The organism is Caballeronia sp. ATUFL_F1_KS4A, from assembly GCF_023630905.1.
GTDB classification, from domain to species: Bacteria; Pseudomonadota; Gammaproteobacteria; order Burkholderiales; family Burkholderiaceae; genus Caballeronia; species Caballeronia zhejiangensis.
The window spans coordinates 110,557-160,294 of the sequence record NZ_JALQEB010000047.1; the positions used below are offsets into that span (position 1 = coordinate 110,557).

At 63.0% G+C, this 49,738-nt stretch carries 28 protein-coding genes and 6 pseudogenes (1 of these 34 cut by a window edge); 10 read left to right on the top strand and 24 right to left on the bottom strand.

Features of this window, described 5'->3' with window-relative positions:
* Both NCS03_RS30680 and NCS03_RS30685 read left to right on the top strand, forming a co-directional pair.
* Positions 1-1,472: the 3' portion of an ATPase domain-containing protein gene (locus NCS03_RS30680; RefSeq protein WP_033535654.1), read on the top strand. The gene continues 37 nt to the left of window position 1, outside the view; only the last 1,472 of its 1,509 coding nucleotides appear in the window; its start codon lies off the left edge, out of view; the stop codon is at positions 1,470-1,472.
* A gap of 7 nt (positions 1,473-1,479) precedes the next feature.
* Positions 1,480-3,549 carry a hybrid sensor histidine kinase/response regulator gene (locus NCS03_RS30685; protein ID WP_008345540.1) on the top strand — a complete coding sequence of 690 codons (2,070 nt, stop codon included), beginning with the start codon at positions 1,480-1,482 and terminating at the stop codon, positions 3,547-3,549.
* Positions 3,550-3,870: 321 nt separating this feature from the next.
* On the opposite strand, the gene NCS03_RS30690 is transcribed toward NCS03_RS30685, so the two are convergent.
* The 13 genes and pseudogenes from NCS03_RS30690 to NCS03_RS30750 all read right to left on the bottom strand — a co-directional run bounded on the left by NCS03_RS30690 (position 3,871) and on the right by NCS03_RS30750 (position 17,159).
* On the bottom strand, positions 3,871-5,028 hold the full coding sequence (locus tag NCS03_RS30690) for a lipase family protein (protein WP_008345539.1): 1,158 nt from the start codon (positions 5,026-5,028) through the stop codon (positions 3,871-3,873).
* On the bottom strand, positions 5,015-6,268 hold the full coding sequence (locus tag NCS03_RS30695; protein ID WP_250530470.1) for an LssY C-terminal domain-containing protein: 1,254 nt from the start codon (positions 6,266-6,268) through the stop codon (positions 5,015-5,017). The genes NCS03_RS30690 and NCS03_RS30695 overlap by 14 nt, the downstream gene beginning before the upstream one ends.
* A complete protein-coding gene (locus NCS03_RS30700) occupies positions 6,265-7,554 on the bottom strand; it encodes an LssY C-terminal domain-containing protein (protein ID WP_250530471.1) in 1,290 nt (429 codons plus the stop codon). The genes NCS03_RS30695 and NCS03_RS30700 overlap by 4 nt, the downstream gene beginning before the upstream one ends.
* Positions 7,555-8,036: 482 nt before the next feature.
* Positions 8,037-8,711, bottom strand: a complete 675-nt coding sequence (locus NCS03_RS30705; RefSeq protein ID WP_250530473.1) for an alpha/beta hydrolase family protein — start codon at positions 8,709-8,711, stop codon at positions 8,037-8,039.
* Positions 8,712-9,145: 434 nt separating this feature from the next.
* Positions 9,146-10,099, bottom strand: coding sequence for an agmatinase (gene speB, locus NCS03_RS30710; protein ID WP_175982113.1), 954 nt, complete (start codon positions 10,097-10,099; stop codon positions 9,146-9,148).
* A 16-nt stretch (positions 10,100-10,115) separates the two neighbouring features.
* Positions 10,116-10,667: a cupin domain-containing protein gene (locus tag NCS03_RS30715; protein WP_008345534.1), complete on the bottom strand. Its 552-nt coding sequence runs from the start codon at positions 10,665-10,667 to the stop codon at positions 10,116-10,118.
* Positions 10,668-10,808: 141 nt separating this feature from the next.
* Positions 10,809-11,507 carry a DUF1989 domain-containing protein gene (locus NCS03_RS30720; protein ID WP_008345533.1) on the bottom strand — a complete coding sequence of 233 codons (699 nt, stop codon included), beginning with the start codon at positions 11,505-11,507 and terminating at the stop codon, positions 10,809-10,811.
* A 10-nt stretch (positions 11,508-11,517) separates the two neighbouring features.
* On the bottom strand, positions 11,518-12,753 hold the full coding sequence (locus NCS03_RS30725; protein ID WP_250530474.1) for a M20 family metallo-hydrolase: 1,236 nt from the start codon (positions 12,751-12,753) through the stop codon (positions 11,518-11,520).
* On the bottom strand, positions 12,750-13,559 hold the full coding sequence (locus NCS03_RS30730; protein WP_008345531.1) for an amino acid ABC transporter ATP-binding protein: 810 nt from the start codon (positions 13,557-13,559) through the stop codon (positions 12,750-12,752). The genes NCS03_RS30725 and NCS03_RS30730 overlap by 4 nt, the downstream gene beginning before the upstream one ends.
* Positions 13,556-14,209 (bottom strand): amino acid ABC transporter permease, encoded by a 654-nt coding sequence (locus NCS03_RS30735; RefSeq protein WP_250530475.1) that lies wholly within the window; start codon positions 14,207-14,209, stop codon positions 13,556-13,558. Before NCS03_RS30735 ends, NCS03_RS30730 begins: the two co-directional genes overlap by 4 nt.
* Before the next feature lie 9 nt (positions 14,210-14,218).
* A complete protein-coding gene (locus tag NCS03_RS30740) occupies positions 14,219-14,881 on the bottom strand; it encodes an amino acid ABC transporter permease (RefSeq protein ID WP_008345528.1) in 663 nt (220 codons plus the stop codon).
* Positions 14,882-14,888: 7 nt separating this feature from the next.
* Positions 14,889-15,743: a transporter substrate-binding domain-containing protein gene (locus tag NCS03_RS30745; protein WP_008345520.1), complete on the bottom strand. Its 855-nt coding sequence runs from the start codon at positions 15,741-15,743 to the stop codon at positions 14,889-14,891.
* Positions 15,744-16,086: 343 nt separating this feature from the next.
* Positions 16,087-17,159, bottom strand: a pseudogene (locus NCS03_RS30750) (hypothetical protein).
* A gap of 187 nt (positions 17,160-17,346) precedes the next feature.
* On the opposite strand from NCS03_RS30750, the pseudogene NCS03_RS30755 reads away from it, so the two are divergent.
* Together NCS03_RS30755 and hpxZ are read left to right on the top strand one after the other, a co-directional pair.
* A pseudogene (locus NCS03_RS30755) lies at positions 17,347-17,628 on the top strand (helix-turn-helix domain-containing protein); the annotation flags it as partial.
* Positions 17,607-17,980 (top strand): annotated as a pseudogene (hpxZ, locus tag NCS03_RS30760) (oxalurate catabolism protein HpxZ). The pseudogenes NCS03_RS30755 and hpxZ, both read left to right, overlap by 22 nt.
* Before the next feature lie 219 nt (positions 17,981-18,199).
* On the opposite strand, the gene NCS03_RS30765 reads toward hpxZ, so the two are convergent.
* Positions 18,200-18,754, bottom strand: coding sequence for an N-formylglutamate amidohydrolase (locus tag NCS03_RS30765; protein WP_350029382.1), 555 nt, complete (start codon positions 18,752-18,754; stop codon positions 18,200-18,202).
* A 93-nt stretch (positions 18,755-18,847) separates the two neighbouring features.
* Positions 18,848-19,957 (bottom strand): porin, encoded by a 1,110-nt coding sequence (locus NCS03_RS30770; protein WP_284504535.1) that lies wholly within the window; start codon positions 19,955-19,957, stop codon positions 18,848-18,850.
* Between the two features lie 352 nt (positions 19,958-20,309).
* Between NCS03_RS30770 and NCS03_RS30775 the strand changes: the two are divergent.
* Positions 20,310-20,501 (top strand): annotated as a pseudogene (locus tag NCS03_RS30775) (RND transporter); the annotation flags it as partial.
* 315 nt (positions 20,502-20,816) lie between these two features.
* Here the strand turns inward: NCS03_RS30775 and NCS03_RS30780 are convergent.
* Positions 20,817-21,776 (bottom strand): annotated as a pseudogene (locus NCS03_RS30780) (MFS transporter); the annotation flags it as partial.
* 395 nt (positions 21,777-22,171) lie between these two features.
* Complete coding sequence (locus NCS03_RS30785; protein ID WP_250530477.1) at positions 22,172-23,068, bottom strand: LysR family transcriptional regulator; 897 nt, start codon at positions 23,066-23,068, stop codon at positions 22,172-22,174.
* A 93-nt stretch (positions 23,069-23,161) separates the two neighbouring features.
* Between NCS03_RS30785 and NCS03_RS30790 the strand changes: the two genes are divergently transcribed.
* Positions 23,162-24,160, top strand: a complete 999-nt coding sequence (locus NCS03_RS30790; RefSeq protein ID WP_008345511.1) for an NAD-dependent epimerase/dehydratase family protein — start codon at positions 23,162-23,164, stop codon at positions 24,158-24,160.
* Positions 24,161-24,676: 516 nt separating this feature from the next.
* Here NCS03_RS30790 and NCS03_RS30795 read toward each other — a convergent pair.
* Positions 24,677-24,847, bottom strand: a pseudogene (locus NCS03_RS30795) (cupin domain-containing protein); the annotation flags it as partial.
* Between the two features lie 42 nt (positions 24,848-24,889).
* On the opposite strand from NCS03_RS30795, the gene NCS03_RS30800 reads away from it, so the two are divergent.
* On the top strand, positions 24,890-25,282 hold the full coding sequence (locus NCS03_RS30800; protein WP_008345508.1) for an N-formylglutamate amidohydrolase: 393 nt from the start codon (positions 24,890-24,892) through the stop codon (positions 25,280-25,282).
* 202 nt (positions 25,283-25,484) lie between these two features.
* On the opposite strand, the gene NCS03_RS30805 is transcribed toward NCS03_RS30800, so the two are convergent.
* Genes NCS03_RS30805 through NCS03_RS30830 form a run of 6 tightly spaced genes read right to left on the bottom strand, consistent with a single transcriptional unit; the run spans position 25,485 to position 31,943 of the window.
* Positions 25,485-26,504 carry an ABC transporter substrate-binding protein gene (locus NCS03_RS30805; protein ID WP_008345505.1) on the bottom strand — a complete coding sequence of 340 codons (1,020 nt, stop codon included), beginning with the start codon at positions 26,502-26,504 and terminating at the stop codon, positions 25,485-25,487.
* Positions 26,505-26,527: 23 nt separating this feature from the next.
* Positions 26,528-27,436 (bottom strand): SMP-30/gluconolactonase/LRE family protein, encoded by a 909-nt coding sequence (locus NCS03_RS30810; RefSeq protein WP_008345503.1) that lies wholly within the window; start codon positions 27,434-27,436, stop codon positions 26,528-26,530.
* A gap of 27 nt (positions 27,437-27,463) precedes the next feature.
* Complete coding sequence (locus NCS03_RS30815; protein WP_250530478.1) at positions 27,464-28,450, bottom strand: ABC transporter permease; 987 nt, start codon at positions 28,448-28,450, stop codon at positions 27,464-27,466.
* A complete protein-coding gene (locus tag NCS03_RS30820) occupies positions 28,447-29,397 on the bottom strand; it encodes an ABC transporter permease (protein WP_008345494.1) in 951 nt (316 codons plus the stop codon). The genes NCS03_RS30815 and NCS03_RS30820 overlap by 4 nt, the downstream gene beginning before the upstream one ends.
* Positions 29,394-30,875 (bottom strand): ATP-binding cassette domain-containing protein, encoded by a 1,482-nt coding sequence (locus tag NCS03_RS30825; protein ID WP_250530479.1) that lies wholly within the window; start codon positions 30,873-30,875, stop codon positions 29,394-29,396. Before NCS03_RS30825 ends, NCS03_RS30820 begins: the two co-directional genes overlap by 4 nt.
* 33 nt (positions 30,876-30,908) lie before the next feature.
* Entirely contained in the window at positions 30,909-31,943 is a 1,035-nt protein-coding gene (locus NCS03_RS30830) for a substrate-binding domain-containing protein (RefSeq protein ID WP_008345492.1), read from the bottom strand.
* 1,189 nt (positions 31,944-33,132) lie between these two features.
* On the opposite strand from NCS03_RS30830, the gene NCS03_RS31325 reads away from it, so the two are divergent.
* The 3 genes from NCS03_RS31325 to NCS03_RS30845 all read left to right on the top strand — a co-directional run.
* Positions 33,133-33,312, top strand: a complete 180-nt coding sequence (locus NCS03_RS31325; RefSeq protein WP_008345490.1) for an MbtH family protein — start codon at positions 33,133-33,135, stop codon at positions 33,310-33,312.
* 24 nt (positions 33,313-33,336) lie between these two features.
* Positions 33,337-34,233, top strand: a complete 897-nt coding sequence (locus NCS03_RS30840) for a cupin-like domain-containing protein (RefSeq protein ID WP_250530480.1) — start codon at positions 33,337-33,339, stop codon at positions 34,231-34,233.
* 200 nt (positions 34,234-34,433) lie between these two features.
* A partial coding sequence (locus tag NCS03_RS30845) for a non-ribosomal peptide synthetase (protein ID WP_250530483.1) occupies positions 34,434-49,738 on the top strand: 15,305 nt, incomplete at its 3' end.

Sequence of the window (49,738 nt, forward strand, 5' to 3'; positions counted from 1 at the left end):
CGGGCGTCCCGGGGCTCGACGACATTCTCGTTGGCGGACTGAGCCGGGGCAACTTGTTCCTTCTCGAGGGAAGTCCGGGCACGGGCAAGACAACCATCGCGCTGAGTTTCCTGCAGGCTGGCGCCGAACTGGGGGAGCCATGCCTTTACATCACGCTCTCCGAGACGATGGAGGAACTGCGCAACGGCGCTTTGTCGCACGGATGGCGGCTCGGTCCACAGATCAGCATCTTCGAAGTCAGCCCGTCCGAAAATCTGCTTGACGCCGATCAGCAGCAGACGCTGCTCTATTCCTCCGACCTCGAGCTGGGCGAGACGACGCGGCTCATCCTCGGCGAGTTCGAGCGCGTGAAACCGAAGCGCGTGGTCATCGATAGTCTTTCGGAGATTCGCTTGCTTGCGCAAAGCTCGCTGCGCTACCGCCGGCAGATCCTGGCATTCAAGCATTACTTCGCGGGCCGCGACGCCACGGTGCTCATGCTGGACGATCTCACCTCCGATGCGGCGGACAAGACCGTGCATAGCGTGGCGCACGGCGTCATCAAACTGGAGGAGTTATCGCCGCAATATGGCGCCGAGCGCCGGCGCCTAAGGGTGCTCAAATACCGCGGTCAGCATTTTCGTGGCGGCTATCACGATTTTGCTATCCGACACGGCGGGGTGGCGGTGTTCCCGCGACTTGTCGCCGGTGAGCACCGAACCAGTTACGCGCGCACGCAAATGACAAGCGACGTTGCGGAACTCGACGCTTTGCTCGGCGGGGGTGTCGAGCAAGGATCCAGCACGCTTATCCTTGGCCCCGCAGGGACCGGCAAGAGCCTCTTCGCGATCCAATTCGTCACGGCGGCCGTGCGGCGGGGCGAAAAGGCTGCGCTCTTCGTCTTCGATGAAGAGCTCGGCCTACTGTTCGACCGTGTGCGCCCAATGGGCATCGACCTCGAAGCCATGAGAGATGCCGGTGATCTGCACGTCGAACAACTGGACGCGGCAGAGCTGTCGCCGGGCGAGTTCGCGCATCGCGTGCGTGCGAGCGTCGACCGCGCGCGTGTAAAGACGGTTGTCATCGATAGTCTGAACGGGTATCAGGCCGCCATGCCTGAGGAAAACGCGCTCGTACTGCACGTGCACGAGTTGTTGCAGTATCTGAATCGGCAGGGCGCGAACACCTTTTTGACTGTCGCCCAGCACGGCCTCGTCGGCGACATGAAGGCGCCGGTCGACGTGACCTATCTTGCTGACACGGTCATCCTGCTTCGTTACTTCGAAGCGATCGGGCGCGTTCGACGTGCGGTGTCGGTCATCAAGAAGCGCACCGGGGCTCATGAGGAATCGATCCGCGAGTTCCGTATCGGTTCGGAGGGGCTCACGCTCGGAGAGCCGCTGGAAGATTTCCAGGGGGTGCTTCGAGGCGTGCCGACGTTCGTCGGAAAGTCGGCGCCTCTGCTGACGCCGAAGACTGCAACCAAGGACTGACGATCGCATGGCCGAAACCGAGCGATGTCCCGTGCTGCTCCTCACCCCGTCGGGACGCGACTGCGTCGTTGCGCAGGCGCTGTTGGGGGCGGCCGGGATCGACGCAGAGCCGTGCAAGAACGTAGCGCAACTCGGCGAGACGTTGAGAGACGACGTCTGCTGCGTTATCGTCGCCGACGAAGCGTTGAACGGCGCCGACCTCGCCACGCTGGCGGGATGGGTGTCGTCGCAGCCGCCGTGGTCGGACCTTCCATTTGTCGTACTCACACAGCGCAGCGGTCCCGTTCGCAGACCGATGGCCGAGCGGTTGATTACGGCACTCGGCAACGTCACGTTCATCGAGCGTCCGTTTCATCCGACGACGTTCGTAAGCGTCGTCGAAACAGCGGTGCGGGGCCGGAATCGCCAGTTCGAGGCTCGGGCTCGAATCCGAGAACTCGATGAGGGCGAAGCGCATCTTCGCATAGCACTCACGGCCGGACACCTCGGCTCCTGGAGCCTCGATCTTTCCAGCAACACGCTGACAGCATCGACGACTTGCAAAGCGATATTCGGCCGCTTGGAGACCGACAACTTTACTTATGAAGAACTGATTGCAAGCACTCATCCCGAGGATCGCGAGCGGGTGCAGGCAGCCATCGCGGTCAGCGCGGAAACCGGCTGCGACTACGCGATCGAGTATCGCAACGTCTGGCGGAACGGGACCGTGCACTGGGTTGAAGTCAGGGCGCGTGTCGTGCGCGACGACCGGATCGTTCGGCTCGTCGGCGTTTGCTCCGACGTGACGCTGCGCAAAACGTCGGAAGATCAGCTGCGCCGGGTGAACGAATCGCTCGAAGTCAAGGTGCTGGAGCGCACCGCGCAACTGGAAGACGCGCATCGAACGGTGCTCGAGGAAATACGGCAGCGCGAGCACACAGAGAAGCTGCTGCGGCAGGTCCAGAAGCTCGAGATGATCGGCCAGTTGACGGGCGGCATCGCGCACGACTTCAACAATTTGCTGATGGCGATCATGGCGAATCTCGAACTCGTGCGAAAGGAAGTGCCGCCCGAAGAGCGAGTGGGTCGGTTGGTCGATGGCGCGCTGAAAGGCGCTCAACGCGGCGCCGCGCTCACTCAACGGCTGCTCGCGTTCGCGCGACAGCAGGTCCTTAAGGTCGAGCCTGTCCAGATGTCTGCGCTGGTTCACGGCATGGCCGACCTTCTGGACCGGTCGATTGGCTCGATGATCGAACTGGTCATCGATACGCCCGAAGAAGTGCCGTTTACTCGCGTCGATACAAATCAGATTGAACTGGCGATACTGAACCTGGTAGTCAATGCGCGCGATGCGATGCCCGATGGCGGCGCAATCCAAATCAGCGTCGATACCGCGCATTCTGCGGGCGATGGCGACCTGCGAGCCGGCGACTACGTGCGGGTGACAGTGAGGGACACAGGCACTGGCATGGACGCCGCGACACTCGCCAAAGCGACGGAACCCTTCTTCACGACCAAGGAAGTGGGGAAGGGCACGGGGCTTGGCCTTTCGATGATTCACGGTCTCGCGCGTCAGCTACAAGGCGCGCTTCGTCTAGAAAGCACGTATGGAAAGGGCACGCGTGCATCGCTCTGGCTTCCTGTCACGGGTCGCCCGGCTGCCGAGGAGCGTATCGCCGATGACCCGAAGGACGACGGTCCGGCCGACGCCAGCGAGCTGCGCGCCACCGTACTAGTCGTCGATGATGACCCACTTATTTTGTCAAGCACATCTTATCTCCTGCAGGACCTTGGACATGAGGTGATCGAGGCCGCATCAGGGGACGCCGCGCTCCAAGTCCTTCGCGCCGGCCAGAAAGTTGACGTTCTGCTAACTGATTTCTCAATGCCCAAGATGACCGGCGTTGAATTAGCCAATGCGGCGCGGGCACTCAGGCCCGTCCTGCCTGTCATACTCGCAACCGGCTACGCGGAACTGCCGGAGGGCACCGGAGCGGATCTACCGAGACTACGCAAGCCGTATCAACAGAGCCGGCTTCTGCAAGAGATCAGGAACGCCGTGAAAAGCTTGGAATCGCCGCAATCCGGGGCGCAGTAAGCTGTCCATCGCACGAGCCAGCGAACGGGCCGCCTTCCGGACACGTAACAGCCTTGACGGACGAACGACGTCTGCAGAGATGGTTGCCGCTTAACGCATATGGCTGCACGGATTTACTTCCTCACCCTTTCGTTAGCTGGTTGGCCGTTGTGCTAAATTCCGCAGCCGGCCGGTTTCTGCCGTTCGACCAAGTCGCAGTGTGACCGCTCCAGCGGCCGGTTCAGGTCGAGACCGGACCGACGCCGGACCGGTGTACATGGGGCTGCATCAACCGGTTGAAACGGCCCCGAACGCGTTCGTTGACAGACGACTGCCAGCTAATCAGCGGATCGGCACGCCAAGATCCTCCTCCAGGAAGCGCAGAATCGCCTCTGCCAGCGCCTCGCGAGGATACGCATTCTGTGTAACGAAGAGCGCCCCGATCGTAGGGTGGGTCCGCGCAACAGGCACCGCGAGCGCCCAGTGATCCGCATTGACGTAGGCGAGAAGCGTGCTGCCGGGGACAACCTGATCGTAAAAGATGACCTGACTGTCGTTCCGCGAGTCGACGCGCGCGAGCTTGTCATAGCTCGACTTCAGGATCGAGGAGATTCGCTCGGGCTGCGGGAACGTCACGACCGAGTAGTAATGCAGATCAGCCGGAAGCGGATGCTGCGCGAGCCACGCTTTGCGAGTCGCAGGTCTCAAACTCTCTACGGCACCACCATCGCCCGATGTGCAGGTTGCGCCCGGGACATATCGCAACAAGTCGGCCTGATATTGGTCGGCGTCGTTGGCGAGCGGGGAGCCGCCGATTGCACCGGCGGCACTCACCACCGCTGCCACGCGGCTTCGTATCTCAGGATAGGCGACCAGTGCTTCCAAAATGTCGGGCGCCCCCTTCGAATAACCAATCAACACGAGCCGCGGCGCGTCCTCCGATGCCGGCATAGCCATGATCGCGTCGCGAATTTGCCGTGCATTGTTAGTGGAACTCGACAGCGCGTCGACGTTGATGAGCGCTGCATCGAAGCCATACTCGCGAAGATGCGTCACGACGGTATCCGGCGTATCCAGCCAGGGATCGAAGCAATCGTAGCCGACGCCATGCACCACCGCCCCAATCAGGTGCCGCCTAGACTGGCCAAGTTCGACGGGCTCGCCGGTGCCAGGGGACTCTGCGCCGACCCGCGTCAGCGCTTGCTCACACGGGCGGTAGTCGGGTAGCGCTGCACCGCGTGCTTCGAGGACCGCGCAATATATTTCCCGAAAGCGCCCTCGCTTATCCATGACGCCAGCCTGAGACGCGGGCATGAGAACCATCGGGGGTGTATCGGCCGAGTACGGGATAAGCGGCTTCGCCGCGCATGCGCCGAAGAGAACGCACGACGTGATCGTCGCTAACCAAGCGCTGATCTGGCGGCACGCATCGAAGGCAGCGGCAACCTGACGCTTGAATTGAATGAGCGCCCATCTCGATCTCGAGTCACTGACTCGCATTGCCGGTTGCTCCAGTTTGACGAGTATCTGGCTCTTCCAGATAGGGGACCCACTCAAGAAAATCGACATCCGACAGACTCCGCGGCCGGGTGGCGAAGAACACGACCGCGCGCAATCCGTCCGTATAGTAAGTCGCACCGTCAAGGGTTATACGAGGACGAGTCGGCGGTGCGGGGCCAACACCGTTCACAAATCCGAGCTTTTCGAGGCCGCTCGAATACATCAGGTCCTGCATCAGAAAGTTGCGTGCCTCGTCGACGTTCTCGTGGAGAGTGAGGCGTTTTTTATCGCGGGGCGCAAAGCGCCCGCCGACAGGGCGGCCGACCTGCGCGACGTAGACCAGTTGTCCCTGAAAGCGGATCGGAGCGAGCCATCCCCGGATCCAGTTTGCGGGCGCCCCGGCCTGCGCCTGCTTGCGCATGACAAAGTCCGGTTCCCGACCGAAGACGCGCTGCGCGAGGTCAAACTCCCGCGCATCGCGCCGATAGTCGCGCCGCACCAGCGCTGCCCCGATGTCGGTGAGCTGGCCAATGCCAATGGCATTTAGCGGATCGGCCTGAATAGTCCCGCTCGGGTCGGTGGCACAGCATGGTAGGCGCTCGAGCGCCGCGCGCAGCGACGCCAGGTCCTGGTAGTCCGTGATTCCAGTGGCAGAGGGTGGCAGAGGGATCTGCGACAGCCGTGGATCCATCGTGCCGCCTGGCACACGCAGAAAGATCGAGAAGGGCATCAGCGTCTGGTTTCCCAGCAGATCGACATTGACGAGCTTGATGCCTTGATCGGGGTTGGTGAACAAAATGCCCGATCGTGTCTCCCCCGACGGGATGGGGTTGTTGAACCTGAGATCACGGAAATAGTCGTCCATGCGCTTGTTGCTTGCGCCGCCAAACAGCGTATGCATTGACCATGCGACTTCATGAGGTGAAAAGTAGTCCGGGTCCGTGCCCGAGCGTAAAAGCCACAGCGCCTGCGACGTCCCATTCTGCACTTCGAGCCAAAGCGGCTGCACTCCCGTTCTGTTGACGTCGGCACCATACATCCGCTTGCTGTCTTCTTCGCTAAGCACCGTTGCGCTCACGCGTACGCCGCGACTGGAGGCGCTGACCTCGCGCTGACGCAACGGCTCAGCGTCCGCCTCGGGCGGAATTTGCCATGTCGAGCAGCCGGCCAGCGCGAGCGCCAGGCATAGCGCGAGTCCTGCATTAGACCGTCGCCTGCGCAAGGTCTGCTGGATGGTCATGGCCTCGCTCCTGGCGTCACCCGCAGTACCTTGTACGGAGTGATCCACGGGAAGATTTCGATCTGCGATAACGGCCTCGGCGTGCGATCGAACACCAGCACGACGCGGAAGCCGTCGGTGTAATACGGGTCGGTCGTCAAATTCCTTCGCGGCGCAGCTTCCAACACGGCACCCACCCCCGTCACTAGTCCCATCTTGAACAGGTTCTGGGAATACGCCATGTCTTCGGTCAGCGCAGTGCGTGCCTCATCCACCTCCGGGTCGATCTTGTGTGTCGTGAACGTTGACGAGTGCCACGTCAGGCGAATCCCGATATCGCGGCTGATCTGTCCAACCCACACAGGCTTGTCGTGATAGCGCATCGTGCTGAGCCAGAGCCGCATATGGTTGCGCTGGTGAATGTCGCCCCGCGCCTTTTGAAGCGCGAGGTCTTGGGCGCGTCCGAACAGATGAAGGTCGCTCACCGGCGCGTTGACGTACGCTTGGCCCGACAACGCGGCGCTGATCATCCGCTCGATTGCCCCCGACCACTTTCGTTCCGTGAGGCTCCAGCCCCGCCGCACCAGTGCGGGAAAGGCGTCGTCGAGGCTGCCGACGATCACCAGGTTGAGCGGGTCGCCCTTCTTTGAGCCGTCCTCGTCAGTTGCGCAACAGGGCAGTGCTTCGAGCGCTTCTCGAAAGCTCGCGTCGTCCGTGTAATTTGCAGTGGGCTCCTGCGGATCGGTCGCCCGTCTGAAGACCTGACTACGCTTGTAGTCGGCTTCAAACCCAGGTACGGATACGAAAACGGAGAACGTCCGAGCGTGTCCGCTCGCGACGAGATCCAGTTGCACCAGCTTCGCGCCCGCGTTGAAATTCGTCAGCACAAACCCCGCGACCGTCTCTCCGGGACGCACGGGGTTATGAAAAGCGAGACTACGGAAGCGGCGCGCGAGCTCGGAACGCTGGTCGGGCGAAGCATCGCTGCTGAAAGCCTCTGCCGCCTCCGATGCGGGAAAGAAGTTTGGATCCAGGCCGGGTGACAGGAGAAAGTAGTTGTGGTCCTCGCGATTGCGGACCTCGATCCAGACGGGCTGAATTCTTCTTTCGGCAAGCGGGACACCGTACACCGCCGCGCTTTCCTCTGAGGACAGCACGGCTGTTGAAACCTCGATGCCGGCCTCGTCGCGTGTCACGGCCCGGTTTTGGTAAGCCGGTATTGCGGCTTCTGGCGGAACCGCAGCGCAACCGACCACTAGATAGCCGACGGAAATCGCAATCAGCATCCTGGTAACGACGCTGTTCATCAAGTCAACTCCGGGGTTGACACCGTGGCGTTCGGTCGCGCGGATCAGCTAGCTAACTGCGCGCCGCCCTCACTGAGCTTGCAGGAGTACGCTACCCAGTTTAGTAGAGGTTGGGGCGCCGATGGGGTAGCGACCGTGGATCGCATCCGTGCAGCACGGAGTTGATGATCGCAAAGTCTTGATTGCTTTCCGGCCGCGTCCCTAAGCGGCTTGCACGGATCGGCGCCGGCCAAATCAAAGCAGATGGCCCGCCGCGATTTCCGGGGGCGGAAGCACCGCGAAAAGATCGATCTGACAAATTCACTCACTAAGCACTGGCAAAACGCCGTCGACGCGACAGGCGTCGGTTGTCGTGGCTAGGCGACAGACCGTCTGCGGATAGCAAAGCGTTGAGAGGGCGAGTGCAGGACGGCGAGTTCGCCGGCTTCTCGTCCCGACTCTGCTACAAGCATTCCTGCGCTTGCTCAGGTAACGCGCACGAACTACCCTTCGGCGAAGAACCACTCCGACATCGTCCGCGCTAGTTCGCGCACGACCTCCGCGTCGGTCCGGCCGGAGGATGCGCGCACGTGAAACGAATGATCTGCGTCGTCCACCACATGCAGCGTGGCGCGCGGCCCCAGCGTCTCGACGACCGACCTCAGCAGGTGAAGCTCGGCCAGCTTGTCGCGCGTGCCCTGCAGGAAGAGAATCGGCACCGTGACGTCCGCCAAGTGCCGCGCCCGCTCGACGCCGGGCGCCCCAGCCGGGTGCAGCGGGAACGCGACGAAAGCGAGGCCACGCACGCCATCGAGCGCGGAGATGGCTTGGGCCTGGGACGTCATGCGGCCGCCGAACGACCTGCCGCCCGCGAAGAGCGGCAGGGCTGGCAGCCGCCGGCGGGCCTCTGCGACGGCTGCCTGCACGGCAACATGTGCCACGGCCGGCGAGTCCACCCGCCTGGAGCCCCGCTCCATGTACGGAAACTGGTAGCGCAATGTGGCGACGTTCGCCGCGGCAAGCGCGTCGGCCAAAGACGACATGCCGGCGTGCTGCATGCCCGCCCCAGCGCCGTGCGCGAAGACATATAGCGCTCGCGCGTGCTCTGGCACTTGAAGGAGCGCAGAGACCTTAGAGCCGTCGGGTAGTGCGAGGGAAAGCGATTCTGCGTCGTCCATGGTATTCAGGTCGTGTCGGTGTGGTCTTTGCGCCGATTCTGCATCAATGAGGCATCGGGAGACGCTTGTGGCAGCTTCCGGCAAGGCATTGCTCGGGCGGACTTTGCCGGCCGATCCATGGAGCGCGCCCATTGCGAAGGGCGCCGCAGTCGCGATGTGTCGGTTGACGACCGAAAGCCCGACAGCAATGTGATCTGCGCTTCGAGACATTCGCGTAATAGCACGCCTGCATCATTGTTAGCGAGCTGTTACGACACTGCAAGCAGCGTCAAAGGAAGTTCTCGGAGGGCGGTTCATCTATCGGGCTCCCTGAAAGAGCAGGTCCGGCAGCAAGAAGCTCTTAGTCGACGCATAGTTGGCCGCGTATGGCCGCGACGCGGGTACGTCGCTCGCTAACGCCGGGACCATCGAGCGGCAGCGCGTTCGACGCTGCGCTAGCGTCGGCTCGATCCCGCCTGATGTGCCGCGAACAGACACAGCATCTCGTACATCATCGTTGCGGCGACGAGCGCGGTGTTGCCGCTCGGATCATACGGCGGCGACACTTCAACCACATCGCCGCCGACCCAGTTCAACCCGTCGAGTCCGCGCAGCAACGCAAGCGTTTCGCGCGTCGTCAATCCGCCGATTTCCGGCGTGCCGGTGCCAGGTGTGAACACCGGATCGAGCCCATCGACATCGAGCGAAAGATACACGGGCGCATCGCCGACCACGCGCCGCGCTTCTTCGACGATCGCCGCCGGGCCGCGTTCCTCGAACTCTTCGATGAACACCACGCGCATGCCGTGATCCAACGAATAACGCCAGCCTTCGTCGGTATTCTGCGCGCCGCGTATGCCGATCTGAATCGTGCGCGTGGGCTCGAGAAGACCCGCTTCGACCGCGCGTCGGAACGGCGCGCCGTGCGTGAATTTCGAGCCCTTGAACGCGTCCCACGTGTCCGTGTGCGCGTCGATATGCACGAGCGCGAGCGGCTGCTTCGGCGCGATCGCCTGAAAGACCGGATAGGTGATCGAGTGATCGCCGCCCGCGATCAGCGCTATCTTCCCCGCGCGGAATACCGGCTCGAAAAAGCGGCGGATATCGGCGTGCGCGGCTTCTAGATCGTAGAGATGCTCAAAGGGCACATCGCCGATATCGGCGACGCGGCACGCTTCGAACGGATTGAATCGCGTGACGTGATGAATCGCGCGCATCATCGTGGACATGTTGCGGATCTCGCGCGGCCCGAAGCGTGCGCCAGGACGCGCGGTGACACCGCCATCGAAGGGCACGCCCGCCAGCGCGATATCGAGCGCCGCGAGGTCGCGCTCGAACGGCACGCGCATGAAAGTGGGAATGCCGGCGAAGCGCGGCAACTGCATCTGCGAAAGATCGGTGCTGGCCATGATGAGTTCCCGCTGATCAGAACGTGGGCGGCGTGTTGACCCAGAGTATGCGCGTCACCGCATCGCCCGGATTGCGATAGCTGTGCGGCTCGGTGCTCGGAAAATAGAACGAATCGCCCGCCTTGAGCGAATAGCTCTGATCGCCGAGCGTGAGTTCCAGCTCGCCTTCGAGCACATAACCCAACTCTTCGCCGACGTGATGAATCTGCTCGTCGCTGCGGGCAAGCGGCTCCAGTACGTGGATGTCGCCCTGAAGCAACTGGCCCGGACTCGGCACGACAAGGCGTTCGAGCATGATGGAGCCCTCGGCACGTCTGCGTTTGCCGGCCGCCGGAGCGGCCCGCGCGCCCGGAAAGCGCACCGAGGGCCGCTCGCTCGCACGCTGAACGGGCGAAGCCGTGAGGGTCGGCGCGGACAGCAGTGCCGCGATGTTGGTGTCGAGCGCAATGGCGAGCTTGTGCAGCATGGCGAGCGAAGGCGTCGCGTGGCCGCCTTCGACCTTCGACAGAAGACTTTCCGAGCAACCCGCCGCTCCCGCGAGCACCTTGAGCGTCATCTGTCGCACCATGCGCGCATGACGCAGACGCGTGCCGAGGCCATCGGCGGCGGACGCCGGCGCGGCGTTGGCTTTAGGTGAAGTACGCGCTGCAGTTGAGGAAGGTCGTTTGCTGGCCACGAATGAACACCATCGAAAAGAAGAAGGGCGCGCTTATGCGAGCACCGTGAACTCGACTTCGAGCGGGTTGAGCGCGTTGATCGGAATGATATCCTGCGGGCACGCCGACATGACCACGACGCAGTCCATCGCGGCCCTGATATCCACGTAATCGCCGGACTTCGACACGGGCGGCAGCCAGTCAATCGAATAATCCGGCTTGACGGGAATGTTCATCCAAAGATTGAACGGCTGGGGCACTTCCTTCGTGCGCAAGCCAATAGCCTTCAGCGCAAGCCGCAGGTTGTCCGCGCAGTTGTCGTGATAGTGCTCGACGCCGAGATTGCGATAGCGGTACAGATCGCACGCGGCGATGAGCGTATCGTGCACGCCCGGCGACGTATCCGTGACGAGTTCGGCAATCGGGCGGCGCTGGTTGGTCACGAGCGGATCGCCCGGCTGCGGAATGATCTTGTCGATGAACGCGCGCGTATGTTCGAACGACAGAAACTCGTTCAGATGCTGCGCGTTGAAGATCCACGTATCGCACACTTGCGTGCCGTGCGGATTGGCGATGCGGATGGTCTGCCCGGCCTTCACGCGCACCGCGCGGCCGCAGCGCGCGGGCACCGTATACGTCATGCCGATTTCAGGCGTGCCGTCCGGCGAGATGGGTTCGTTGAGCGTGGCGTTGACGCCGGTTTCCTGGCCGTTGTCTTCGGTGCTTGCAAGAGTCGTTGCGGATGCGTTCATGTGGGCTCCTTCAGTCGTTGCAGAGTGTGGTGAGGCAATGAGCGAGCGCGCGTGCGCCGAGCACGAGATGTCCGGCGTCCGTCGCTTCGGCGGGGTTGTGGCTGATGCCGTCTATGCTGGGCACAAAGATCATTCCGCTCGGGCAATGTTTCGCGAGATACATGGCGTCGTGGAATGCGCCCGAGGTCAGATGCAGCGCGCGGGTATCGAGCGCGCGGCAGGCTTCGTCGATGCGCGACAACACGGACGGATTGAACGCGACGGGCGCATGGGCGAATAGCGCTTCGATGCGCGCGCCATGAGATTGCGCGATGGCCTGCGCGTGTTCATCGAACGCGCCGAGCACGCGCGCGTCCGGATGGCGGAAGTCGACGGTGAAACTCACCGCCGACGGAATCGTGTTGATCGAATTCGGCGCGATGTTCCAGCGGCCGAACGTGACGCGCGTATCGGCGCGGCCGAGTTCATGGGCGATGGCATCGAGTTCCCGATGCAGCGCGATGGCGAGCGTCATCGCGTCGCGGCGCAGTGGCATCGGCGTGGTGCCCGCGTGGGCGGCGATGCCCTGCACATGGAACGCGTACCAGCGCACGCCCTGAATGCCGCTGACGACAGCGAGCGGCACCTCGGCCTTTTCGAGTTGCGGACCTTGTTCGATATGCAGTTCGACGAAGGCATGCGCGGCGTCTTGCTGCGCGCGCGGCGGCAGTTCGGGGAACGCGCTGACGTGGCGTTGCAGCGCCGCGCTCAGGGTTGTGCCTTCGGCGTCCTGCACGTGCGCATAACGCGCCATCCGCGACGGCTCCACGAAGGCGCTCGATCCCATCGCGCCCGGCGAGAAGCGCGTGCCTTCCTCGTTGGTCCAGATCGCGACTTCGAGCGGGCGGCGCGTGGGCACGTTCGCATCGTTCAACGCGGCGAGCACTTCGAAGCCCGCAAGCACGCCGTAACATCCGTCGAGCTTGCCGCCGGCAGGTTGCGTGTCGATGTGGCTGCCGGTCATCACCGGCGCACGTGCTGCGTCGCCCTCGCGGCGGAAAAACAGATTCGCGCACGCATCCACATGCACGCTGCAGCCGAGCGCACGCGCGCGGTCGATCAGAAAGCGCCGCGCTTCGATATCGCGTTCGCCGAGCGCGGGGCGGTCCACGCCGCCGTCATCGCGCGCGCCGAATGCAGCGAGGGCTTCGATCGATTCGAGCAGGCGCGCCGCGTTCACGGCATCCGCCACTTGTCTTGCGCTCACGATGTCACTCCTTCGCTCACGAAATCGAGGCTGCGTTCCAGCCACGGTTTAAGAAACTGCTGCAAGCGCGGTGTGCGCGTATTGCCGAACAGTTGCGCGGGCGGTCCGGCTTCGACGATTTTCCCGGCTTCCATGAACACGACCTTGTCGGAGATCTTCGCGGCGAAGCTCATCTCGTGCGTGACCATCACCATCGTCATGCCTTCCTGCGCGAGCGAACGGATCACGTTGAGTACTTCCTCGACGAGTTCGGGATCGAGCGCGGATGTGGGTTCGTCGAGCAGAATCACTTCGGGTTCGATGGCCAGCGCCCGCGCGATGCCCACGCGCTGCTGCTGCCCGCCGCTCAGCCGCGCGGGATACGCGTCTGCCTTGTGCTCGAGACCGACACGCGTGAGCGCGGCCAACGCTTTCGTGCGCGCGTCGCGCCTGCTCATCTTCTTGGCGAGCACGAGCGGCGTTGCGACGTTGTCCAGCGCGTTCATGTGCGGCCAGAGATTGAATTGCTGGAAGACCATCGAAATAGGACGGCGCACGTCGGCGATGCTGGCTTCGCTGTCACGATCCTTCGCCGTGCGTCCTGTCGATCGATAGCCCAGCAACTGGCCTTTGATCCACACTTCGCCTTCGTCATAGGCTTCGAGAAAATTCATGCAGCGCAGCGCGGTGGTCTTGCCCGAACCGGACGGCCCGATCAGCGTGACGATCTCGCCGCGCATCACATCCAGGTCGATGCCCTTGAGCACGCGGTTCTCGCCGTAGGACTTGCCGACGGCGCGCAGCTTGAGTATCGGAAGGTCGCTCATGATGTCTTCTTCAGAAACGGAATGCGGGAAGTCGCGGCCTGCGCGATCAGCGACACGGCTTGCGTCAGCAGCCAGTAACATGCGATCAGCAGCGCATACGGACCGATATACGTGTAGCTCGATGCGACGATATCGCTGGCCGTCATCGTCAATTCGGGCACCGTGATGATCGACGCGACCGCACTCTCCTTGATGACGAGAATCGTCTGGTTCGCGATCAGCGGCGCCGCGAACGCGAGCGCCTGCGGCAGCTCGATGGAGCGGAACGCGTCTCGCCGGCCCACGCCGAAAGCGGCGGCGGCTTCGAGCTGACCGCGCGGAACGCTCGCCCATGCCGCGCGAAAAAGCTCCGCGAAATAAGCGCTCGAATAGAACGCGAGCGAAAGGATCGTGGCCTGCACGGCCGACAACGTCACGCCTAAAACCGGCAGCCCGAAGTACACGATCACGAGCTGCGACAGATAAGGCGTGCCGCGCACCAGCCATACGAACGCGCCATAGACGAGCGCGAACGGACGGCCGAACGCGAGCCGCATCGCGTTGATCGCGAAGCCCGCGACGATGCCGATGAAGGCCGCCAGCACGCTCACTTCGAGCGTGATGCCCATCGCTTCGATGAAGCGCGGAACGAGTGCGATGAAGTTGTTCATGCCGATGCCTCACGGACGCCGTGCCACACGCAGCGCGTACACATGACCCGCGCCCGCGAGCAGCGACGTGATTGCCAGATAGAACATCGCCGCCAGCGCGTACACTTCGAGCGGCCGATACGTCGATGACGAAAGCTGCTGTCCGACGCGCATCAGATCCGTTACGGATATCACCGACACCACCGCCGACGCCTTGACGATATCGATCATTTCGGAGACGAGCGCGGGCAGTGTCGCGCGCACGACTTGCGGCACTTCGATATGCCACAAGGTCTGACGCCGCGTGAGATTGAAGGTCGATGCCGCCTCGATCTGCCCGGGCGCGATGGAGCGAAAACCCGCGCCCAGAATCTGCGACTGATACGCGCCCGTGTTGAGCGACAGCCCGATCGCGGCGGCAGCGAGCCCCGGTAACTCGAGCCCGAGCGCGGACGGCACGTAGTAGAACACCAACAGTTGCGCGAGTACGGGCGTGCCGCGCAGCAGGCTCACGTACACGCGCGCCGTGCCGCGCATTAGCCGGCTGTCGCTGACCGACATCGTGTAGACGAACACGCCGACGAAGAAGCCGCAGCAGACAGCAACCGCCGACAGCACGAGTGTCGTCAGCGCGCCGTCGAGCAGTTGCGGCAAGTAGCCGATGCAGCGCGTAAGCAGATCGGGACCGTTCATCGCGATGTCAGATAGACGGTGCGGGAAGCGTGGCCGGAACGTCCATCGTCGAGCCGAACCATTTCTCCTGAAGCTTCTTCATGGTGCCGTCGCTGTTCGCTCTCGCGATGCCATCGCTGAAGAGCTTGAGGAGGGCAGCGCTGTCGGCGTCCTTGCGTGCGACCCAGGCGAAGTAGCTCTTCGGACCGATGGTCTGCGGCAGCACCGCGAAAACGCCCGGACGCGACTTCAGCAATGGCCCGAGATTGGCGACGGACTGCGCGACGGCATCGAGCCGGCCGACGGCTAGGTCGGCATAGGCTTCGTCGAACGCGACGTATTGCTTGATCTGCTTGATGCCGGGACCGCCTGCTTCCTTCAGCTTCTTGTCGAGCGCCATCAGCGCCTGCAATTGTGCAGAGCCGGTCTGCGAGCCGACCACCTTGCCGTTCAGATCGTTCGGCGCTTTGATGGAGGTATCGGCGGACCGGGTGAGTACGCCGGTGGTCGCGTCGGCGACGGGAACAGTGAAGGCGAAATGATCGGCGCGGTCCTTGTTGACGGTCACGGCCGTCACGACGACGTCGAAGCGCTTTGCATCGAGACCGGGCAGCAGACCCTGGAAGGGCAGGTCGAGCTGCTTGACCTTCACATCGGGCAGAGACTTGAGGACGTAGGCCATCAGATCGGCGTCATAGCCGACGATCTTGCCGTTATCGACGTATTCGAAGGGCGCGTAACGCGCTTCCGTCGCGATCGTGATTTCCTTGTTCGATTTGATGCGGGCGAGCAGATCTTCCGCGTGCGCAAGCGACGGCGCGGCGGCGTTGAGCGCGAGCGCGCCCGTCAGTGCGGCCAGCAAATGGCGAAGACGTTTGTTCATGACACTCCCCTTGCGTATGGGCTATGTTGAAGGCAATCGGAATTTCATTCAAGCAACTTGAATGTAATTCATTAGGCATGAAGTGTGCCAACGCGAAGCGCCCGGACCTGCGGGGCTTCGTCTTCCGACATGCACTGAAAGGGGGGTGTAGAAGCGGGCGAATGCACCGCCGCGCACGGCGATGCACCGGTTTGAAGTATGAAGGGAGTGATTGCGAGAGTCAGTGGGGTCCGCAATAGGGACGCAAGACGTCACACGAGCGACAGGGCGTCCGGCGGCCGCGGCTTAACCAGCAGCGGGGACATGGAGATGGACCCTCGATGCGTCGCGCGCAAAGGTTCGACTAGCAAGCTCGCAACGTTTCGTCAGTCTGGAGATTGCGAACTCGGGTACCCGGCGTACGATCGTACGTTCCGCGCGATCGACGCCCATCGTCCTGCTGCAAAATTGGCACTCGGCCTAAAGCTCGGCCGCCGCCAGGGCGGTCGCGACCAGCCGTGCTTGTTCCCGACGATGCGCCGCGACGGAAGAATGCGCGCCGGCTGGTGTCGCGGTGCGGCAGACATCGCGCAAAGGCGCAATCGGTGGGAAGCACGGTCTCCAGTTCATCGCGAACGAATCGCCATGCGCCCTGATTGCGGTCTTCCTCCTGCGCCCAAACGATGCTGCGCAAGCTGGTGAACCGGGCGAGCACGCGCCGGAGTGGGTCATGCGGAACGGATAGAGCTGCTCGATGCGGATGATCGCCGTCGATTCGTCGCCGGACCCGTCGCGAGCATCGCGCAATTCGTAGTAGAACTTTCCGCTGCATAGGACGACGCGTTCAACCGCACTTGCATCTGCGATGCGTTCGTCGCCCAGTACGCATTGAAATGCGCCATCGATCATCTCGCGCAGCGTCGAGTGCGACGCGACGTTGCCGTAAAGCTTCGACTTCGGAGACATGACGATGAGCGGCGTCCGACGTTTGGTCGTCGCCTGCTGGCGAAGCAGATGGAACCATTGCGCCGAGGTCGAAGGTACGACAATCCGCATGTTTTCGTCCGCGCAAAGCTGCAGGAAGCGGCCGAGATAGCCGCTCGAATGCTCCGGACCGACGCCCTCATGGCCATGCGGCAGCAATACGGCGAGCGCCGACTCATAACCCCACTTGAACTCGCCGGCCGCGATGTACTGATCGATGAAAACCTGCGCGCCGTTGACGAAGTCACCGTACTGCGCTTCCCAGACAGTCATCGTGGTCTTCGTTTGAACACTGTAGCCATACTCGAATCCAAGCACGGCCTCTTCGGTCAGCGGCGAGTTCACGATGTCGAACCGTCCCTGCCTTGCGGCGATGCCACTGAGCGGCACATGACGGTGGTGAGTGCACGTCAAGCACGAAGACGCGGCCGAAGCGCGCGCCCAAATCGCCATAGAGCTTCCCGGTGAGCAACAATTTCAAACAGGAAGCGCGGCTAATTTCCATTCTTGGCTTTACATAATCAACATTATCGTGCTTTGGATTGTAGGTCCCAAGTTCAAATGTCGTGTTTTTGCTAAGTAGAGATGTCGCGTTTTGGCGTACGTTCGTCGCCACACAAGCGTTTCAGGAGCGCGGGCGATGAACACGATTGGGACCGTCACTATGTCGATGCGTGAACTGGACCGACTCAAGGCGATTCAGGCGGTCGCCGACGCGCGACTCAAACCCGAGCGTGCGGCCGAACGGCTGAACTTGAGCGTACGGCAAGTCGAACGCCTGGTGTGGCGTTACCACGCGGCCGGCGTGGCCGGTCTGGTGTCAGGCAAACGCGGACGCCCGAGCAACCATCAATTGCCCAACGGCGTGGCACAGCGCGCGCTGGCGTTGATCCGGGAACGCTGCGAGGGCTTCGGGCCGAGCTGGCCGAGGTCGAAGCGGCCTTCGACGCGTACGAGACCGCACTCGTCACGAACGACGTCGCGATGCTCGACGCGCTGTTTTTCGATACGCCGCATACGCTGCGCTACGGCGCCACGGAAAACCTCTACGGTTACAAGGCGATCCGCGCGTTCCGGGCTGCACGACCGGGCAAGACACTGGCGCGCACGGTGACCGCGCGCGTCGTGACCACATGCGGCGATGCCTTCGCGTCGCGAACATCGAGTTCCGGCGCGATGGCGATCCGCGCATCGGCCGGCAGACTCAAACGTGCGTGAAGATGCCCGAGGGATGGCGCGTCGTCAGCGCGCATGTAAGCTCGATGGGCGCGTAGCGGCGCGCCTGGCCGACTGCCTGACCAGCAGCGGCCGTTGCGCATCACCGTGAAATGCGTCATTGCGAGGTCAATTCCGTTCGCGCGACGCAACCCGATGAATATTCGATCTGCATCGGAAGCACGTCACTTGCTGCGCAAAGTCCAGCGACGATCGGAAAGAGGGTCGACGTCCGGCAAGTCACGTCGATGCTGTGGCCGATGACCGGCTCGCCGACGTCAATCCAACGCCACGACCGCATCGAGCGCGCCGCCGACCATCGCGCGCAGCGTCGGCTGGATAGCGTCGGCTTTCTCCGGCAGATACACGAACGGCGGCGCTTCATCCATATACGCGGACTGACACATTTCCAGTTGGACCGCGTGAATCCCGTCCTGCGGCGCGCCGTAATGGCGCGTGATAAAGCCGCCCTTGAAGCGCCCGTTCGCGACCCACGTGTAATCGCTTTGCGCGGCCGCATCCGTCACCGCCCTCGTCACCGATTCCGCCTCCGTCCTCCCATCCTGCGTGCCGATGTTCAGGTCTGGCAGCTTGCCGTCGAAAAGACGCGGCAGCACGCTCGCGATCGAGTGCCCTTCCCGCAGCAGCACGTTCCCGTGCATGTCGCGCAGACGCACAAGCTCGGCGGCGATCGCATCGTGATACGGCTGCCAGTACGCTGTCACGCGACGCTGCTTTTCGGCGGCATCGGGAGCGCAGCCTTCGCGATTCACCTGCTCGCCGCGAAACGTCAGATCGGGGCACAGGCCGGTCGTCGTCTGGCAAAACCTCATCCCGCAGCCACGCCTCGATTGCGCGGTCACGCTCGCGTAGTGCACCAAGCGCAAGGCACATGACTACTTCGGCCGAAAAGAAACGTCGGCGCGTCAGAAAATATGCATCATGCCGATGTACGCGCCCGTCTGGGATTGCCCCGCGAGCGGACTCGTGCCCGGATCGGCGTCGCGCGGCGTGGCGAAGACGGAGAACGTACCGTTCGCGCTGTTGCGCACGTAAGCGACCGTGCTGTACAGAAATGTGCGCTTGGTGAAGTTATAGGTCGTGCCGAGCACATAGAGCATCGCGTGGCTCGCCGGGTCATGCGATGCGTCGCCGCCGCCCTCGCCCACGTGGACATAGAAGCCCGCCGCCGTGACGGCCCAAGCGGGCGTCGCCTGATAGGTCGCGCCGAGCCAATAGTGATCGGCGGTGCTGGAGAGGCCCGCGGGCGTGTCGGGCGCGGAATAGTGCGTGTAGGCGGCCTGCACTTTCCATCGATCCACCTTCAGGTTCGCGCCCACGAAGAGTTCGCGCGACGCCTGAAATACGTTGTTCATCTGGCCATTCTGGCTGCGCAGTTCGTCATAGATGCCGCGCACGTCGAAAAGCGGCGAGTGGTAAGTCAGCATGATGCCGTCGGAGCGGCCGAACTCGCCCGCCGCGCCGGAGTTGAACGCGCCCGCCTGACCGCCCAGCGAGTACTGTCCTTGCACGTCGAACCCATGAAACACGGGGCTGTGATATTCGACGTTGTTGCTCGTCTGCTGCCAGTTGCGTCCGCGCACGAGTGATGCCGATGACACCGCCTGTTGCACGAAGGGATCGAATTCCCAGACGCCGTCGCTGTCAATGAACAGATTGCGGCCCGCCTGCAACTGCCCGTATGTCTTCGAGCTCAGTCCGACATAGGCGCGGCGCGACCAGAGACGTCCGCCCCCCGTGGTGCCGTTCATGATCTGGATCGCAGTTTCGAGATTGAACACCGACGTCAGGCCGCCGCCTAGATCTTCGTTGCCTTTGAGGCCCCACATGCTGGTGCCCCAGTCGCCGCCCTCGGCGCTCCATCGCGCGGATGTGCCGCCGGTACCGTTCGCGATGTGATTCAGATATTCGATGCCCCCGTCGAGGCGTCCATACATCGTGACGCTGGATTGTGCCATGGCGCCCGACGCGACAAAGGTGAAACCGGCCACCGCTTTCCGTACACAACCTTTCATGTTCGGTTCGACTCCGTTGGGGGTCCGCTCGGATGCGCGGAACCGATGCACGCGAACATAGCACCATCGCGAGAACTCGGCACAGATCCAGTAACCGCAACGGTCAAGAACTGGAAGATGATCTCAATCGAAGTCCGTTTGCTGCGTCCCGCGCAGCTAGCGATCCAACGGGCAGCCGCGAGCAGCCATACTTCAGCCGGTCGAGGTCGCCATCGGTGATGCTACTTGTTTCGCCAAGCAAGCTCGCTTTCAGTCCCGAACGTCGCTAAGACCTTAGCGCGCACGTCGGACCTCATAGTCGACACAGCTACGAAGGTAAGAACGTTCCATCCACCCTTTCGTGCTCAAGGGGACGAACCGCTATCAGGCCGGCTCGGTTGACTATCTCAATGTCGCCAGCGCGCAGACCATTGCGCTCGAGAACCAGCGCAACGGCGAGACGATCGAAGCGCGCCGACTGAATGCTAGCGTTCGACTGCTCAAGGCGCTCGGAGGCGGCTGGGATCGCACGGCGCTGCGCGACACGGCGGCCGCAGCGCAATGACACCGTTGTCGTTTTGGCACTAGCTTCTCCGACCTTCAAACCTCCGTACAGACAGGAATTAGCAAATTCCTGCTGTACGTGGAATCGAGGCATGGTCATCGGATCGACGCCTGCATTCGCGTACGCCCTGATGCGCGCCAGCGGCCTCTGACTAAGCAACCTCGGCTTTCGACGGCGCCTCACAGAAAGACCGTTGATATTGAGGGAATGAAGGCGATCGCGATCAATCCGAGAAGCAACATACCGAGGTAAATCCAGATTCGCCTCGAAGCGCAGGCGAGCTCCAGAAAGCCGCGCCGCGCGAGATTTTCATGCTCAGGCTGCCTCCGTCTTGCCGACCATGTGCCCGGATCGTCCTTTGCGCGTCAAGAGCAGCAACGTTGCGACACTGACGAGCGTAAGGATGGCAAGCGGCATGAGCGCGAGGGAGTAACTGCCCGTTGCCTCCTTAACCCAGCCGTAGACGTTCACCATGAGGCCGCCACCAAGCAGATTTGCGATGGCGTTAATCGTTGCAAGGCCCGCCGCCGCCGCGCTGCCGGAGAGCATGTCGCCAGAGAGCGCCCAGAAAGGCCCTTTGAACGCATAAGCACCGACCAAAACGGCACAGAGCAGGCAGATCGTCGGGAGCAAGGCGCCGCTAAGCGACGTGGCGAATAGGCCCATACCGATAAGAAGCATCGGAATGACTGTGTGCCAGCGACGTTCCTTTACTCGGTCAGAGCGTCGGCCCCAATAGACCATCAACACGCACGCCAACGCGTAGGGTACGGAGTTAATGAGGCCTGTCTGCATAACGGTCAGGCCGTACGACTTGAGCAATTGTGGCTGCCACACGTTCAGGGTGCTACCCGCAGCCGACGCGCAGGTATCGACAAGAGCAAGGCAAAGGACGTAGCGGTTTCGGAAGAGCTTCGTCAGCGGCATATCCAAGACTTTTTTTGGCGCCTTCGTCTCTGTCGCAAGTTCATTGGCGAGCCACGTGCGCTCTTCCTCCTTGAGCCATCTCGCTTGCTCCGGCTTATTCGTCAAGAAGAACAGGCACATCAGACCAAGAAGCACAGTCGGCAGGCCTTCAAGGATAAAAAGCCAGTGCCATCCGCGCATCCCTGCGATTCCATCCATTTGCAGAAGCAGTGCGGACAGTGGTGAACCGACGAAGTTACCAAGCGGGATCGCCACCATGAATATAGCAACGATGCGAGCGCGGTACGACGCCGGAATCCAGTACGAGAGGTACAGTAGGACCCCCGGAAAGAAACCAGCCTCGGCAGCACGCATGGTGCCGAGATTCCGTACGTATTCAACACCCCTTCGTTGACGCGCTTGAGTTCATCGGCGTGCACATGGCCGTTCGGTTCGCTCGGCAATCAGAACGCGCGGCTCTCACCTCGCTGCCCGCGTCAAGTTTCTGGATTGACCTCGCCCAGAACGGTCAAATGCCTCTTCCTCCGCTGGTAGCACGCGCTATAACATGCGCTGTCGCGTCTCGCGGAGAATCATCGATACGGGATCGAACAAATCCGTCGTGCCCATGCGAACTGGTTGCGCCGCTCGTCGAAGCTCCGCTGGAAGTGTTTCGGAAGACGGGTGCGGACTGCGCCGTGTCGATGCCTCGCGCCGACGCTCACAGTGAGGCTTGCGGATGCGCGTGTCGCCCAGTCGCGGCGTTATCGCGCGTACTGTTCGAGCGCGTCAGCAAGGGCATCGAAGGTAGCGCGGCAGCGCGGGCTCGCGCGCAGATCTTCGTGCATCGTCACCCACGTTTCGAGCCGGAGCGCGAACGCTTTCGACAGCACGCGTACGAGACCATCACGGCGCGCAATCGCGACATGACATCCGCCGATTCCCGCACCCGCGCGGATCAGTGCGAGTTGCGCGAGATCGCTATCGGCGCGCATCGAAAACAACGCGTGACGAAAACCCGGCAACGTGCGGCTCACATCGCGAATGAACGCGTTTGGCTGGTCGTAGCCGATGACCGCGTGTTCTGCGAGCGCCGCCATGCTGCGCGGCGTGCCGTGACGGTCGAGATAATCGCGCCGCGCATGAAGTCCGACCTCGATCACGCCGACTCGCCGCGCGACGAGTTGCGTCTGGCGCGGGCGCACCATGCGCACGGCAATATCCACTTCGCGCCTCAGCAAGTCCTGCACGCGGTTCGACAGCACGAGTTCGACGATCAATCGCGGATGCCGCTCGCGCAGCGCGGCGATGACCGGCGGCAGCACTTCGACCCCGACCACTTCGCTCGCGGATACGCGCACGACGCCCTGCACGCCCGCGCCGTCGTCGCCCGTGTGGCCGCTCGCCGCGCGCTTGAGCGATGCCGCCGTACTCTGCATCGCTTCGGCGTGCGACTGTAATCCAAGCGCAACGTCGGTCGGCTGAAGCCCGTTCTGCGAGCGCGTAAATAGACTTACCTTCAGCGCCCGTTCGAGCGCTTCAACGTGCCGCCCAGCCGTCGGCTGCGTGATGCCGAGCGCGCGCGCCGCACCCGACAGCGAGCCCTCGCGCAGCACTGCGAGGAACGTTCGGTAAAGCTCCCAGCCGATGTCGTCTGCCATACGTTTTTGAATATCGGATCAACGAGGTTCGCCAATTTTAATGTGTCCGCGAAGGGCGGAGAATGGCGTCATCGACAACCTGGGAGGCGTGACATGGCGCAAGGCGAAACGGTTCTGGTACTTGGGGCGACGGGCGGCATCGGCGGGGAAGTTGCGCGGCAATTGCGCGATGGGGGCTGGCGCGTGCACGGGCTGCGGCGTGGCGCGGGGGCATCGAAGGGCGACGGCATCGAATGGATTCACGGCGACGCGATGAACGCGGCCGACGTAATGCGCGCGGCACAGGGCGTATCCGTGATCGTGCACGCGGTAAATCCGCCAGGCTATAAGCGCTGGGCCGAACTGGTGCTGCCGATGACCGACAACACCATCGCGGCGGCGAAGGCGCAGGGCGCTACCATCGTGTTGCCGGGCACGGTCTACAACTTCGGGCCGGACGCGTTTCCATTCATCGACGAAGACGCGCCACAGCATCCCGTCACGCGCAAAGGCGCGATTCGCGTGGAAATGGAAGCGCGTCTGCAACGCGCGAGCAAGGAAGGTGCGCGAGTGCTGATCGTGCGCGCGGGCGATTTCTTCGGGCCAAGAGCGGGCAATAACTGGCTCGCGCAAGGACTCGTGAAGCCAGGAAAGCCGGTGGCGAAGGTCAGCAATCCGGGTGCGCGTGGCATCGGGCATCAATGGGCGTATCTACCCGATGTCGCTCGCACGATGGTTGAACTGCTTGCGCACCGCCATTCGCTCGATGCGTTCGCGCGCTTTCACATGAGCGGTCATTGGGACGAGGACGGCACCGGCTTTGCCGACGCGATCCGTCGCGTGGTCGCGCGGCGCACCGGGCGGGCGCCCGCTGTCGTCGGCTTTCCGTGGTGGCTGCTCGCGCTTGCCGCGCCGTTCAACGTAACATTCAGGGAGCTTCAGGAAATGCGCTATCTATGGACGACGTCCGTGCATCTGAATAACGCGCGGCTCGTGCAGACGCTCGGCCACGAGCCGCATACACCGCTGGACGTGGCCGTCGAAAAGACGCTAATCGGCCTCGGATGTCTCGCGCCTGATGTTCGAGCTTCGCTATCGAGCCTCGCTCCGTAAAGCGAGCGGCCGTTAAGATCCCCGCAGTACGTGAGCCTGCCGTCCGGCTAAGCATTCTGGCTTCCGCGCAATGCGGACGATGCTCGACTGGTAGCGTATTCAGGAACGGGTTCGCTCGGCTCGAAACTGTCGCACGACGAAACCTTCGAGCCCGCCCCACGAATCGCGTGTGCCTGACCGAGGGTGATTCTTCGGGCGGTTGATTGTCTTGCCCCCTTCTCAAAGGCATATCCTGAAGATGGTGACCTGAGATGTTCTTGAAGGCGGACGGAAACGCAGACGATTAGTTGCGCTCTGTGTTTCCTCGCGATTGTCGCCGGTTCACCAGCCATGGCCGAGTGGCAGGCGCCGGGCTGTTTCGACCGGCACATGCCTTGTGTCCTCAAGCGAATCGCCGGTGGAACTACCTGGCCCCACACAAGAGCGGACGTTGAACTGGAATCGACGCAATCGCGCCCTCGGAGAATCGCCCGTCTCCGCCCGCCACGTCTCACCGGTCATGCCCCGGTGGCCGGCTCAAATCCACTGGTCGTTCGCGACAGTACGCTCGCTTGCCGCGCCGTCGCCTGTGTTCACGACACCTCGCGGCTCGATAAGCAGCAGCTTGACTTCTGCGTTTGCACAGGGCTTGTGCTCGACTCCCTTCGGAACGACTCCCAACTGTCCGGCACGTCGTATCACGACGCCCTTCAGGAAGAGCTGACGCGCCTGCGCAGCCAGCATCGGAATGTGCTGCTCTGGGAAGCGCACTCGATCGCGAGCGTGCTGCCGCGCCTTTTCGAAGGCAAGCTTCCGGACTTCAACATCGGTACGCAGGATGGCCGCACCGCCGCGCCCTCCGTGCAGGAAGCAATACAGCGCGTCGCAGCGGCGAGTCCGTTCACATGGATTGCGAACGGCCGCTTCAAGGGCGGCTTTATCACGCGGCACGCCGGCGCGCCGCAGGACGGCGTGCATGCGGTGCAACTGGAGATGTGCCAGTCCACCTATATGAGCGAAAACGCACCGTTCCACTATCTGCCCGAGGTCGCGAAGAAAGTGGAGCCGGTGGTACGCGGCATGGTGAATGGCGCGCTCGACGCAATCGTCAAGCTGACTGCGAACGCCTCGCGGGCGAAATGAGCGCGAGACGTCCTTGCCGCAGGACGTCTCGGCAATACCTTCTGAACACCACGAGCAGAGACGCTCTGGCCAATACACGCTTGCCGAGCTTCATCAGCGCTCGGAGCAGGCGATCAGGCTGGCGGGCGACGAGCCAACCGCATTCAACGCGCCGTGTACCCGCAGATTCATTCGTCGTGTTTCCATCTCCGATGATACGTGCCTACTTCTTCCCATCCACGACGGCGACGACCTCGTCGCGCGTGTACTCCTTGTTCGCCAATGCACCAACCGGCGTTTTGGCCAGCACCGCGTCGAGTTCCTCCGGCTTCACTTCCAGAACCGGCATACGGATGTCGTGCGGCATCTTCTTGCCGGCGAGAAGCTGCTGCGTCACCCAGAAGGCGAACGAGGACGCGCCCGGCGGAATCGTCACCGACATCGTCTCGTAACCGCTCTTCTTCTGTTCGGCCCACCAGGCGAGTTCTTCCTGCCGGTTGCCGAGAATGATGATCGGCGTCGGCCGCCCCGCGGCCTTGAGCGCCTGCGCGGTGCCGAAGCCGTCGCCCCCTTGCGTGAGCACGCCGTCGACCTTCGGCAAAGTCGGCAGGATGCCCGCGACCTGCTTCTGCGCGACGGTCTGCGTCCAGTCCCCGTGCACCGAACCGACGATCTTCATCCCCGGATACTTCTTGAGTTCGTCGACGATGCCCTGATGAATCTCGTCGTCCACGGAGACGCCCGCGAGTCCGCGAATTTCGAGCAAGTTGCCCTTGCCGTTCAGCCGCTTCGCCAAGTAATCGACCTGCATGCGGCCCATGCCCTGAAAATCCACGGCAATGCGATACGCGCACGGCTCAGTTGCGATGCCATCGAACGATACGACCGTCACGCCCGCGCCGCACGCCTGCTTGATGACGCCGTTGAGCGCCGTGGGCGAAACGGCATCGACGGCGATGGCCTTGAAGCCTTGCAAGATGAGATTCTGAATCTGCTGAACCTGCTCTGTCGCCTGGCTTTCGGCTGTCGTGAAGCTGGGCGCCGCCGCGACGACCTTCTGCTTCACGGCCGGATCGGCGACGTTGGCCCAGCTCTTGAGCATCTGCTGGCGCCAGCTATTGCCCGCGTAGTTGTTCGACAGCGCGATCTTCATCGACGACGTATCGCCCGTCGCGACCTGCGCCGACGCGCCCGCCGATGCCGCGACCAAGCACAGCGCCACGGCCAGTGTTGTGATTCTCATGCTCGTCTCCTGTTATTGATGTTTTACCGTCCCGCGCCACGCACGCCGACATGCAGCGAATAGATCGATGACGTCGCCGTAATGAACAGGCGATTTCGATGGATGCCGCCGAACGTGAGGTTCGCGACGACCTCGGGAATGAGGATCTTGCCGAGCAGCGTGCCGTCGGGTGCGTAGCAGTGCACGCCGTCCTCCGCGCTGGTCCAGACATTGCCGTGCTCGTCGACCCGCATGCCGTCCGGCACGCCGCTCTGCATCTCGATGAACACGCGTCCGTTACGCAATACGCCATCGCCCGATACATCGAACACGCGGATATGACGCGGCGCTTCTTCGTCGTGGGAAGCGGCCGAATCCGCGATGTAGATCTGCGATTCGTCCGGAGAAAACGCGAGGCCGTTGGGCTTCGCGAAGTCGTCGCAGACGAGATGCACACGCGCGCCGTCGGGCGATAGGCGATACACGTTGCATCGGCCGATCTCGCTCTCTGCGCGATAGCCTTCGTAGTCGCTCAAGATTCCGTAGTCGGGATCCGTGAACCAGATGTCGCCCTTCGAATCAACGACGACATCGTTCGGCGAGTTCAGCCGCTTGCCTTCGAAATGCGATGCAAGCACGGTCACGCTGCCGTCGTGCTCCGTGCGCGTCACGCGCCGCGCGCCATGCTCGCAACTCACGAGCCGCCCTTCGCGGTCGCGCGTGTTGCCGTTGCTGTAGTTCGACGGCGCGCGAAACACGCCGACGCCCATTCCCGGCGCCCAGCGCAGCATGCGGTTGTTCGGGATGTCGCTCCAGACGAACAGGTCCGTGGCCGGAAAATAGACCGGTCCTTCCGCCCAGAGGCATTCGTCCGTCACTTTGGAAAGGAACGCGTTCGGCTGCAGCAGCAGCCTGAAACGCGGATCATGCACTTCGAAATCGCTGGGTTTCATGTCTCCTCGTCCTTTGTGGATTGCGTGTCAGCGCGCCGGTTTTCCGCCGGCGGCGACCGTCACCGCGATGATGAGCACGCCGTACACGATGGAGCGCACGCCGGCGTCGGCGCCGACCGCGTTGAGCGCGGCGTTAGTGAGAAACAGGAACATCGAGGCGCCCCATACGCCGACGATCGTCGCCTTGCCGCCCGTGACCAGCGTGCCGCCGATCACGACCACGGCGATCGAGATCAGCATGTACTCGACGCCCATATCGAGCGACGCGCCGCCTGATGTCGCCGCGAGCAGCAGCGCCGTGAGCGCCGCGATCATCGACGAAAGCACGTAGGCAAGGCAGCGCGAGCGATGCACGTTCACGCCCGCGAGCCACGCGGCGCGCGCGTTCTGTCCGATCGCCGAAAGCCTGCGGCCATACACGGCGCGATGAAGCAGCACCGCGAGCGAGACCGACAAGGCGAGCGCAACCAGCGCGATATACGGCACGTTGAAGAGCCGGCTCGTGGCGAATGCGCCCAGCGCGGGCGGCGGCGGCGGAAGCTGGCGCCCTTGCGTAATGGCGATCGACTGGATGATGAAGCTCGACGACAGCGTCGCGATGATCGGCGGAATGCGCAGCAGTCGGATCAGCATGTAGTTCGCGATCCCGACCGCGACGCCCACGCCGAGCGCCGCCGCGACGCCGAGCGCAATGTGGCCGTTGGAGCCGCCCATCGCGTGCATGCCGACGACGCCCGCGAGCGCGATCGTCGACGGCACCGAGAGGTCGATGTTGCCGACACCCGACGTGATGACGAGCATCTGCCCGAGACCGACCAGCACCATGAACACGCCGTAGGTGAGGGCCGTCTGCGCGACATTGCTCGCGATGCCGAAGCCGAAGATGCCGACGATACCGAACCACACGAGCACCGTGCCGACGAAAGACCACGCCCAGGGCGCTTGAACGCCCTTCAGCCGTTCCCACGCGGTATCGTTGTTGGCGAGCGCTTCACCGGAAGTCTGCGATTTCATTGCCGTTCCCCGCGTTGCAGCAGCACGCGCAAGGACAGCACGACGATCAGGATCGCGCCCTGCATGCCGACTTGCCAATCCGCCGAGATGTTGAGAAAGGCGAGGAACGACGCCGCGAGCGTGAGCGTGATGGCACCGAGCACCGCGCCGATGACCGATACGCGCCCGCCGACGAATTCTCCACCGCCGAGAATGACCGCCGCAATCGAGAGCAGCGTGTAGCGCAGCGCAAGGTTCGCGTCGGCGGAGGTCGTGAGCCCGAGCAGCGAAAGACCCGACAGCACGCCGAACACGCCCGCGATGCCGTAAAGCGTCGCCTTGCTGCGCACGAGCGACCAGCCGAAGCGCCGCATCGCGCGCGGATTGCCGCCCGCGCCGCGTATGCGCACGCCGGCCGAGGTGCGCATCAGCAGAATGTGCCCTGCGATGGCAATGAGCACCGACCACACGATCGGCGCGGCGATGAACGGCGTCTGATAGCTCATCGCCGTGCCGAGCCAGCCGGGGCTCGCGCCGCCCGGCGAAGGCAGCAGCACGATGGCGAGCCCGCTCCACACGAACGACAGCCCGAGCGTCACGACGATGGACGGAATCTGCCGCAGTTCGATCAGCGCGCCGACGGCTGCATACGCGAGCACACAGGCGACGAGCGCGAGCGCGCCGAGCCACGGCTCCTTGACGAGCAGCGTCGCGCCGATGCACGCGACGAGACTCACGAATGGACCGATGGACAAGTCGAGATCGTTGACGGTGATGATCGCGAGTTGCGCAAGCGTGGCGAGCACGATCGGCACGGCCAGATTGAGCAGCAGGCTCGACCCGAAATAGCTCATCACGGCGGGCTGCATGACGAGAATCGGCACGAGCACCGCGACGAGCGAGATGGCGGGAAGCAGCGCGCGCAGACGCGCTTGCGTGTCCCGGAAGGTGATGCGCGCGGGGGTCATGCGGCCTGCTCCTCGAAGCTCGCAGCGAGCAGCGCTTCTTCCGTGCATTCGTCCGCATGCAAGACGCGCGTGACCGCCGACGAGCGAAAGACATACGTGCGGTCGCAATGCGACAGCTCTTCGTTTTCTGTCGTGTACCAGATGAACGTGCGGCCTTTCGCGGCTTCGTCGTGAACGAGCCGGTAGATGTCGCGCTTGGTGCCCACATCGACGCCGCGCGTCGGATCGTCCATCAGAATGAGCTGCGCGTCCGACGACAGCGCGCGCGCAAACAGCACCTTCTGCTGGTTGCCGCCCGAGAGCGACAGGATGCCCGCGCTCATCGGCGCGCCGCGTATGCCGATCTTCGTGCGCCACGCTTCCACGAGCGCGCGCGCCGCCGCGCGATCGACGAGTCCGCGCTTGCGCTTCGCGCCGCCGAGAAGCCACCGCAAATCGAGATTTTGCGCGATGGACCACACCGGGAACACGCCGTCGCGCCCGCGATCGCCGGCAACGAATGCGGCTTTCATGCGGCCCGCGCCGTGGCTCGTCGCTGCCTCGTAGATGGCGAGCAGCGCTTCGGTCTGACCTTGGCCCGCGAGTCCGGCGAAGCCGACGATCTCTCCGCGCGATGCCTCGATCAGCGTATGTTTCCTTCCGCCGACGTTCCAGCGGAACGGTTTGTCATCGCTTTGTGCGTTGCGTATGCGTGCGGCGGCCGGCGTTTTCTCCGCTTCCAGATGCTGGCCCATCGCCTGAATGATCGACGCACGGTTCGCCTCGTTGCCCGGCAGCACGCCGACGATGCCGCCGTCGCGCATCACCATCACACGATTCGCGACGCGCTCTATCTCGCCGAGCATGTGCGTAATCAGCAGACAGGTGATGCCGCTCCCTGCCGCGCGCCGGACGAAGGCAAGCAGTTGATCGGCGGTATGGGCATCGAGCGACGAGGTCGGCTCGTCGAGGATCACGAGACGCACGGGCGCGTCCGTCACCGTGAACCCGCGCGCGATCTCGACCATCTGCTGTTGGGTGAGCGTCAGATCGGACACGAGTTCGTTGCCCTTCAGTCCGTTGCCCGGAAAAATCTCTTCGAGCTTGTCGCGCATGAGCGCCGTTGCCGTGCGCCGCCAGCCGCGCCCGCGCAATTTCGGATGCACGATCGTCATGTTTTCCGCGACCGTCAGGTTCGCGCACAGCGAGAGTTCCTGAAAGACGCAGCGCACGCCGGCCTTGCGCGCGGCGTTGGCGTCGTAGTGCGGCGCGCTTTGGCCGTCCACTTCGATACGGCCCTGCGTCGGCGCATACACGCCCGCGAGCACGGCCATGAGCGTCGATTTGCCCGCGCCGTTGTGTCCCGCGATGCCGACGCATTCGCCGCGCGTGAACGCGAAGTCGATGTCCGCGAGCGCGCGCACCCGGCCGAAGGTCTTGCCGACGCCTTCGAAGCGAATCAGCGTGCGCTCGTCCTCTGTATTGATAGTTGCGCCCATTCACATGCCTCCATGCGTGGCGTCATCGAATGCTTATTTCTTGTCGAGCAAGGCCACGGTCTGCGGCAGCGTATAAGTGACGTCGGCGATTCCACCCGGCGGCGTCGCGGCGAGCCTCGCCGGCAACTCCTGCTGCGAGATGGCGAGCAGCGGCACGTTAATGGTGACTTCCTTCGGAATCTTCTTGCCCGCGAGCACTTGCTGCGCCACCCAGAACGCGAACGAGACCGCGCCCGGCGGATTCGACAGCGAGCGCGACTGATAACCGGTCTTCGCCTGCTCGCTCCACCATTGCAGTTCGGGATAGGTGCTGCCGATGACCATCGGCGGCGCGGGACGATTGGCGGCCTTGAACGCCTGCGCGATGCCGAACGACATCTCGCCTTCGGTCGCCACGCCATCGACTTGCGGTAGCGTCGGGAGAATGCCGGCCACAGCCTTCTGCGCGACCGATTGCGTCCAGTCGCCGTTCACCGAGCCGACGAGCTTGAGCCCCGGATGCTTCTTGAGCCCTTCGAGCACGCCTTCGTGCATGAGGTTGTCGACGGAGATGCCGGCCACGCCGCGCACTTCCAGTATGTTGCCGTGGCCATTGAGCTTCGTCGCCAGATAGTCGACGCCCTGCTCCGCCCAGCCCTTGAAGTCGAAATTGACGCGATACGCGCACGGCTCGTCGACGACGCCGTCGAACGAGACCACGACGACGCCCGCAGCGCATGCCTTCTTGATGGTGCCGTTGAGCGCGGTCGGCGAAACGGCGTCGATGACGATCGCGTTATAGCCTTGCAGGATCAGGTTCTGAACCTGCTGCGCCTGCTCCGTCACCTGATTCTCGGCGGTCGTGAAAGCGGGCGCGGCCGCGATCTTCTTGTCCGCCACCGCTTGCTGGGCGACGGCGTTCCAGCTCTTGAGCATCGACTGCCGCCACGCGTTGCCCGCGAAGCTATTCGACAGGGCGATTTTTTTTTGCGTGGTGTCGCCCGTTGCGACCTGCGCGTGCGCGGCGCCTGCGAGCATGCAGACGGCGAGCGCGAGCGCGGCTCTTGCCTGCACTCCTTCACGGAACATCGGGTTGTCTCCTTTCATTTTTCTTGTGGAGAGGCGCTGCGCGACTTCATCTACAGCACGCCCCTTCCGGGCGCATCGGGCGCGGTGCCGATGCGACGCTTCCAGTCAGTCTGCTTGATTCGTCCTGCGGTCAGGCCAATCGCGGTGGTCAGGCCACTCGATCGCGGAGCCAGTATAACGACAGTTTCGCGATTCGTGCAATTGCGTGCGTTACCGGTAACAGCGTGGCGCAGCGGCTTCGCCCCGGCTCACCAATCCCGCGGCATTGACGACGTGGATATTCTTCAGGAACGATGCCTCGCCGGGCCGCTTCTCCACATATGCGAGCGCATCGTCGCGTTCGCCGGATGCGGGCGTGTAGCCGTCGCGCCAAAGCAGCCATGATGGGCGATGCCGGCGAGTTCGGGCCGCGCATGCAGATCGACCGTGTAGCCCGTGCCGCGATCACGAAATCGAATTCGAACGTGCCGTCTTCCGCACGCGCGCGCACGCGGTTGTCATCGACGACGGCTTCGTGCCAGGGCGCAGCCAGATGCAGATGGAAGTTCGCATGACGCGCCACGCGTTCGATGGCGTCGGCGGGTGCAGTCGAGCCCGCGCGACGGAACCGCAGCGCCTGGCGCCAGCGCACGGCATCGCGGAAAGTTATCGTATGCGCCGGGATACGCGCGTGCGCGGCTCACCGGGACCGCAGTCCATGTTTGAAGCACTCACAAACTCGGGCGAGGTGCACAGCGCACGCTCTTTCGAGTTAAGACCGAGTCTGTGCCCGTCTGCATGCAAATGCCGGGCGCTTTGGATTAGAAAACCAATCCTTGATACGCTTCTTTTATTGCGATCGAGGCCATCGGGAAGCGCTTGCATAGCTGCGTACCTCGTCCCCCAAGGGCAGCACACGCGTCACAAGCAACTCGACGTGCCTTGCGCCGAGCGCGATGTGGGCATCGCGCAAAGCACTCGTCACGCGAGACATATCGAACTCGGTAAGGCCCCCGCAATTTCCCTTGCTACCAATCCGAAGCCGATATTAAATAGCGATGCATTCCTCACGTCTTTTGCAAGGTGCTCGTCGCATCGAGTGCGCGCCACGCTCGACGCACGCTATGGCTCTCGCGACACCTCATTCAATGCTAACTCCCGGCGCCTATATTTCGTTGCAATCCGAAGCACGAACGAAGGGAGCAACAGCGTGGACAATCCATTCGACGACGATCAGGGCACATTCCGTGTGCTGATCAACGAATTGCAGCAGCGCTCGCTTTGGCCCGCTCATCTCGAGGTTCCGGACGGCTGGACGGTGGAGTATCCAGATTGCTCACGCAGGCAATGCCTGGACTACATCGAACAGAACTGGACTGCACGGTCCTGATGATTCTCGATCTGGGAGTGGGAAATGGCCAAGCGCATTGTGAAAGTGATCGACCTCGTTCCGGGACGCAGCGTTCAGCTTCCGTCCATCGATAATGAAACGCTCAGACACGGACAATTCTGGAGCGACCATGTCTGCGCTCAGAAACCTGTTGTCATCAGAGGAGCGGTGCGCAACTGGCCTGCTCTCCGGAAATGGAACGCACCCGGCTATCTCGAAGCATTGACGGATAGCGAAGTCGGCATCTCGGATGCGTTCAACGCCTCGCCCACCGGTCTCTGGTATGCAAATCTCCCGAAGCTGAAACTCAATCAGGCCATTACGCGTCTGCGCGACGCAGGGCCGGACGAGACGCATGCGATCCGCGCGCTCCCTATTCCGTCGGAATGGAAACCCGATCTCGGCCATTATGAGTTTCTCGAAAGAGAGCACGATCGACCGCCGCGCGCATATGCACAAGACCGGCTCTTCATCTATCGGAATGCTTCGACCGAATGGCACTACCACACGACCGACGAGACGCTAACCACGCAGATCATCGGCACCAAGCGCATTTCCATGTTCAGGCTGTCCAGTGAAAACTGGCAAGCGTATGCCGTGCCGATCAAGTCCAATCTTCATCACATGAATGATGGCGCGCGCTTCTTTCCCGCGGACGGTGCACTGACGAAGTTCGAAACCACGCTTGCGCCCGGCGACGTTCTCTATATCCCACCGTTCTGGTGGCATGGCGTCGATCCCGCCGATAACGATTTCGGCATCACACTCGCTCATTGTTTCAGAACGCCGCTCAATCGCCTCGGTTCACTGAGCGATCCCGCGGTGAAAGACGTCATCCGCGCGCAGCAAAGCGCCATGCTCGCGTTCCGGATGAGAGCGTTCGTCGCCCTCGGTTCGATTTCGAGGCTCGTGACTTCCTGAGTTTCACATTCATACCCGCGGCCAATCGAGGCGCGTTTGCGTCGCTTTACGCCGCCGCATCAGTCTGACGAACACGCAAGGACCTGTGCCAGATGCAACCACGCGCGAACGCGCGTGCGCTTCTTCCACGCGTTCCGATGACGACGTTCTCGACTATCGCTTTCAGAGCACGCGCGTGCTCTCCACTACGGATCGACGCCATGCACGGTTTTCCCATCACGCCCGCTCAATCAGGCATCTTCTTTCGACAGCAACTCGATTTGCGCGATCCGCGCTTCAATCTTGCTCAACTCACGGAGATCATCGGACCGCTCGATGTCGATGCGCTTCAGGCAGCGCTGCGGCAAACCATCGACGAAGCCGAAGGCATGCGCGTGCGCCTCTTCGTCACCGACGGCTTGCCGCGTCAGACCGTTCCCGATGAGCCGTTGCACTTCACACTGCGCGTGGTCGATGTAAGCGATGCACCCGATCCGCTGGAAGCGATCGATCGCGCTGTGCAGATCGCGCTGGCCACCGCCTTCGACCTCGGCCATTGGCCGCTATTCGATGGGCAGCTCTTTCAGGCGAGCCCCACGCGCTTCTTCTTCTTCCAGCGGATTCACCATGTAGCGTTCGATGGCTTTTCGTTTTTGCTGTTCACGCAGCGGCTCGCAGCCATTTACTCGGCACTGATCCAAGGAGACGATCCCGCACCGTCCGGCTGGGCGCGCCTTGCCGATCTCCTCGATAACGACGCCGAGTATCGCGCGTCCAGCGCCTTCGAAAACGATCGGCAGTTCTGGCACGAATACATGGCGGGTTGCCCCGAGCCTGTGATCCTCTCGGCATGCATGGCGCCCGAGCCGATGCCCGCAGAAGCCTATTCGCAGGCGAGCGCGCGGATCCGTTTGTCGCCCGACACGACCGCGCGCATGCGCGATATGGCCGAACGCAACGGCACGACCTGGCCGCAAATCATGACGGCGGTCATGGCCGCCTATGTCGCACGTCTGAGCGGCCAGCCCGAAGTGGTGCTCGGGTTGCCCGTCACCGCCCGCGTCGGACGTCTGGCGAGAAGCGTGCCGGGCATGTTGTCGAATGCGCTGCCGTTACGAGCGATCGTCGACGAACGCACGACCATCGTCGATCTTCTCGATGCCGTCGCGCGGCAAAGCCGCCGCGTGCTGCGTCATCAGCGCTATCGCGTGAAAGATATCCGGCGCGATGTCGGCCGCATCGAAGCCGACAGGCCGCTCTTCGGTCCCACGGTGAACATCATGCCGGAGTACAGCCGTGCGCTGGACTTCGCGGGCTGCATCATCGGCTCGAATCGCTCCTTCTATGGCACGCCCGATGATCTCGCGCTGATCGTGCATGACCAGGGCGATGAACTTGGCATCGAATTGATGTTCGATGGCAATCCGTTGCTCTATACGCCCGAGTCCGTCGAGGCGCACGCGCGCCGCTTCACACGTCTCCTCGAACAAGTGCTCGATCGGCCCGATGCGCCGCTGCATACGCTTCAGCTCGTGTTACCTGAAAGGCAGGCGCTCCTCGAACGCTGGAACGACACGACCGCGCCGTATCCGGAGCATGAGTGCATTCATCGGCTTCTCGAGCAGCAGGCACGGCTCACGCCCGACGCCGTCGCACTCGTCTGCGATGGCGCATCGCTCACGTTTGCGCAGCTCAATGCGCGCGCGAACCGGCTCGCGCATCGGCTCATCGCGCTCGGCGTGCGTCCCGAAGATCGCGTCGCCTTGTGTATGGAGCGCGGCATCGGCGCGATCGTCGCGTTGTTCGGCATACTCAAGTCGGGCGGCGCTTACATCCCGCTCGATCCAGCTTACCCGGGCGAACGTCTGAGTTACATACTCGGCGATGCCTCGCCTCGGTTGCTCGTCGCCGATGCAGCGGGCCGTCACGCGCTCGGTGATATCGGCGCGCTTACGGTGCTCGATCCGGATGCATCGCTCGACGATGCCCTGCCGAACGACGATCCGCATGTGCCCGCCCTCGCCTCGCATCATCTCGCGTATGTCATCTACACGTCGGGGTCCACCGGCAAGCCCAAGGGCGTGATGGTCGAGCACCGGCACGTGATGAACCTGCATCATGCGTTGCAGTCGACCGTGTTCGCGCAGTGCGCGCCGCATGCGGGCGTGACGCTGAACGCAAGCATCGCCTTCGATGCGTCCGTGCAGAATCTCACCGCGTTGCTGTCCGGGCATCGGCTCGTCATCGTTCCCGCCGATGTGCGCACCGACGCGATGGCGCTCGTCGATTTTCTCGACACATCCGGTATCGACGTTTTCGACTGCACGCCGACGCAATTCGAATCGCTGTTCTCGGCCGGTCTGCTCGAACGACGGCAAGCGCCACTGACCGTGCTCGTCGGCGGTGAACCGCTCACGCCGCAGACGTGGAGCCGTCTTGCGCGCGCACAAGGCATACGTGCGTTCAACGTCTATGGTCCGACCGAATGCACGGTAGATGCGACTTTCGCGGAGATCACGCATGAACAGGCGCGACCGGTTATCGGCAAGCCGCTCGCCAACACGCGCACGTATGTGCTCGACGCACGGCGTCGCACGGTGCCGCCTGGCGCGGTGGGCGAGCTGTATATCGGCGGCGCGGGTGTCGCGCGCGGCTATCTGAATCGTCCCGAGCTCACGGCCGAGCGCTTTCTCGACGATCCGTTCGTGCCCGGCGCACGCATGTACCGCACCGGCGATCTCGCCCGCTTTCATCTCGACGGCAATATCGAATTCCTCGGACGCAATGATCTGCAAATCAAGATTCGCGGTTTCCGCATCGAGCCCGGCGAGATCGAGACGCAGATCGCGAGTCATCCGGCCGTGCGCGATGCGGTGGTGATTGCGCGTTCGCGCACGCCCGGCTCGCAGGATCAGCAACTCATCGCCTATGTCACCGCACGCGATGAATTCGGCATCGACGCAAGCGACTTGCGCGAACATCTGAGCACGCGTCTTCCCGACTATATGACGCCCGCCGCGTTCGTTGCGCTCGATGCGCTGCCGCTTACGCCGAGCGGCAAGCTCGATCGCCGCGCGTTGCCCGATCCGCAAGCCGACGCCTTCGCGCTGCGTCCCTTCGAAGCACCGCAAGGTCGCACCGAAAGCGCGCTTGCCGAACTGTGGGCTGAACTGCTGGGAATCGAACGTGTCGGTCGGCATGACAATTTTTTCGCGCTCGGCGGCCACTCGCTGCTCGCGGTGACGCTCATCGAGCGCTTGCGGCGCATCGGGCTGCAAGCGAGCGTGCGAGATCTCTTCGCGACGCCCGTGCTCAGCGCATTCGCCGATGCCATCGATTACGCCGCGCCGAAGTCCGACATTGTCGTGCCGCCCAATGTCATCACGCCCGCGAACAGCGCCATCACGCCGGACATGCTGCCGCTCATCTCGCTGACGCAGACGGATATCGATCGCATCGCCGATCAAATGCCTGGCGGAATCTCTAACGTTCAGGATATCTATGCACTCGCGCCGCTTCAGGAAGGCATCCTGTTTCATCACATGCTCACGACGGAAGGCGATCCGTATCTGCAAACCGCGCGCCTCGCGTTCGACAGCCGCGCCCGTCTCGATGCATGGGTCGATGCGTTGCAACAGGTCGTCGCGCGGCATGACATTCTGCGCACTGCGTTCGTTCACGAAGGCGTGACGGCGGCGGCGCAAGTCGTCCTGCGTCATGCGCCCGTGACGATCGTCGAGGTCGACGATCTGACGCATCATTTCGATGCGCGCACGCAGCGCCTCGATCTCGCTCGCGCGCCCCTGATGCAGATTGCAATCGCACGCGACGCGAGCGGGGATCGCTGGCTGATGCAATTGAACTGGCATCATCTGATCGGCGATCATGCGACGCTCGAGGTCATGCATGCGGAAATCGGCGCGATTCTCGATGGCCGCGCGCACGCGTTGGGCGCGGCGCAACCATTCCGCGACCTTGTCGCGCAGGCCCGGCTCGGGGCGAACCATGACGCGCAGGAAGCCTTTTTCCGCGACATGCTCGCCGATGTCAGCGAGCCCACGTTGCCGTTCGGCTTGACCGATGTGCATCACGACGGCTCGGCCGTCGCCGAAGCGCACATCACGCTGCCCGCCGAACTCGATGCGCGTCTGCGCGCGCAGGCCCGGCATATCGGCGTCAGTCTCGCGAGTCTCTGTCATCTCGCGTGGGCGCGCGTGTTGAACGCGGGCAGCGCACTGGATTCCGATGGGTGCGTGGTATTCGGCACCGTGTTGCTCGGACGCATGCAGGCGGGCGTCGACCAGGCGCTCGGGCTCGTAATCAACACCTTGCCGGTTCGCTTCGACATCGACGACGCTTCCGTCGCTGACAGCGCGCGTATTGCGCATGACCGTCTCGCCGCGCTGCTGCAGCATCAGCATGCCCCGCTCGCGCTCGCTCAACGATGCAGCGGCGTCGCCGCGCCCGCGCCGCTCTTCAATGCGCTGCTCAACTATCGTCATAATCGCGCATCCGACGACCGGCACACCCCCTTCGACGGCATCGAACTGCTCGGCGCCGAAGAGCGCACCAATTATCCGCTGACGTTGTGCGTCGATGACAACGGCGATAGTCTCGGTCTCATCGCGCAGACCGTTGCGCCGCTGTCGCCCGCACAGCTCTGTGGATATATGGCGCAGGCTTTGTCGAGCCTTGCGCGCGCACTCGAAGAAGCGCCGCAAACGCCGGTGAATCAGCTCGACGTCGTGCCGCCCGACACGTATGAGCTGCTGGTGAAGACATGGAACGACACGGCTTCGTATCCATCGGACATGTGCATTCACCAGCTTTTCGAGCAGCAGGCTACGCGCGTGCCCGACGCGGTCGCGCTCGTCTTCCAAGATCAATCCATGACCTATGCGCAACTCAATGCGCGAGCGAACCGGCTCGCGCATCGTCTGATCGCGCTGGGCGTGGGACCGGAAGATCGCGTCGCGTTATGCGTGGAGCGTGGCATCGGCATGATGGTCGCGTTGCTCGCGATCCTCAAGTCCGGTGGCGCTTATGTGCCGCTCGATCCCGCTTATTCGGGCGAGCGCCTGAGCCACATTCTCAGCGACTCGACGCCGCGCCTGTTGCTCGCCGACGCCCCCGGCCGCGCGGCGCTCGGCGATACGGGCGAGCTTACCGTGATCGATCCCGATGCATCGCTCGACGACGACATCTCGCAAGACGATCCGGTCACGGCCGTCGCTCCGTCGCATCTCGCATACGTGATCTACACGTCCGGTTCTACCGGCAAGCCCAAGGGTGTGATGATCGAGCACGCGCAGATCGTTCGCCTCTTCGATGCGACGCACGACTGGTTCAATTTCGATGAACGCGACGTATGGTGCCTGTTCCACTCGTTCGCCTTCGACTTCTCGGTCTGGGAAATGTGGGGCGCGCTGCGTTATGGCGGCAAGCTCGTGATCGTGCCGCAACAGCTTGCGCGCTTCGCGCCCGACTTTCTTCGACTGCTTCAGCGGGAACGCGTGACCGTACTGAATCAGACACCGAGCGGGTTTCGCGCATTGATTCAGGCGCAGGAGACGAACGATGCGCCCACCGCGTTGCGCTATGTGATATTCGGCGGCGAGGCGTTGAATCCTTCGATGCTGGAGGCGTGGTACGCGCGTCATTCGGATCGGCATCCGCGCCTCGTCAACATGTACGGCATCACCGAGACGACCGTGCATGTGACTTATCGACCGCTCGATCGCGAAGACTGCGCGGACAGCCACAGCCCGATCGGCGTGCGCATTCCTGACCTCACGATCTATCTGCTCGATGCGCAACAGCGGCTCGCGCCTGTCGGTGCGGTCGGCGAGTTGTATGTCGGCGGCGCGGGCGTGGCGCGCGGCTATCTCAATCGGCCCGAGCTGACCGCGGAGCGTTTCATCGACGATCCCTTCGTTCCGGGCGCGCGGCTCTATCGCACGGGCGATCTCGGACGGTATCGTCCCGATGGCAGTCTGGAGTTTTTCGGGCGCAACGATCATCAGGTCAAGGTTCGAGGCTTTCGTATCGAGTTGGGAGAGATCGAAGCGCAGATCGCCAGTCATCCGGCGGTGCGCGAAGCCGTCGTCATCGCGCGCGCACGCGATGAAGCGACGCAGGATCAGCAACTCATCGCCTATATCACCGGCGTTTCCGACATCGACACGAGCGACCTTCGCGAGCATCTCGGTTCGCGTCTGCCGGATTACATGGTGCCGTCCGCGTTCGTGACGCTCGATGCCTTGCCGCTGACGACGAACGGCAAGCTGGATCGACGTGCGCTGCCTAATCCGCAATGGCAGAACCTCGCCGTGTATGTCGCGCCGCGGACATCGCTCGAGACATCGCTTGCCGAGTGCTTTGCCAGCGTGCTCGGCCTCGAACGCGTGAGCATCTTCGATGACTTCTTTGCGCTTGGCGGGCACTCGCTGCTCGCCACGCAACTCGTCTCGCGACTGCGCGAAGCCCTGTCGATCGAATTGTCCTTGCGCACGCTGTTCGATGCGCCGAGCGTCGCCGCGCTCGCCGACGCGTTGGAGGACACGGCTCATCGCGCCGGGGCGCGCCCGCCGTTGCAAGCGTTGCCGCGTCCCGCGCAAGTGCCGCTGTCGTTCGCGCAGGAACGCTTGTGGTTCCTCGATCAACTCGATCCGGGACAATCGACGTACAACATACCCGTCGCCGTGCGCCTTTCCGGCTCGCTCGATGTTCACGCATTCGAAACCGCGTTGAACGCGCTCGTGGCACGTCACGAGAGCCTTCGCACATCGTTCGTGGAGCACGACGGCCAAGCGGTGCAATGCATAGCGTCCAGTCTGAAGATCGCGCTGCCGATCATCGAACTCGATGAACGCGTCGCCGATGAGCAAAGCGCCGAGGTCCGCCGTCTCGCGCAGATCGAAGCCTCACGCGCCTTCGATCTTCAACATGGACCGCTGCTTCGCGCGCGATTGCTGCGGTTGTCATCCGCTGAACATGTCCTATTGTTCACGATGCATCACATCGTCTCGGACGGCTGGTCTATCGGCGTGCTCGTTCGCGAACTCGGCGCATGCTATACGGCTGCCGTGCGCAAGGAGCCGGTTGCGCTTCCGCCCTTGCCCGTGCAGTACGCCGACTTCACGATTTGGCAGCGTGCCTGGCTCGCCGATGCGGAACTGGAACGCCAGACGCAATACTGGCGCGGTCGTCTTGCCGATCTCGCGCCGCTGGACTTGCCTCTCGACCGTCCGCGCCCCGCACAGATCAGCGGACGCGGCGCGACCTTGCCTTTCGCGCTCGGCCCCGCGCTGTGCGAACGGCTGTATGCGTTCGCGCAGCGGGAAGGCGTCACGCCTTTCATGCTGCTACTCGCCGTGTTCCAGACGCTGCTTGCGCGCCTTTCCGGACAGAACGATGTCGCCGTCGGCTCGCCCATCGCCAATCGCACGCATGCACAGATCGAGCCACTCATCGGCCTCTTCGTCAATACGCTCGTGCTGCGCGCCGATCTTTCGGGATCGCCGTCGTTGCGTACGTTGCTCACGCAAGTCCGCGAAACGACGCTCGCTGCTTACGCGCATCAGGATTTGCCGTTCGAAAAGCTCGTCGAAGCACTCGCGCCGGTTCGGGACACTAGCCGCCCCGCGTTGTTTCAGGTGATGTTCGTGTTACAAAACGCGCCGCTCGAACCACTCGCGCTGCCCGGCCTCACGCTGGAACCGCTGCCACCGGCCGAAGCCGGCGCCAAGTTCGATCTCACGTTGGACCTGACTCATACGCAAGACCATCTGACCGGCAGCCTGAACTACGCCACCGACCTCTTCGATGAACGCACCATCGCGCGCTTCGGCGAGCGCTTCGCGCGCTTGCTCGAACAGGCGCTCGATCAGCCCGATGCGCCGCTCTTTGCGCTCGACATCGTGCTGCCCGAGGAGCACGCGCTCCTCGAACGATGGAATGACACGGCAACGGCTTATCGCGACGATGTTTGCATTCAGCAACTCTTCGAAGAGCAAGTCCGGCGCACGCCGGATGCCCTCGCGCTCATCTTCGCGGACGAGTCGCTCACGTACACGCAGCTCGATGCGCGCGCGAACCAGCTTGCGCATCGGCTGATCGCGCTCGGCGTGCAAGCGGAAGATCGCGTCGCGTTCTGCATGGAACGCGGCATCGGAGGAATCGTCGCGTTGATGGCGATACTGAAGGCAGGCGGCGCGTACGTGCCGCTCGATCCCGCTTATCCGGGCGAACGCCTGACGCATATCCTCACCGATGCGATGCCTCGTCTGCTCATTGCCGATGCCGCCGGTCGCGAAGCATTGGGCGACACGGGTTCGCTCACTGTCATCGATCCGCAAGCAGCGCTCGACGACGCGTATCCGCAGGATGATCCGCGCCCGAACGTCAGCCCGAACAACCTTGCTTACGTGATCTACACATCGGGTTCGACCGGCAAGCCCAAAGGCGTGGCGATCGAGCACGGAACGCTCGTCGCGTCCACCTTCGCGCGGCACCGGTTCTATGAGCGCGCACCGAACGAACGCTTCCTGCTGCTGTCGTCGCTCGCGTTCGACAGCTCCGTCGCAGGCCTCTTCGGCACACTCACGAACGGAGGCTGTCTTGCGCTCGTCGATCTCGATACCGCGCGAGACCCGCACGCGATCATCGAACTGGTGCGGCACCGCGACATCACGCGTGTGTTGTGCGTGCCGTCGCTCGGTCAGGCCATTCTCGACAGTATGTCGTCGAGCGATGATCATAAGCTTCGCGAGATCATCGTAGCGGGCGAAGCGTGCCCGCCCGGACTCGCGAAGCAAAGCTCCACGCTGCCTCGACCGGTCGCCCTCTACAACGAATACGGTCCGACGGAAGCGACGGTTTGGGCGACCGCGTATCGGTGCCTGCCGGAAGAGTCGAACCCGGTGCCGATCGGCGGTCCCATCGCGAACACGCGCATCTATCTGCTCGACGCCGAGCGCCGCCTGATGCCTGTCGGCGCCGTGGGCGAACTCTATGTCGGCGGCGCGGGTGTCGGACGCGGCTATCTGAACCGTCCCGAACTCACCGCCGAGCGCTTCGTCGACGATCCCTTCGTACCGGGCGGGCGCATGTATCGCACCGGCGACATCGCACGCTATCGCGCCGATGGCAACATCGAATTTCTCGGACGCAACGATCATCAAGTCAAGATTCGCGGTTTCCGTATCGAACTCGGCGAGATCGAGGCGCAGATCGCGAGTCATCCGTCGGTGCGGGAGGCTGTCGTCATCGCGCGCGCGCGGCATGAAGCGACGCAGGATCAGCAACTCATCGCGTACGTCACCGGTACGGACGAGATCGACGCGGGCATGTTGCGCGAACATCTTGCATCGGGCTTACCCGATTACATGGTGCCCTCGGCGTTCGTGGTGCTCGATGCCTTGCCGCTGACGCCCAACGGCAAGCTCGATCGTCGCGCATTGCCCGATCCGCAGTGGCAGGATCAGGCCACATATGTCGCGCCGCGCACATCGCTGGAAGAAACCCTCGCGCAATGCTTTGCCAGTGTGCTCGGCCTTCAACGTGTCGCCGTGTTCGATAACTTCTTCTCGCTGGGCGGTCATTCGCTGCTGGCCACGCAACTCGTTTCGCGCGTGCGCCAAGCGCTCTCCATCGACTTGCCGCTGCGTGCCTTGTTCGATGCGCCGAGCGTTGCAGCGCTTGCCGAAGTGCTTGCGCTCGATGAGTCACGTCGCGTCGCGAGCGCCTTGCCGCCTCTGCAAGCACGCGAGCGACCCGCTCATCTGCCGCTTTCCTTCGCGCAGGAACGTATGTGGTTCCTCGAACAACTGGATCCCGGACAATCCGCGTATAACATTCCAGTCGCGGTGCGTCTGAACGGATCGCTCGATGTGCCGTCATTCGAGACCACGCTGAACGCGCTCGTGGAGCGTCACGAGAGCTTGCGAACCACGTTCGCGCAATACGACGGACAGGCCGTGCAATGCATCGCGCCGCACTTGCACATCGCGCTGCCGGTCATCGCGCTCGATGCGCTAGCATCTGGTGCGCAAGCCGCCGAACTGCGTCGACTCGCGCAGGACGAAGCCACGCGGGCATTCGATCTTCAGCGCGGTCCGTTGCTGCGCGCACTCCTGCTGCGCGTTGCACAAGACGAACATGTGCTGCTGTTCACGATGCATCATATCGTCTCGGATGGCTGGTCGACGGGCGTGCTCGTGCGTGAACTCGGTGCGGGCTATGCGGCTGCGTTACGCAATGAGCCTGTTTCACTGCCGCCGCTGGCCGTGCAATACGCCGACTTCACCTTGTGGCAGCGCGATTGGCTGGCGGGTGCAGAACTCGACCGTCAGACGCAATACTGGCGCAATCAGCTCGCCGAACTCGCACCGCTGAACCTGCCCGCCGATCGCCCACGTCCATCGCAAATGAGCGGACGCGGTGCGAGTGTGCCATTCGCGGTAGGTGCCGCGTTATGCGAACGGATCGACGCGCTTGCGAATCGGGAGGGCGTCACGCCGTTCATGCTGCTGCTCGCCGTGTTCCAGACGCTGCTCGCGCGACTGTCCGGTCAAAACGACATCGCCATAGGGTCGCCGATCGCAAACCGCACGCATGCGCAGACGGAACCAATCATCGGCCTGTTCGTCAACACGCTCGTCTTGCGCGCCGATCTTTCGGGATCGCCGTCGCTGCGTGAACTGCTCGCGCAAGTGCGTGAGACCACGCTCGCCGCTTACGCGCATCAGGACTTGCCGTTCGAGAAGCTCGTCGAAGCGCTCGCGCCGGTTCGCGACACCAGCCGCACGGCGTTGTTCCAGGTCATGTTCGTCCTTCAGAACGCGCCGATGGAGCCGCTCGCGCTGCCCGGCCTGACGCTGGAAGTGATGCGCCCCGCCGATGCCGGCGCGAAGTTCGATCTCACGCTGAATCTGACGCATACACAAGATCGATTCCAAGGCACGCTCGCTTATGCGACCGACCTGTTCGATGAACAGACGATCGTGCGCATGGGCGAACGCTTCACGCGTCTTCTCGAACAGGCGCTCGATCAACCGGATGCGCCCTTGCACGCGTTCGAACTGGTGCTGCCTGACGAGCATGCGCTGCTCGAACGATGGAACGACACGGCCGAGGCGCATCCCGAAGATGTATGCGTCCATCGTCTGTTCGAGCAGCAGGTTCGGCGCTCGCCTGAAGCGACCGCGCTGGTATTCGAAGGCGAATCGCTCACGTATGCCGAACTCAATGCGCGCGCGAATCGGCTTGCGCATCGGATGATCGCGCTCGGCGTCCGGCCGGACGATCGCGTCGCGCTGTGCATGCAGCGCAGCATCGGCATGATCGTCGCGTTGATGGCGATACTCAAGGCAGGCGGCGCTTACGTGCCGCTCGATCCGGCTTATCCGGGCGAGCGCCTGAACCATATCCTCACCGATGCCGCGCCGCGTCTGCTGCTCGCCGATGCCGCGGGCCGGGAAGCATTGGGCGACACCGGCGCGCTCGACGTACTCGATATCGATGCATCGCTCGATGAAGCGCTCCCACAAGAGAACCCGCAAACGAACGTCGCGCCGCATCATCTCGCCTACGTCATCTACACCTCCGGCTCCACCGGCAAGCCCAAGGGCGTGATGGTCGAACATCGCCATGTCGTGAATCTGCATTACGCGCTGCAATCGACGGTGTTCGCACGTTGCGCCGCGCGCTCCGGCATCGGTCTGAACGCGAGCATCGCGTTCGACTCTTCATTGAAGAGCCTCACGGCGCTGCTTGCAGGTCATCGACTGATCGTGATTCCCGCGGACGTGCGCACCGATAGTGCGGTGCTCATCGACTATCTGAACAACGCCGATATCGACGCGCTCGACTGCACGCCCACTCAACTCGATGTCATGCTCGCCAGCGGCTTGCTCGAACGCCGGCGGTCGAAGCTGACCTTGCTTATCGGCGGCGAAGCGATCACACAACAGACGTGGAATCGACTGGCGAACGCTGAACAGATTCGCGCGTTCAACGTCTACGGTCCGACCGAATGCACCGTCGATGCGGCGCTTACCGAGATCACGGCAGACCAGGTGCAGCCGGTCATCGGCAAGCCGATTGCCAACGCGCGCATCTATCTGCTCGATGCGCACCTTCGGCGGGTCCCGCCGGGCGCGATCGGTGAGTTGTTTATAGGCGGCGCGGGTGTGTCGCGTGGTTATCTGAACCGGCCCGAACTCACGGCCGAACGTTTCATCGATGATCCGTTCATCGCGGGCGCGCGCATGTATCGAACCGGCGATATCGCGCGTTATCGCGCCGATGGCAATATCGAGTTCCTCGGACGCAACGATCATCAAGTCAAGATACGCGGCTTCCGTATCGAGCTCGGCGAGATCGAAGCGCACGTCGCCAGTCATCCGTCGGTGCGCGAGGCTGTCGTCATCGGCCGCATGCGGCATCAAAAAACGCTGGATCAGCAACTCGTCGCTTATGTTACGGCAACCGGCGATATCGACATCGAGGCACTTCGGGAACATGCACGTTCTCGTCTGCCCGACTATATGGTGCCGTCGGCCTTCGTGCTGCTCGACGCGCTGCCGCTGACACCCAACGGCAAGCTCGATCGTCGCGCTTTGCCCGATCCTGAATGGCAAAACCTTGCCGCGTATGTCGCGCCGCGCACCTTGCTCGAACACACGCTCGCGAAGTGCTTCGCCGATGTACTCGGCCTCGAGCGCGTGAGCGTCTTCGACAACTTCTTCTCGCTCGGCGGCCATTCGCTGCTTGCTACGCAACTCGTCTCGCGTTTGCGTCAGACGCTTGCGATCGAGCTGCCCTTGCGGACGCTGTTCGATGCGCCTGGCGTCGCTTTGCTTGCCGAAGCGCTGACGCTCGATGCGCCTTCGGATCGCGCGAGCATCTTGCCGCCTTTGCAGACGCGCGAGCGCCCCGCGCATCTGCCGTTGTCCTTCGCGCAGGAACGTTTATGGTTCCTCGAGCAACTCAACCCGGGTCAGTCCGCGTATCACATTCCAGTGGCCGTGCGTCTCACCGGATCGCTCGATGCTCGGGCGTTGCAGACCGCGATGAACGCGCTCATCGATCGGCATGAAGTCCTGCGCACTTGCTTCGCGCAACACGACGGCGTTCCGGTTCAACGCATCGCAATGCAAGCGCAGGTCACCGTGCCGCTGATCGCGCTCGATACGCTCGATGCCGATGCGCAGGCCACCGAAGTCCGCCGCCTCGCACAAGATGAGGCAACACGCGCATTCGATCTTGAACAGGGTCCGCTGCTCCGAGCGAGATTGCTGCGCCTGTCCGCGCGAGAGCATGTCCTGCTGTTCACGATCCATCACATCATCTACGATGGCTGGTCGACGGGCGTGCTCGTGCGTGAACTCGGCGCGTGCTACACGGCGGCGTTGTCGAACGCGCCTGCTGCGTTGCCGCCGCTCGATGTGCAGTACGCCGACTTCACCTTGTGGCAGCGCGATTGGCTCGCCGGCGCCGAGCTCGAAAGACAGACTCGGTACTGGCGCGATCGGCTCGAAGGCCTCGCGCCGCTCGATCTGCCGACCGATCACCCCCGGCCCTCGCACATCAGCGGGCGCGGTGCCAGCTTGCCCTTCGCCCTCAGCCCGGCGCTTTCCGAGCGGCTGATCGCGCTCGCGCAACGCGAAGGCGCCACGCCCTTCATGCTGCTGCTCGCCGTCTTCCAGACGCTCCTCGCGCGTTTGTCCGGGCAAACGGATATCGCGGTGGGCTCGCCGATCGCCAATCGCACGCATGCGCAAGTCGAGCCGCTCATCGGCCTGTTCATCAATACGCTCGTCATGCGCGCGGATCTCTCCGGCTCGCCTTCGTTGCGTACATTGCTCAGGCAAGTTCGCGATACGACGCTCGCCGCGTACGCGCATCAGGACTTGCCGTTCGAGAAGCTCGTCGAAGCACTCGCGCCCGCTCGCGATACTAGCCGTACGGCGCTCTTCCAGGCGATGTTCGTGTTGCAGAACGCCCCGGCGGAGCCGCTCGCCTTGCCCGGACTCACGCTCGAGTTGCTGCCTCCTTCCGAAGCCGGCGCGAAGTTCGATCTCACGTTGAAGCTCGCGCACACGCAAGGGCGCTTTACTGGCAGCCTGAGCTACGCATCCGATCTTTTCGACGAGCACACGATTGCAAGGCTCGGGGAACGCTTCGCGCGTCTGCTCGAACAAGCGCTAGAAAAACCCGATGCGCCTCTGCACGCGTTCGACATCGTGCTACCCGAAGAGCATGCATCCCTCAGGCGATGGAACGACACCGCTGCTGCGTATCCCGAGCACTTGAGTATCCATCAACTTTTTGCCCAACAGGTCCGACGCTCGCCCGATGCGATCGCGCTCGTTTTCGAAGACGAATCCCTCACGTATGCGCAACTCGATGCGCGCGCTAATCGGCTTGCGCACCATCTCATCGCGCTTGGCGTCGAACCGGAACATCGCGTCGCATTGTGCATGGAGCGCGGCATCGACATGATCGTCGCGTTGATGGCGATACTCAAGGCAGGCGCTGCGTATGTGCCGCTCGATCCCGCCTCGGTCGCCGAGCGCCTCGCGTACATGCTCGACGACGCCGATGTATCGCTGCTCGTGACTCAGACATCGTTGCTCGACGGTCTTTCACGGGTCGCGCTTAACGTCTCGATCGTTTGTCCCGACGACGAAGCGTGCCGTATCGAAGCATGTCCCGATATCGATCCCGCCATTGACCTGCAGTCGCACAGCCCCGCGTATGTGATCTACACGTCCGGCTCGACCGGCAAGCCCAAGGGCGTCGTGCTGAGTCATCGGAATCTATCGAACTATCTGAGCGGCGTGCTTGCGAGGATGAACGTGCTCGCGCCGTGCAAGATGGCCCTCGCTTCAACCATCGCGACCGATCTGGGCAATACGATTCTGTTCGGTGCGCTGGTCGCTGGCCACGAGCTGCATGTGCTGTCGAACGACCGCACCACTGATAGCTATCTGTTCGGGCAGTACATGCGTCAGCGCGGAATCGATGTGCTCAAGATCGTGCCCGGACATTTGCGCGCGCTCGTTGACGTTACGCTCGACACCGCGCCTGCATTGCCGACGCAATTGCTCGTGCTAGGCGGGGAAGCGACGCGCTCCGACTGGATCCGCCGCGTGCAGGCACTGAAGCCCGGCATGCGCATTCTGAATCACTATGGCCCGACCGAGACGACCGTGGGCGTGTTGACGCATGCCTATCACGATGACATCGCATACGGCATGTCGATTCCCATCGGGAGACCGTTGGCCAACACGCGAGCCTATGTTCTCGATGAATTCCTGCGTCCTGTGCCGCTCGGCGTGACGGGTGAGTTGTATATCGGCGGTACGGGTCTCGCGAGCGGCTATCTGCGGCGCGCGGCGCTCACCGCGCAGCGCTTCGTCGCCGACCCCTTCACTTCTGGCGAGCGCATGTACCGCACAGGCGATCTCGCACGTTATCGTGCCGATGGCAACATCGAGTTCCTCGGCCGCAACGATCATCA

Coding starts and splice junctions, on each gene's coding strand:
- NCS03_RS30685 (WP_008345540.1), top strand. CDS start 1,480: ATGGCCGAAACCGAGCGATGTCCCGTGCTGCTCCTCACCCCGTCGGGA.
- NCS03_RS30690 (WP_008345539.1), bottom strand. CDS start 5,028: ATGCGAGTCAGTGACTCGAGATCGAGATGGGCGCTCATTCAATTCAAG.
- NCS03_RS30695 (WP_250530470.1), bottom strand. CDS start 6,268: ATGACCATCCAGCAGACCTTGCGCAGGCGACGGTCTAATGCAGGACTC.
- NCS03_RS30700 (WP_250530471.1), bottom strand. CDS start 7,554: ATGAACAGCGTCGTTACCAGGATGCTGATTGCGATTTCCGTCGGCTAT.
- NCS03_RS30705 (WP_250530473.1), bottom strand. CDS start 8,711: ATGGACGACGCAGAATCGCTTTCCCTCGCACTACCCGACGGCTCTAAG.
- speB (WP_175982113.1), bottom strand. CDS start 10,099: ATGGCCAGCACCGATCTTTCGCAGATGCAGTTGCCGCGCTTCGCCGGC.
- NCS03_RS30715 (WP_008345534.1), bottom strand. CDS start 10,667: ATGGTGCGACAGATGACGCTCAAGGTGCTCGCGGGAGCGGCGGGTTGC.
- NCS03_RS30720 (WP_008345533.1), bottom strand. CDS start 11,507: ATGAACGCATCCGCAACGACTCTTGCAAGCACCGAAGACAACGGCCAG.
- NCS03_RS30730 (WP_008345531.1), bottom strand. CDS start 13,559: ATGAGCGACCTTCCGATACTCAAGCTGCGCGCCGTCGGCAAGTCCTAC.
- NCS03_RS30735 (WP_250530475.1), bottom strand. CDS start 14,209: ATGAACAACTTCATCGCACTCGTTCCGCGCTTCATCGAAGCGATGGGC.
- NCS03_RS30740 (WP_008345528.1), bottom strand. CDS start 14,881: ATGAACGGTCCCGATCTGCTTACGCGCTGCATCGGCTACTTGCCGCAA.
- NCS03_RS30745 (WP_008345520.1), bottom strand. CDS start 15,743: ATGAACAAACGTCTTCGCCATTTGCTGGCCGCACTGACGGGCGCGCTC.
- NCS03_RS30765 (WP_350029382.1), bottom strand. CDS start 18,754: ATGAGGTTTTGCCAGACGACGACCGGCCTGTGCCCCGATCTGACGTTT.
- NCS03_RS30770 (WP_284504535.1), bottom strand. CDS start 19,957: ATGAAAGGTTGTGTACGGAAAGCGGTGGCCGGTTTCACCTTTGTCGCG.
- NCS03_RS30785 (WP_250530477.1), bottom strand. CDS start 23,068: ATGGCAGACGACATCGGCTGGGAGCTTTACCGAACGTTCCTCGCAGTG.
- NCS03_RS30790 (WP_008345511.1), top strand. CDS start 23,162: ATGGCGCAAGGCGAAACGGTTCTGGTACTTGGGGCGACGGGCGGCATC.
- NCS03_RS30805 (WP_008345505.1), bottom strand. CDS start 26,504: ATGAGAATCACAACACTGGCCGTGGCGCTGTGCTTGGTCGCGGCATCG.
- NCS03_RS30810 (WP_008345503.1), bottom strand. CDS start 27,436: ATGAAACCCAGCGATTTCGAAGTGCATGATCCGCGTTTCAGGCTGCTG.
- NCS03_RS30815 (WP_250530478.1), bottom strand. CDS start 28,450: ATGAAATCGCAGACTTCCGGTGAAGCGCTCGCCAACAACGATACCGCG.
- NCS03_RS30820 (WP_008345494.1), bottom strand. CDS start 29,397: ATGACCCCCGCGCGCATCACCTTCCGGGACACGCAAGCGCGTCTGCGC.
- NCS03_RS30825 (WP_250530479.1), bottom strand. CDS start 30,875: ATGGGCGCAACTATCAATACAGAGGACGAGCGCACGCTGATTCGCTTC.
- NCS03_RS30830 (WP_008345492.1), bottom strand. CDS start 31,943: ATGTTCCGTGAAGGAGTGCAGGCAAGAGCCGCGCTCGCGCTCGCCGTC.
- NCS03_RS30840 (WP_250530480.1), top strand. CDS start 33,337: ATGGCCAAGCGCATTGTGAAAGTGATCGACCTCGTTCCGGGACGCAGC.